A 56,485-nucleotide genomic window follows, 5' to 3' on the forward strand; every position below is an offset into this window, starting at 1 on the left:
GATCTACACGTCGGTCGGCCTGCAGAAGCAGGGCAAGAACCTGTTCTACCGCGACCTGCTGCACCACCTGTCGCATTCGAGCGACCGCTTCATCATCGCGCCCGGGATCAAGGGCCTCGTGATGCTCGTGTTCACGCTGCCGTCGTTCCCGTACGTGTTCAAGATCATCAAGGATCAGTTCCCGCCGCCGAAGGAAACGACGCGCGCGCAGATCATGGAGAAGTACCAGCTCGTGAAGCGCCACGACCGTCTCGGGCGGATGGCCGATACGCTCGAGTATTCGAGCGTCGCGCTGCCGCTGTCGCGGCTCGACCATGCGCTCGTGCGCGAGCTGGAAAAGGAAGTGCCGTCGCTGCTCGAATACGAGGACGACAACCTCGTGATCAAGCACCTGTACATCGAGCGCCGCATGACGCCGCTCAACCTGTACCTGCAGAACGGCACCGACGCGGACGTCGAGCACGGCGTGAAGGAGTACGGCAACGCGGTGAAGGAGTTGATGAAGGCCAACATCTTCCCCGGCGACATGCTTTACAAGAACTTCGGCGTCACGCGCCACGGCCGCGTCGTGTTCTACGACTACGACGAGATCGAGTACCTGACCGACTGCAACGTGCGGCGCGTGCCGCCGCCGCGCAACGAGGAAGACGAGCTGTCCGGCGAACCGTGGTATACCGTCGGCCCGCACGACATCTTTCCGGAAACCTACGGACCGTTCCTGCTCGGCGACCCGCGCGTGCGGACGGTCTTCATGAAGCATCACGCGGACTTTTTCGAACCCGCGCTGTGGCAGGCCAGCAAGGACAGGCTGCTGCAGGGCGAGTTGCCCGATTTTTACCCGTACGACGTGTCGCTGCGCTTCAGCGTGCGCTACCCCGAGCGCTTCGACGCGACGCCGGACGCCGGTGACGACGCAAGCGACGCGCAGCGCGCCGCCTGACGCACCGTCCGATCGAACCAAACCCGTTATCGACCTGACTTCCGCCAACGGAATCCACACCGATGAATACCCAAGACAATCCGCTTTCACACCTGTTCGACAACAACGACGCCTGGGTCAAGCGCCAGCTCGCCGACGATCCCGATTTCTTCGCGCGTCTCGCCGACCAGCAGGCGCCGGAATATCTGTGGATCGGCTGCTCGGATTCGCGCGTGCCCGCGAACCAGATCATCGGCCTGCCGCCGGGCGAAGTGTTCGTGCACCGCAACATCGCGAACGTCGTCGTGCACAGCGACCTGAACTGCCTGTCGGTGATCCAGTTCGCGGTCGACATCCTGCGCGTGAAGCACATCATGGTCGTCGGCCACTACGGCTGCTCGGGCGTCAACGCGGCGCTGCACAACCGCCGCGTCGGCCTCGCGGACAACTGGCTGCATCACGTGCAGGACGTGCGCGAACGCCACGCCGCGCTGCTGGACGAATGGCCGGTCGGCGAAGCGCGCTATCGCCGCCTGATCGAGCTGAACTCGATCGAGCAGGTCGTCAACGTATGCCGCACGACGATCGTCAACGACGCATGGGCGCGCGGCCAGTCGCTCACCGTGCACGGGCTCGTGTACGGCGTGCACGACGGGCGGATGCGCAACCTCGGGATGGCCGTGTCGAGCTTCGACGCGCTGGATGCAACCTACAAGCGCTGCGTCGCGGCGCTGACCGCGCGCGGCCAGCACGCGCCCGACAACGACATGGTCGCGGCGGACGCCGCGCGGCTCGACGACGTCGCGCAGGCGGTCGCCGCCACGCTGAAGCCGTGCGACGACGCGAAGTAACCGACTCGAAGTAGCCGACGTGCGCGGCCACGCGGGCGCGGCACGCCAGCGCCCCGCCGCGCGCCATCCGGCTGAAGGTGCATCATGATGGCGGGGCCGCGCCCCCTGCATCCCGTCGCGCGACGGGTGCGCCGTGCGCACACGCCAGCCGGCGCAACGGCGGTCATGCGGCCGCGACGGCCGTCGAACTGATCTGACACCGGCACTGCCGCGACGGCGGTGCAATGCAAAGGAGCGGCGAACATGAAAACCGTACTGATCGTCGGCGCATCGCGCGGCCTCGGACGCGAATTCGTCCGGCAATACCGGCGCGACGGCTGGAACGTGATCGCGACCGCGCGCGACGACGCATCGCTTGCCGCACTGCGCGAACGCGGCGCGCACGCGCATGCGCTCGACATCGCGCAGCCCGAACAGATCGCGGCGCTCGGCTGGAAGCTCGACGGCGAACGGCTCGACGCGGCGGTGCTCGTGTCGGGCGTGTACGGGCCGCGCACCGAAGGGGTCGAAACGATCGGCGCCGAGGATTTCGACACGGTGATGCATACGAACGTGCGCGGGCCGATGCAACTGCTGCCGATCCTGCTGCCGCTCGTCGAGGACGCGCGCGGCGTGCTGGCGGTGGTCTCGAGCCGGATGGGCAGCATCGCCGAGGCGACCGGCACGACCGGCTGGCTGTACCGCGCGAGCAAGGCCGCGCTGAACGACGTGCTGCGCATCGCATCGCTGCAGACGCGCCACGCCGCCTGCATCTCGCTCCATCCCGGCTGGGTGCGCACCGACATGGGCGGCGCGCAGGCCGCGATCGATCCGGAGACCAGCGTGACCGGCATGCGCCGCGTGATCGCGGAAGCCGGCGCGGACGTGTCGCAGGCCAACGGCCGTTTCTTCCAGTACGACGGCGTCGAGCTCAGCTGGTGAGCCGGCATGACAACCCGGCGTCGTTAATTCCCGAATCGCATGATTTTGAACCGACCTGACGCGTGCCCGTGCGGCGGCGCGTCCCCCGTCCCTGCCGGCAAAGCCCCGGCGCCGCGCTATGCGGCCTGTTGCGGCCGCTTCATCGACGGCGGCGAAGCCGCGCCGACCGCCCTCGAATTGATGCGCTCGCGGTACAGCGCGTACGTGCTCGGCGCGACCGACTATCTGCGCGCGACCTGGGACGCGCGCACCTGCCCGGCCGATCTCGATGCGGACCCGAATGCGCCCGACGCGCCTCGCTGGCTCGGCCTCGCCGTCAAACGCCATGCCCGGCTCGACGAACAGCACGCGGAGGTCGAATTCGTGGCCCGCTACAAGGTCGGCGGGCGTGCGTACAGGCTCCACGAGACAAGTCGTTTCACACGCGACGAGCACGGTTTCTGGCGCTATGTCGACGGCGAAGTAAGCGAACGCTGACAAATAGTTGCCATGTCAGACGCCGGGTAATTCCCGCATTGCACAACCTGAATTTGTCGGGCTAGGATGGCCGTCAGATTGGTCATGTTGCATGGCAGGGCTTACGAATGGCGTTCAGCAAGGTATTGGTGGGATGGATGGCGGCCTGCGCGCTGTCGGCCGCTCAGGCCGGTACGGCGCCGAACGCGCAATCTGGCGCGGCCACGGCCAGCGGCTCGCTCGCCCACGCCGAGCGCTTCGATTACGGCGATTCGGGCCTCCCGCAGGTCGCCGCGAACCTCAACGAACAAATCGTCAGCATTCCGGCCGATGCTTCGGGCGCCGTGATGCTCGAGGCCACGCTGTTCAAGCCGAACGGCCCCGGCCCGTTCCCGCTCGTCGTCTTCAACCACGGCAAGAACACCGGCGATCTTCACCAGCAGCCGCGCAGCCGGCCGCTCGCGTTCGCGCGTGAATTCGTGCGCCGCGGCTATGCGGTGATCGCGCCGAACCGCCAGGGCTTCGCCGGTTCGGGCGGCGCGTACCAGCAGGAAGGCTGCAACGTCGGCAAGAACGGCCTCGTGCAGGCCGCCGACGTCGACGCGACGGTCCGCTACATGTCGCGTCAGTCGTACATCGATGCGTCGCGCATCGTCGTCGCGGGCACGTCGCACGGCGGCCTCGTGTCGGTCGCATACGGTACCGAGGCGGCGCCCGGCGTGCGCGGCATCATCAACTTCTCCGGCGGGCTGCGCCAGGACCTCTGCGACGGCTGGCAGCGCAATCTCGTCGACGCGTTCGACCAGTACGGCGCGCATACGGCCGTGCGGTCGCTGTGGCTGTACGGCGACAACGATTCGGTGTGGACGCCCGCGCTCGTCGCGCAGATGCACGACGCCTACGTGTCGCACGGCACGCAGGCGCAGTTCATCGATTTCGGCCGCTACAAGGACGACGCGCACCGGCTGATCGTCGATCGCGACGGCGTGCCCGTGTGGTGGCCGGCCGTGCATGCGTTCCTCGCGGAACTGAACCTGCCGACCTCGGTGCGCTATGCGGTCGCGAACCCGCACGAGCCGAATGCGACCGGCTATGCGTCGATCGACGCGGTCGAGGCGGTGCCGTTCCTCGACGCAGCCGGCCGCGAAGGCTATCGCCGCTTCCTGAGCCAGCATCCGAGCCGTGCGTTCGCGGTGTCGGCTGAAGGCGCATGGTCGTGGGCCGAAGGCGGCGACGATCCGATGGCGCTCGCGCTCGACAACTGCTCGAAGCAGGGCGCGGGCGCGTGCCGGCTGTATGCGGTCAACGATCGCGTCGTGTGGAACGACAACGCGACGCAGACGGCCGACGGCGGCGACGATCACACCCGCGATACCGATACGCGCGCACTGGCTTCGCGCTGACGCGCGGCTTCGCTCCTCCCACTTTGCGCCCCCTCCATTCACGGTCGTCGCGGCGCTCTACCGCCTGCTCGTCAAATCGAGCACACGAGACGTAATGCTCGCTTTTACGAGCAATCGACTTGAATTCGCGCCAGCGTAGTCCGTGATGATCGTTATTTCGATCACAATCGATCTAACGATCGATTTTACGAACATGAAGGTCAATCAAGCTGCGGCAGCCAGCCCAACTGTCCTCGCGGAAGCCGCACGAGTTGGAGAAGCACTCGCCCGTGTGCGCATCTCGCGACGCGTTCAGCAGAACGAGGCGGCCATCTTCGTGCAAGGCAGTGGTCTCGGCGGCGCCCATCCAAAGGCTACGTCCAGCGCGGGATCGTTGATCCGGACGCACAAGAGCTATATCCAGCAGCGCTATACCTACGATGGGCAGTGCAAGGCGGCCGGCCTGAGCAACATGCACGGCCTGCGGCATCGTTACGCGCAGGATCGTTACGAAGCGTTGACGGACTGGAAGACGCCGGCTGCGGGCGGCCTTCGGCGCGGTCACTGACGCTTGCGCAGCGCGCCTTGGATGCGCAGGCGCGGCAGGCGATCAGCCGCGAGTCGGGGCACGAGAGGACGCAGATCACGGCAGTGTATCTGGGAAGATGAGGAGGCAAGTTACGACGTGTAGAAATCTACGAGTGGAAACGCCACTGCCTTCGCCGCAGCAATGACACACTTCTGTCCTAGTTGTATAGAAACAGGAGCGGACTTCCAAGACATTTTTTTACTTCCTCGATCGGCACGCACTGCGAGCCTACTCCCTCCGAATACTTGCTCGTCAAGCGTGCGAAGCAAGAAGCATTAGCCATGGCCTGCTTGTAGATTTTTGATTTTCTGGTATCAGATAAATTCAATTCCCCCACCAACCCAAAACCCATTTCAAAAGAAGACTCTAAATTTCTATTTACATCCACCGCGAACAAGTATTTATCCCAGCATGCCTTGCGCTCTGGCGTCGCATGAGGAGAGTCACTATGAAGCGACAGCTTCATTCTCAACTTCAAGTCACCAATTATAAAAAAATATTCGGGTCTCGGAATCCAAGCTATCGCGTCACCATAACCATGAAAGTACGCTTGATCATAACGTCCCTCATTAAAAAAAAGCCTCCCCCTTTTCTCGGCCAGGGCTGCATTTTTGACATTCTCCTTGACCCCTATATTTTTCTTGTAATTTTCAACCGTCGCCTTAAATACCTCCCATTCAGTTATGATGCCTCCATCAGAATTCGACCCGAACGCATAGACATATGGGGACATGAGCATAAAAATAACAAGAGAGAATAAAAGAAAAAATTTATTTTTACTCATTATCTCGCCCTTTCAGGCTTACCTTTAACAATAAGTGTGCCGACGCTTTTTCCATCAGGGCCGCGATGACTAACAAGTGCCTCGTGAATTGACGCCCACTTTTTTATATTCACAACGGTAACACAACCTTCCGACACATTACCCACATGGACGTATCTGCTATTATTTCCATGCGCAATCGGGAACCATACCTGATGGTGAGATAGGCCCTGATATTCAGCCTTGTATTGATTTGTATAATCCCTTCTGTGCGCAAAATCAGGCAACAAGATCGTGTAGTTTCCAGGTGGAATGGGATGGAAATCACCACCCCAACTCGTGTTCATTGCAGCCTCAAAGTGAATCCCATCGAGAATCCCATCTGCCAATTGTTGCTGCATATTCTCCTTTCTGGATTTCGAGTACCATCTAGCATCAAAGCGCCCATAGGTCATAACCAGTTCAATTGGCTTCTGTTTAGGGGCTGTCTTGCCAAGATATTCACTAACATTGGCTCCCGACAGGAACGCGATCCGCCCCTTGGACTCGCCCTCAAGGATCTTGAAATAGGTCCGCCCATCTTTGCTTCCGATCAGCATGACCTTGCAATATTTGAAAAGCGATTTCCATTCGCTGCGAGGAACGTCATCCATCCCAACTAGTAACCATCCGCTGTCAGCGTCAACCTTGTTGACGTATCGAATGACATCAGCCGACACTTCCCGTGTGCTTCCCCGAGTCATATTTGTTGCTGCGCTCCCCGACCATGAAAGATCAGTCATGGCTCAAGCCTCTTTGTTATTTTTGAATAGCCGTTCGGTATCTGGCTCAATCGTAAGCACCTGCGCTTCACCGCTCATTACTCGGTCTGTACGCCCATCCTTATCAGTAACTCCGCGAATAGTCACTCCATCCACTGTTGTTATTTTGTAAGGCATTTCTGGAATCGGGTTTCCGTCCAAGTCATGCAAGATGAACTGCTCATCGAAGCGGAGGCCGTTGACGTATGCGGCATGCGCGGATACCAAACTGGCGGGCGCTGCTTGTGCAATGAGTACAGCACCGCAGGTTGTTCTGTGTCCTTCCGCGGCCATTGGTAGTTCCCCATCCGTGTCGGTGCAATGCTCCAGTCCTTCGGCCACCTTGAAAATATGCGGCGAGCATTTGGGGCACGTTACCGTATCCCCTTTACGCACAATCGGCCGGCCGTGCCATGAGTTGGTTGGACTGCCCGAAACTACGATGCCACCGTGAGAGGTCATATCCCCAACAACAATCTGCGCGTTACCAAATAGATTCATACGTGTCCCCATTGCTATCTCTCCTTCTGATTGGAAATCTGCGCTATACCTGTCAGGTCATGAGTTGATTGAGTAGAAAGCCGTGGCGCCACGGAAGGTAACTGGATTACTGCCACCAAGGCAGGGCTGGCAGCAGGCTCTCAGCAGAGATATGGACGCCCGTGGACGTACATGGATGCCTTCGCAAGCAAGCCTAGGTATCTGCCGTTCCCTTGTATATGGGACAGGTTCGAAAAGTACAGAGGTCTGTTTCGAGCACCAGGGCAATCGCACGAATTGTGTAAATGGTTAACAAGGGCTTCAGATTGCTTGTGAGCGTGTCCGAATCCGGCTGTAGTCATGGATTTTCCGTGAGGGAAACCCGTGCGAGAGTCGGATTTTCAGCAGGAAGTGTTGAGCATCGAGGAAGCATTCGGCAGCTTGACGGATCCGCGCAGTCGGCCGTCGCCGCATGATCTGCGCGAGATCCTGACGGTTGCGCTGTGCGCGATTCTGTCGGGAGCGGATAGCTGGGTCGCGATCCGGATCTGGGGCGAATCGAAGCTCGACTGGTTGCGTCGATACTTGCCCCTGGAAACGGGGTATTCCCTCGCGTGACACGTTCGGCCGCGTATTCGCGGCGCTTGATCCACTCGAGTTCGAAGCCAGTTTCGTGCGTTGGATGCGAGGGCTCTGCCCGGCGCTGGCCGACGAGGTCGTGGCGATCGACGACAAGAGCGTACGCGGCTCGCGCGGCACGAATCAGCGTGGCTCCCATCTGGTATCGGCATGAGCCAGCCAGTTGTCAGGTAATTTGCCTGACAAGGAAATCGACAAGATTGCGCCGGCGTTCCGTCACATCGACCACGTGGCCGACGCGGCACTTCGCAAAGCATTGCCCTGAACCTGCCAGCTCGATTTCGTCCAGTCGTCCAGCGTTGCGCCGCCCCGTCGATCGGAGCCTGCGCGAAGCAAGATCGCCCCGTTGTCGCCGCCAACACCGCACCACCATCATTCCCCATATTTCATCACCCGGCCGCACCCCATCCCGCGATTTTTTTCTGTCGGGGGTGTCACTCGAACGTCGTCATCTGCGGTCATTTCGGGGCATCTGGCGCGTACCGCCCCGAGCACCCCGGATCTGCGCCGAACTCCCGCCCGACAAGGCTTTGCGGTGTTTGTAACCGGTAGTGCAACGGACGGCGGAACACGCTAATCTCAGCGCGTTTTCCGTCTGTCGCCGCGCGGTATTCCGTTCGATACCCGCCGCCGCTTTACTCCCCGGAGTCGCCTTGAGTACGCCAGCCACCGATGACTGGGTCGCGCGCAGCCTGCGCGCGGTCTGGCATCCCTGCACCCAGATGAAGCACCACGAGCGCCTGCCGCTCATTCCCGTCGCGCGCGGCGCGGGCCTGTGGCTGTACGACCGCGACGGCCGCCGCTACTTCGACGCGATCAGCTCGTGGTGGGTGAACCTGTTCGGCCATGCGAACCCGGACATCAACGCGGCGCTGAAGGACCAGCTCGACACGCTCGAGCACGCGATGCTCGCCGGCTGCACGCACGAGCCCGCGATCGAACTCGCCGAACGGCTGCACGCGCTCACCGCGCGCACGCTCGGCCATGCGTTCTTCGCGTCGGACGGCGCGTCGGCCGTCGAGATCGCGCTGAAGATGAGCTTCCACGCGTGGCGCAACCGCGGCCGCGCGAACAAGCAGGAATTCGTCTGCGTCGCGAACAGCTATCACGGCGAGACGATCGGCGCGCTCGGCGTGACCGACGTCGCGCTGTTCAAGGATGCGTACGACCCGCTGATCCGCCATGCACACGTGGTCGCGTCGCCCGATGCGCGCGGCGCGCTGCCGGGCGAGACCGCCGCCGACGTCGCGGGCCGCGCGCTCGACGACGTGCGGCGCCTGTTCGCCGAACGCGCCGACCGAATCGCCGCGCTGATCGTCGAGCCGCTCGTGCAATGCGCGGCCGGCATGGCGATGCACGATCCGTCATACGTGCGCGGGCTGCGCGCGCTGTGCGACGAATTCGGCGTGCACCTGATCGCCGACGAGATCGCGGTCGGCTGCGGCCGCACCGGCACCTTCTTCGCGTGCGAACAGGCCGGCGTCTGGCCCGATTTCATGTGCCTGTCGAAGGGCATCAGCGGCGGCTACCTGCCGCTGTCGCTCGTGCTGACGCGCGACGACGTGTTCGCCGCGTTCTACGACGACGACACCACGCGCGGCTTCCTGCATTCGCATTCGTACACCGGCAACCCGCTCGCATGCCGCGCGGCGGTCGCGACGCTCGACCTGTTCGCGCGCGACGACGTGCTCACGAGCAACGCGCGCAAGTCGGCCGCGATGCGCGCCGCGCTCGCGCCGCTCGACGCGCACCCGCAGGTGCGTCACCTGCGCGAGCGCGGCACGCTGTTCGCCTTCGACGTCGCGCTCGACGGCGACGCGGCACGCGGCTTCTCGCGACGCTTCTTCGAGCGCGCGCTCGAACGCGAACTGCTGCTACGCCCGATCGGCACGACCGTGTACCTGATGCCGCCGTACGTGATGAGCGACGACGACATCGCGTGGCTCGCACAACGCACGCGCGACACGCTCGACGCGACACTCGCGGAGGCGGCGCGATGAAACAGCCGTCACCGAAAACGACCACGCCGCTGCTCGACACGCTGCAGCGCGGCCTCGCCGAACTCGATGCGCAGGGCCTGCGCCGCGTGCGCCGCACCGCCGACACCGCGTGCGACACACACATGCGCGTCGACGGCCGCGACATCGTCGGCTTCGCGAGCAACGACTATCTCGGCCTCGCCGCGCATCCGGCGCTCGTCGCCGCGTTCGCGGAAGGCGCGCGGCGCTACGGCTCCGGGAGCGGCGGCTCGCATCTGCTCGGCGGCCATTCGCGCGCGCACGCGACGCTCGAGGACGAACTCGCCGGCTTCGCGGGCGGCTTCTCCGATGCGCCGCGCGCGCTGTACTTCAGCACCGGCTACATGGCGAACCTCGCCGCGATGACGGCCCTCACCGGCAAACACGCGACGATCTTCTCCGACGCGCTGAACCACGCGTCGCTGATCGACGGGATCCGGCTGTCGCGCGCGACCGTGCAGGTCTATCCGCATGCGGACATGGCGGCGCTCGCCGCGCTGCTCGATGCGTCGGAGGCCGAAACGAAGCTGATCGTCAGCGATACGGTGTTCAGCATGGACGGCGACGTCGCGCCGCTCGCCGAACTCGTCGCGCTGGCCGAACGCCACGGCGCGTGGCTCGTCGTCGACGACGCGCACGGCTTCGGCGTGCTGGGCCCGCAGGGCCGCGGCGCGCTCGCGGCCGCCGCGCTGCGCTCGCCGAACCTCGTGTACGTCGGCACGCTCGGCAAGGCCGCCGGCGTCGCGGGCGCGTTCGTCATCGCGCACGAGACCGTGATCGAATGGATGATCCAGCGCGCGCGCAGCTACATCTTCACGACGGCGGCGCCGCCCGCGGTCGCGCATGCGGTATCGGCAAGCCTGAAGGTGATCGCCGGCGACGAAGGCGATGCGCGACGCGCGCACCTCGCCGCGCTGATCGAGCGCACGCGCGCGCTGCTGCGCATGACACGCTGGCAGCCGGTCGACTCGCACACGGCCGTGCAGCCGCTCGTGATCGGCAGCAACGACGCGACGCTCGCGGCGATGCGCTCGCTCGACGCGCACGGCCTGTGGGTGCCCGCGATCCGGCCGCCGACGGTGCCCGCCGGCACGTCGCGCCTGCGCATCTCGCTGTCGGCCGCGCATTCGTTCGACGATCTCGCGCGGCTGGAAACCGCACTCATCGAAGCCAGCGAGCAAACCGCATGAACGCACCGCTTTCCGTTTTCGTCACCGGCACCGACACCGAGATCGGCAAGACCTTCGTGTCGGCCGCGATGCTGCACGGCTTCGCACGTCACGGCCTGCGCGCGGCCGCGCTGAAGCCCGTGGCCGCCGGTGCGGTTGAACGCGACGGCGTCTGGCGCAACGAGGACGCCGACCAGCTCGACGCGGCCGCGAACGTCGTGCTGCCGCCCGAGCTGCGCACGCCGTTCCTGCTGAAGGCGCCGGCCGCCCCGCACATCGTCGCCGCGCAGGAAGGCGTGACGATCGACCTCGACACGATCGTCGCGAGCCACCGCGAGGCGCTGACGCGCGCGGACGTCGTCGTCGTCGAAGGCGTCGGCGGCTTCCGCGTGCCGCTGAACGACACGCAGGACACGGCCGATCTCGCGGTCGCGCTCGGCCTGCCGGTCGTGCTCGTGGTCGGCATGCGGCTCGGCTGCATCAGCCACGCGCTGCTGACGGCCGACGCGATTCGCCAGCGCGGCCTCACGCTCGCCGGCTGGGTCGCGAACCACGTCGACCCGGCCATGCCGTACGCCGACGAGAACGTCGCGACGATCCGCGACTGGCTCGCGCGCGAACATCGCGCGCCGCTGCTTGGCCGCATCGCGCACTTGGCGCCGGCCGCCCCCGAATCCGCCGCGGCGATGCTCGACATCGCCGCGCTCGTCGACACGCTGCGCCGCGCGCAGCATTGACGCCCCGATCCCCGCATTCACGACAGGAAAACCACCATGACCCAAGCCCAGACCGCCGCCGTGCAACCCGACGCGATCCCCGTGGCCGCCCCGACGTCGCAGCGCTGGCGCGTCGCCGACGTCGTCGCGCTGTTCGAGCTGCCGTTCAACGACCTGATGTTCCGCGCGCAGCAGGTGCATCGCGAGCACTTCGACGCGAACGCGGTGCAGCTGTCGACGCTGCTGTCGATCAAGACGGGCGGTTGCGAGGAGGATTGCGGCTACTGCTCGCAGTCGTCGCACCACGAGACGGGCCTGAAGGCCGAGAAGCTGATGGACGTCGACGCGGTGCTCGACGCCGCACGCGCGGCCAAGGCGAACGGCGCGAGCCGCTTCTGCATGGGCGCCGCATGGCGCAATCCGAAGGAGCGCCACATGCCGGCGCTGACCGAGATGGTGCGCGGCGTGAAGGAACTGGGCCTCGAGACCTGCATGACGCTCGGCATGCTGGAGGACGAGCAAGCCAGGGAACTCGCCGACGCGGGCCTCGATTACTACAACCACAATCTCGACACGTCGCCGGAGTTCTACGGCCAGGTGATCTCGACGCGCACCTACCAGGATCGTCTCGACACGCTCGACCGCGTGCGCGACGCGGGCATCAACGTGTGCTGCGGCGGCATCATCGGGATGGGCGAATCGCGCCGCGAACGCGCGGGCCTGATCTCGCAGCTCGCGAACCTGAACCCGTATCCGGAGTCGGTGCCGATCAACAACCTCGTCGCGATCGAGGGCACGCCGCTCGAAGGCACCGCACCGCTCGACCCGTTCGAGTTCGTGCGCACGATCGCGGTCGCGCGCATCACGATGCCGAAGGCCGTCGTGCGGCTGTCGGCCGGCCGCGAGCAGCTCGACGACGCGATGCAGGCGATGTGCTTCCTCGCGGGCGCGAACTCGATGTTCTACGGCGACCAGCTGCTGACCACGAGCAACCCGCAGACGCAGCGCGACCGCGCGCTGTTCGAGCGCCTCGGCATCCGCGCGAGCCAGGCCGACGCGCTGGCGGAGAACGCGTAAGCGCCGGCCTCGCGTCGTTCTGCGAAGGTTGCAGACGAGAAAACCGGGGCGTGCCCCGGTTTTTTTTCGTCCGATCGTCTGCGCCGGGCCGGCCTGCGCGTCGCGCATCGCGGTCTTGCCCGCGCGCCGGATCGAAGCGTCGAGCCCGATCGTCAGCGTGCGCGTCGGCGCGACTTCCGCCTGCGCGTCACACGTGTGCGGCCGCGCCGTCGAGCGCCGCGCGCACGCGCGCGACGCGCTGTTCGTCGACCGGCGCCAGCACCTCGCCGCGCGGCCGCACGCCCGAGCCGAAGTGCACCGCGCGCACGCCGGTCGCGCGAACGAAATCGCCGACCGCGTCGATCGTGAGGCCCGAGCCGGCCAGCACCGTGCAGGTCGTGCCTGCCGCCTGGCGCACCAGCCGCGTGATCGTCGCGACCGCGTCGAGCACCGACGGATGGCCGCCCGAGGTCAGCACCGACGTGACGGCCGGCACGCGCAGCAGCGCGTCGAACGCGGCATTGAGGTCGCGCGACACGTCGAACGCGCGATGGAACGTCACGTCGCGCCCGTCCGCGGCCGCCGCGATGCGCTGGAGCGCATCGAGATCGACGTCGCCGCGCGCATCGAGCGCGCCGAACACGACGCCGTTCGCACCAGCCGCGACGGCCGCGCGCACGTCGCGCTCGATCACGCGCAGGTCGTCGGCGTCGTAGACGAACGCGCGGCTGTGCGGGCGCACGATCACGTTCACCGGGATCGCCACGGCGGCCACGACGGCCTCGATCAGGCCGACGCTCGGCGTGAGCCCGCCTTCACTGATCGCGGTCACGAGTTCGAGCCGGTCGGCGCCCGCGCGGGCAGCGGCCTTCGCGTCGCCGACGGTGGTGGCGATCACTTCGAGGAGAACGGAGGAGGCGGCGGTGCGGTTCATCGGCGGCTCGCGAATCGTCAGGACAATTCGCGCATCCTAGCCGAGCGGCATGAACCGCGCCAGCGCGACGCCGTCGCTATGCGCCGCCCGCTTCCTCGTCGATCCAGTCGATATCGCCGCACAGCACGTGCTGCGCATCGCCGATGCGCACCGCCACCGACAGCGTCACGCACGGCTGCGCCTCGTTGATCGACAGGTACGGGCGCGTCACCTGCACGCGTCCGGGCTCGGCGATCGCCGTGCGGAAATACGGCCGGCGCAGCCAGTTCGCACCCTGCGCATCCGACAGCGGCGAGAAGCGCGCCTCGGCGAGCGCGCGGTCCGCGCGCAGCACGACGTTGCGGCCGGCCTGCCGGCCGCGCGCGTCGAGCAGGAAGCAGCGCGCGGCATCGTCGAGCGCGAGGAAGTTCCAGCACACCTCGTCGAGCGGCTCGCCGGCCGCCACCCGCTCGGCCGCGCGCTCGAACGCGCGCAGGTACGGCGCGAGCCGCTGCGCGTCGCGCCGCTCGCGCGCTTCGGTCTGCTGGCGAAAGCGCTCGGTCAGCTCGCCGATGCAACCGGTCGCGGCCGCGCTGTCAGGTAGCCCGGGGGCCGGGCGGCCGAAGAAATAGCCCTGCACGAAATCGGCCTCGCACGACAGCGCGATCTGCGCGTCGTGCTCGGTCTCGATCCCCTCGACGAGCACCAGCTTGCCGGCCTCGTGCAGCAGCGTGACGAGCCCGTGCAGGATCGCGGTGAGCCCCGTGCGGTGCGCCGCGTGGGACAGCATGATCCGGTCGAGCTTCACGATGTCCGGGTTCAGCTGCCAGATCCGCTCGAGGTTCGAGTGACCGGCGCCGAAATCGTCGAGCGCGATCAGGAAACCCTGCGCGCGGAATTCGCGCACGGCCTCGGCGAGCCGCTCGACGTCTTCCGCGCGCTGTTCGAGCACTTCGAGCACGACGCGGCGCGGCGGCATGCCGATCCGCTTCAGGTTCGCGAACAGCGCGGCGGCCTGGAACGGGTCGGTCAGCACGCCCGGATGCACGTTGAGGAACAGCCACTCGCGCTCGGCGCCGAGCAGTGCGAAGTTCTCGAGATGCAGCGCCTGCGCGAGCCGGTCGAGCTGCAGCAACTCGCCCTGGCGCGCGGCCTCGCCGAACACGTCGAGCGGCGACACCGCGCGGTCGAGCGCATCATGCGCGCGCAGCAGCGCCTCGTAGCCCACCGCGCGCTGGTGCGACAGGCTGAAGATCGGCTGGAACACGGTCGTGAGCGACAGGTCGTGATGCTGCGTCGCCAGGCGCTCGAGGCCGGAGCTCATCTCCCGCTCGAAACGATACGGCGATGCGGTGGCCGGACGCTCCTGTTGCGCGATCGTCATGGCGCCCTCCTGGTGATGCAGCCGAACGCGGCGGTTGGTTGAGACGGCGCGCGCAATGTCATGGTGGAATCCTCGGTTGTCCGGCCGGTGCCGGACGGTAGGCAAGCATCAAGCAAGGTCCGTGCAAGGGCCGAACACGCGCGCCGCGCCTGCGTGCGGCGCCGCCGCACCAGCATGACGCAGGCCGGATGCACCGTTCACGTGCATGCGCACCGGCGCACTCGAACGCACCCGCCGCGTCGTCACGCTAAACTCCGTACGGTCGTTTCATTCTCCGCAATCGCCGTCTCGATGGAAATCGTCTTCACAGTCCTGATCCTGCTGCTGACCGTCGCGCTGTCCGGCGCGGTCACACGCATCCTGCCGTTGCAGCTTCCGCTGCCGCTGATGCAGATCGCGTTCGGCGCGATGCTCGCGTGGCCGAAGCTGAACCTGCACGTCACGTTCGATCCCGAAATCTTCATGCTGCTGTTCATTCCGCCGCTGCTGTTCGCGGACGGCTGGCGGATTCCGAAACGCGAGCTGTACCTGCAGCGCCGCGCTATCCTGATGCTCGCGTTCGGGCTCGTGTTCATGACGGTACTCGCAGTCGGCTACTTCGCGCACTGGCTGATACCCGAGTTGCCGCTGCCGATCGCGTTCGCGCTCGCGGCCGTGCTGTCGCCCACCGACGCGGTCGCGCTGTCGGGCATCGCCGGCAAGGGACGGATCCCGCCGCAACTGATGCACATCCTGGAAGGCGAGGCGCTGATGAACGACGCGTCGGGCTTGGTCGCGCTGAAGTTCGCGGTCGCGGCCGCGCTCACCGGCATGTTCTCGCTGCGCGATGCGTCGATCACGTTCGTGATCGTCGCCGCCGGCGGGCTCGCGACGGGCGCGCTCGTGTCGTGGGGGTTCAGCGCGCTGTCGACGCGCTTCCTGAATGCCGAGCAGGAAGGCGATCCGGCCCCCGGCATCGTGATGACGCTGCTCGTGCCGTTCGCCGCCTATCTGTTCGCCGAGCATCTCGACCTGTCGGGCGTGCTCGCGGCCGTGTCGGCGGGGATGATGATGAACTACACGAGCTTCTCCCGCAAAAGCACCGTCGCGTCTCGCGTGCGGGCCGAAAGCACGTGGGCGATGATCGAGTTCGTGTTCAACGGCATGGTGTTCATCATGCTCGGGCTGCAGTTGCCGCACATCATCGGCCGCGCGCTCGTCGACGCGCACCACACGAGCGACGCGCTCGTCGGCCGGATGATCTTCAACGTGTGCGCGATGATGATCGCGCTGTATGCGATCCGCTTCCTGTGGGTCTGGCTGCTGCGCTGGATCGCGAGCCGCCGCGCCGCGCGCCACGGCCTCGCGGGCACGATGGCCGGCGTGCGCACGATCGCGGTGATGACGGTCGGCGGCGTGCGCGGCGCGGTCACGCTCGCGGGCGTGCTGTCGATCCCCGTCGCGCTGTCTGACGGCGCGCCGCTGCCCGGGCGCGACACCGCGATCTTCGTCGCATCGGCGGTGATTCTCGGTTCGCTGATCGTCGCGGTGATCGGCCTGCCGCTGCTGCTGCGCGGCGTGCGCTCGACGCGCAACCCGCTCGCCGACGAGGAGCGCACCGCGCGCGCGGCCGCCGCGCAGGCCGCGATCCGCGCGATCGACTCGTCGCACGACGCGATCTCGGCCGATCTCGACGAATCGGGCGCCGCGCGCTGCGCGGACATCTCGGCGCGCGTGATGGACCAGTACCGCCGCCGCCTCGCCGCGCTCGCCGACGACGGCCCGACCCCGCGCGCGCAAGCCAAGCAGGCGGAGACGATGGAACTGCAGATGCGGATCGCGGCGGTGCGCGCGGAACGTTCGGTGCTGTACCGGATGCGCAGCGAAAGCAGGATTTCCGACGAGACGCTGACGAAGCTGATCCGCGAGATCGACCTGTCGGAAACGGCACTGTCGACGCGCAAGAAAGGACTCGTCTGAGCGGCTGCGCCGCGGTGCGATTGCACGGCCGCTCAAAAAAAACGGCGACGCACGAGCGTCGCCGTTTTCACATCCGCCCGCCGCGGCGTTACTTCGCGACGACGACCGGAATCCCCTTCAGCATTCCCGCGCCCTTCATCTCGTCGAGCGCGTGCTGCACTGCCGCACTCGTCGCCGCGTCGATGCCGACCTGCAGCGCGAGCTCGCGCTCCGCACGCTTCACGCCCGCGAGGTTGCGCACCTTCACGTGACCGAAGCCGCGCACGCGGGCATGCAGATCGGCCAGTTGCGCGACCTGCGCCGCATTGCCGGCGGTCACCGCGGCGAGCGCGCGCGTGAGCGTGGTTTCGTAGTCGTCCGCGAGCGCGCGCTCCATCCTGCGCTCGGCCGTGCGGCCGAACGGATCGAGCCACGTGCCGCGCAGACTGCGCACGCGCGCGAGCGTGCCGAGCACCGGCCACATCCACTGGCCGAACACGCGCTTCTTCGGCACGCTGCCGTCGCGGCCGGCCTTCGCGACCGTCGGCGGCGCCAGATTGAACTTCACGCGATAGTCCTGCCCCGGCACGCCTTCGAACTGCGCTTCGAGCGCCGTGCGGAACGCGCCGTCCGCATACAGCCGGGCAACCTCGTATTCGTCCTTCACCGCGAGCAGCCGGTAGAACGTCGTCGCGACCGCACGCGTCAGCGCATCGTCGCCCTTCGCGCGCGCCGCGTTCACCAGTGCGCGGTAGCGCTCGACGTAACGCACGCCGCCGTAGGCGTCGAGGCGCGCCTCGCGATCGGCGATCAGCTCGGCGAGCGTCTCCGGCGCGGCGTGCACGGCCACCGCGTGACGCGCGTTCCACAATGCGTCGAGGCCCGCCGCGTCGCCGGCCGCCATCCGGCCGATCGCGAACGCGAGCTTGTTCATCGGCACCGCGACGTTGTTCAGCTCGATCGCGCGCATCATCGCGGCGAGCGACACCGGCACGAGGTCAAGCTGCCACGCGTAGCCGAGCATCAGGATGTTCGCGCCGATCGAGTCGCCGAGGAATTTCGCGGCGAGCGCCTGCGCGTCGCAGCTCGACAGGTAGCCGTCGCCGGCCGCGTGATGCATTTTTTCGAGCAGCGCATCCGCGTGCAGGTTCGCGTCGGGGTTCTGCACGAACGACGCGTTCGGAATCCGGTGCGTGTTGACCACGATCCGCGTGCGCTCGTGGCGCACCGTCTGCAGCGCCTCGGCGCTCGCGCCGACGACCATGTCGCACGCGAGCAGCACGTCGGCCTGCTGCGTGTCGATGCGCACCTGGTTCAGCCACCGGTCGCTCGACGCGATCCGCACGAACGACAGCACCGAGCCGCCCTTCTGCGCGAAGCCCATGAAGTCGAGCACCGACGCGCTCTTGCCTTCGAGGTGCGCGGCCATGCTGATCAGCGCGCCGACCGTCACGACGCCCGTGCCGCCCACGCCCGTGACCAGCATGTCGTACGGCGCCGCGTCGAGATGGGTCGCGGGCACCGGCAGCGCGTCGACGCGCACGGCGAGCGCGGCTTCGTCGAACGCCGCGCCCGCGGCCTTCTTCAGCGCCGCGCCTTCGACCGTCACGAAGCTCGGGCAGAAGCCGTTCACGCACGAGTAGTCCTTGTTGCACGACGACTGGTCGATGCGGCGCTTGCGGCCGAGCGGCGTCTCGAGCGGTTCGACCGACAGGCAGTTCGACTGCACGCCGCAGTCGCCGCAGCCTTCGCATACCGCGTCGTTGATGAACAGCCGCTTGTCCGGGTCGGGGAATTCGCCCTTCTTGCGGCGGCGGCGCTTCTCGGCCGCGCAGGTCTGGTCGTAGATCAGCACGGTGACGCCCGGCGTCTCGCGCAGCTCGCGCTGCACCGCGTCGAGTTCGCTGCGGTGATGGAACGTCGTGCCCTTCGGGAACAGCCCGTGATGACCGTCGTACTTCTCCGGTTCGTCGGACACCACGACGAAGCGCGACACGCCTTCCGCCTCGACCTGCCGCGCGATCTGCGGCACCGAGATGCTGCCGTCGACCGGCTGGCCGCCCGTCATCGCGACCGCGTCGTTGTAGAGGATCTTGTACGTGATGTTCGCTTTCGCGGCGACCGCCTGGCGGATCGCGAGAATGCCCGAATGGAAGTAGGTGCCGTCGCCGAGGTTCTGGAACACGTGCTTCGTGTTGGTGAACATCGCGTGCGCGGCCCAGTCGACGCCCTCGCCGCCCATCTGGATCAGGCCCGTCGTGTCGCGCTCCATCCACGACGCCATGAAGTGGCAGCCGATGCCGGCCTGCGCGATCGAGCCTTCCGGCACCTTCGTCGACGTGTTGTGCGGGCAGCCCGAGCAGAAGTACGGCGTGCGCTTCACCGCGTCCGCCTCGTTCGACAGGATCTGCGGCGCGACGAGATCGACGACGCGCTCGCGCCGGTCGAGCGCCGGCTTGTGCCGCGCGAGCCAGGTGGCGAACACCGGCAGGATCCGCGACGGGCGCAGCTCGCCGAGCTCGGACAGCAGGCACGCGCCTTCGGCGTCGTGCTTGCCGAGCACGCGCGGGCGCGCACCGTCCGCGCGGTTGTACAGGTAGTCCTTGATCTGCTGCTCGATCACCGGGCCCTTCTCTTCGATGACGAGCACTTCCGACAGGCCGTCGACGAAGGTTTCGATCCGTGTCATTTCGAGCGGATACGACAGGCCGACCTTGTAGATCCGCACGCCGGCCGCTTCCAGGTCGGCGACGGTGAGGTCGAGCCGGCGCAGCGCCTCCATCAGGTCGAGGTGCGCCTTGCCGCACGTGACGATGCCGACGTTCGCGTGCGCGCTCGGCGCGATCCATTTGTCGATGCTGTTGGTGCGCGCGAAGTGGCGCACCGCGTCGAGCTTCGCGGCGAGGCGCGCTTCGATCGTGAGGCTCGGCAGGTCGGGCCAGCGGTTGTGCAGGCCGCCCGCCGGCGGTGTGAAGCCCGCCGGCGCCGGCCATTGCGTCTGCAGCGCGTCGAGATCGACGGTCGAGCCCGACTCGACGGTTTCCGAGATCGCCTTGAAGCCGACCCATGCGCCCGAGTAGCGCGACAGCGCCCAGCCGTACAGGCCGAACTCCAGCATGTCGGCGATGTTCGACGGGTTCACGACCGGCATGTGCCACGCGATCATCGCGAAGTCGCTCTGGTGCGGCATCGACGACGACACGCAGCCATGGTCGTCGCCGGCCACCACCAGCACGCCGCCGTGCGGCGACGAACCGTATGCGTTGCCGTGCTTCAGCGCGTCGCCGGCGCGGTCGACGCCGGGGCCCTTGCCGTACCACATCGCGTACACGCCATCGACGGTGCGCTCCGGGTCCGCCTCGACGCGCTGCGTGCCGAGCACGGCGGTGCCGCCGAGTTCCTCGTTGATCGCGGGCAGGAAGCGCACGCCGCTGCCGTCGAGCAGTTTCTTCGCCTTCCACAGCTGCTGGTCGACCATCCCGAGCGGCGAGCCGCGGTAGCCGCTGACGAAGCCGGCCGTGTTCAGGCCCTGCGCGGTATCGGCTGCGCGCTGCATCAGCAGCAGGCGGACCAGCGCCTGCGTGCCGGTCAGGAAGATCCGGCCGCGCGTGGCGGTCAGGTTGTCGGTCAGGCGGTAGTCGGATAGAGCGGGCGTGCCGTCGACGGGCAGGCGGGCGGTCATGGGGATGTCTCCTGATTGTGTGTTCTGGGCCGCGCACGGGGCGTCGGGCGACGCCGGCCGGGGCTGCGGCTGGATGGCTCTATTTTTTCGCGGGGAGACGAGAAAGTTTTTTCTCATCTTGCTTGGATGACGCCGGAGCGAGAAAAACTGCGCAGGTTTCGGTCGGAAATCGAGAGATTTTTCGCGCGGGGTGGCGGGCGGCTGTTCGGGGCGTGTCGGGGTGGGCAGGCGGGTTGCCTCGAAAAGGCCGGAATGCGCGGGAGGCGGGCCGCGGGCGCGGCGGCGGGCGCTCGCAGGCCGTGCGGCAAGGGCTCGGGGGGCGGAACGGGCGAGCCCTCACCCATCGAATGCACAGCGTTCGGATTGATCGCGGGTGCGGGATGTCCACAATGCCGGGGCTGCGTTTCGGGCTGGCCCGCGCGCTCACCATTCGGTTGCACAGGGTTTCGAGTCGCGCCGGAGGCCGGATGTCCACACCTCGATCGGTCCGCGGTTCGAGCGGATGCCGACGCTCACCGTCGAAATTCACAGCGCGGCGAGTCGATGTTGGCGGAAGATATCCACACCGTCGGATTCCTGCGCCGACGACGCGGCGTTCGTCCTCACCTGTGGGATGCACAGGTTTGCGAGTCGATTCGGCAGCGCGATATCCACACCGCCGTCCGCCCTCGCGACGTTTCGGAGCGTCCGGGCGACGCGGGACAGCGCGCTTCAGTGTGGATGGGCCCGCCTCCGCAAGCGCCCGCACGGCCTTGGCGTTCGTCGGCGCATGCAGTCGCGTCGCCGGACGAGGTGCCGGCACGGGTTTGGATATCGCCCACACCAGGCGCTGAAATTCCAGTGAATTTCGATGATGAGCATCGGCACGCAATCGAACAAGGATGCCGATCCGGGTGTGGACAGCCCAACCCGCGACGACTCGAAACGCTGTGCATTTCGACGGTGAGCGCCGGCACCCGATCAAACGCGAGCGCCGATCCGGATGCGAACAGCCCGCCACACGACAACGCCAAACGCCGTGATTTGCAACGGTGAGTGACTGCACGGCGATTGAACGAGGGTGCCGATTCAGGTGTGGATAGTTCGATCCGCGACCACTCGAGACGCTGTGACTTGCAACGGTGAGCGACGGCACGGCAGTCGAACGAGGGTGCCGATTCGGGTGTGGACAGCTCGATCCGCGACCACTCGGAACACTGTGAAATTCGACGGTGAGCGACGGCACGGTATCGCACGAAAGCGCCGATTCAGGCGTGACCGGCAGCACCTGCAACCACGCCGAGGCCCACGCATCCGCAGTCGCACCGACGCGGCAGAGCAGCACGCGCGCGCCCTCTCCACCGAAAGACACAGCACGTCGACTGCTTTCGGCGATCGGATATCCACATCGCGGCAAGCACGCGAATGGCACGCGCGATCGCGCGTGCGGTTAGAATGCGCGACCCCGAAGCCGCGTCGAAGATCGGGAACGGGCACGCAAGGCGACACCTGGCCTGTCCGGGTACCGACGCTCACCATTGAAATACACAGCGCTTCGAGTGAATTCCACGGCAGGATATCCACACCGCGATGCGTGCGCGGCTCTATCGCCGATCCGCACTCGCCGTTAGAATGCGCGGCGCTCCGGATTTCGCGCGACGCCCGGAAATCCGCACCAGGCAAGTCTCACGCGCGATCGGTCGGCGGCGCTCACCGGTCAAAGGCACAGCATTTTTCTTCGTCGCGATTCCCGGTTGTCCACACCCTGCATCGCGCATCCGGCCGCATCCGGTCGCATCCGGTCGCACTCACCGGTGAAATGCACAGTCTGCCGAGTGGTTTCGAGGCCGGGATATCCACAACCGACGCGGCGAAAAAATTCATCGCGGGCGCTGCGGCAACGTCGGTTCACGCACCTGCCCGCGATCGGCGCCGGATGCCGGAAAGCCCCGCAAATTCGGCCTCCGGACGCACGCTCACCGTTCGAATCCACAGCATTTCGAGTGGGCGGAAACCCGGTTGTCCACATCCGCGCCGAAGCGGACGGCGCCCGCAAGCGCGGTCATTCGGCAATCGAACGGATGATCCGCGCCGGGTTTCCGCCAACCAGCGTATTCGGCGGAACGTCGCGCGTCACGACGGCACCCGCGCCGACAACCGAGTTCTCGCCGACCGTCACGCCGCCGATGATCGTCGCACCCGCGCCGATCCACACGTTGCTCCCGATCACGATCGGCCGGGCGACGACGGCGTCGCGCCGGCGGGACGGCTCGACCGGATGGCCCGACGTGATGAGACTGACGTTCGGCCCGATCATCACGTCGTCGCCGATGTCGAGGCCGCCGAGGTCATAGAACGTGCAGTTCTGGTTGATGAACACGTTGCGGCCGATCCGCGTATCGGCGCCGCCCGTCGCATAAAACGGCGGGATCAGCAGAAAACCGTCGTCCATCGCCCTTCCGATCAGTTCTCCGAACAATGTCCGGACGTCGTGCGCATCGTCGAACGTCAGACGGTTGAGCCGCGCGGTGATCGCCATCGTCCGCCCGAGCTCGGCGCGCATCGCGGCCGATTCCGGCGTGCGCCGGGGAATGATCGTGGTGCGATCGTCGTTCGCCATTCGTTGCCGTTCTCCGTGCGCGATCGAACCGGCAACGCCGCGCATCACGCAGCGCCTGACTCGTCGAATACGATCGCATCGCCTTGAATTCAGTCAGTCGGTCGACCCGCGCAGGGTCGCCCGGTTTCCTCGTTTCGCGCCCCGCCGACGGCCATCGACCGGACTCGTGCGGGCAGCCGCCGACGCTGCTGCAAAGCCAGCGGAACAGCACGGTCGTGACCGCTGCAGCCGAGCACGCATACGTCAATCTCAAACTAGTTGTTTCATGACTAGTTAATTCATGAACTTCCGCCATACCAGGCTTTGCGGGAAATTCCCTACCCGCCCGCATCCGCCCGGACACGTACGACACGCGCCCGCGCCAGGCTCCGCCATTCTCGCCGTCCGCCCCTGTCCGAACCTCTCCCGCTCGGGTACGCTTGAGCATCCACCGACCCGACACGCACACCCATACGCGGAGGCGCGATGAAGCTCTACTATTGGCCGAAGACCCGGGCATTCCGGGCGCTGTGGATGCTGGAGGAAATCGGCGCCGTCTACGAGCTCGTGCCGATCGACTTGCGATCGCACGAACAGGGCAGCGACGCGTTCGTCCAGGTCAATCCGATGGCCAAGCTGCCCGCGCTCGACGACGGCAGCGAACCGTTCGCCGAATCCGGCGCCGTGCTGCTCTATCTCGCCGATCGCTGCCCGGGCGCCGGGCTCGGCATTGCACCGGACGATCCGCTGCGCGGCCGCTTCCTGCAGTGGATGTTCTTCACGCCCACCTGCCTCGAGCCGGCGATGGCCGAGAAATTCACCGGCGCGTCGGGCAATCCGGTCGCCTTCGGCTGGGGCAACATCACGCGCGTGCAGCGTGCGCTCGCGCAAACGCTCGCCCACAGCCGCTGGCTCGTCGGCGATCACTTCACCGCGGCCGACCTGCTGCTCGCCAGCACGCTGAAGATCGCGTTCGACGCGCACCTGCTGCCGCACGAAGGCGTGCTCGGCGACTACGTCGCGCGCGCCGAGGATCGCGACGGCCATCGCCGCGCGGTCGCGGTCGAACAGCGCGAAGCGGCGCGCCTGCTGCATGCGTGACGCGTGAACGGCACGGCCTTCCGTCGCGGCGACCGCGCCCGAAGGCCGGCGCCCGTTCGCGCCGTTCACGGCCGTCATGCAGCCGGCCCGGGCGTCTGCGCGGCCGTGCCGGCCTCGACCACCACGCCCGGCGAGCCGCGCTCGTCCGTATCGGTGTCGACCGGCACGACTTCGTGAAAATGCGTGTAGTCGATGTGCGTGATGCCGCCTTCGTCGTGCATCAGGTCGACATAGCGGTGACGCCAGCGGATCTCCGCATGCGTCCATGAGTAGCGCGCCTGCATGACTTGCGCGGTCGTCTCGTCGGAGCCCTCGATCGTGATCAGCAGCGACGCGTCGCGCGCGGCGAGCGACTCGGCCGTCTCGCCGAACAGCGGGCTCGTTTCGTCGATCACGTGCATCAGGTTCCAGCCGAGCAGGAAGATCGGATGCTCGTTGCGCACGAGCGGCAAGTCGTGGATCTTGCGCAGCATATAACCCTCGTGCGTGCCTTCGACGCGCATCAGCCGCAGTTTCGCCTGCGCTTCGGCGATCACGTTCTGGCGCGCATTCGCGGCGCGCACCATCAGCGTCATCCGCCCGTTCAGCGGCCGCACGATCGCGTAACGTGCGAACAGGATCTTCGCCTGCGGCCGCGAGAAGCGCGCGAACACGAGGCCGGTCGCGAGCGCGATGCCCGACATCCCGATGAAGATCTCGAAGGTCGAGACGACGTGCGCGTAGACGGTCTGCGGATGCATGTCGCCATAACCGACCGTCGCGAGTGTCTCGACGCTGAAGAAGAACGCGCCGGCGAACCCGGCCGGCGACTGGTTCGCGATCGGCGCGTGGCCGAGCAGGTAGAGCGTCGCGAAGCCGCCGTTGAGCAGCAGGAACAGCACCGCGAGCGACAGGAAGAATACGGGCCAGCTCACCGTCAGCGCGCGGTGATAGAGGTCGCGCCAGCCGAGCGGCGGCATCCCGTACGCGATCACGGGGCGGGTGCCCGACCAGATCTTGCGGCCGCGGCCGCGGGAGGCTGGGGAGGACGAATCGACGTTCATCGCGCAAGGGCCTGGAGCAAGGAGGCGATGAGCGTAGCACGCGCGGGCGGCGGCCGGGAATGCGCAGCGATGCGGAGCGGGCCTTGCGCGTGCGGCGCGAAAAAAAGCCGGCCGCATGGGCGGCCGGCTTCGCGGTCGTTCGGCGTGCTCGCGGCGCGGCCTGGGGCTTGCCGCCTGCCGCCGAACTTACTTGCGGTCGACGATCACGCGGTCGAACGTGCCGCCGTCGGCGAAGTGGGTCTTCTGCGCGTTCGCCCAGCTGCCGAAAACCTGCTCGACGCTGAACGTCTTCAGCGGCTTGAACTCGGCCGCATGCTTCTTCAGCACGGTCGCGTCGCGCGGGCGCAGATGGTGCTGCGCGATGATCTCCTGCGCCTGCGGCGTGTACAGGTAGTCGAGATACGCCTGCGCGACCTTGCGCGTGCCCTTCTTGTCGACGACCTTGTCGACGACGGCGACGGGCGGCTCCGCGAGGATGCTCGCCGACGGATACACGGCGTCGAATTCCGCTCCCGACGCGCCGGTGTCCATCAGCGCGACTTCGTTCTCGAACGTGACGAGCACGTCGCCGATGCCGCGCTGCGTGAAGGTCGTCGTCGCGCCGCGGCCGCCCGAGTCCAGCACCGGCACGTTGCGGAAGATCGCCTTCTCGAAGTCGAGCGCCTGCTGGTCGGTCGCGCCTTTCTGCTTCTGGTAGCCCCACGCGGCGAGGTACGCGTAGCGGCCGTTGCCCGACGTCTTCGGGTTCGCGATGATCACCTGCACGCCCGGCTTCGCGAGATCGCTCCAGTCCTTGATCGCCTTCGGATTGCCCTTGCGCACGAGGAACACCATCGTCGTCGAGTACGGCGAGCTGCCGTCGGGGAAGCGCGCGCGCCAGTCCTTCGGCAGCAGCTGGCCGCGCTCGGCGAGCAGGTCGATGTCGTTCGGCTGGTTCATCGTCACGACGTCGGCCTGCAGCCCCTGCAACACCGACAGCGCCTGCGCGCTCGACGCGCCGTGCGACTGCTTGATCGTCACCGTTTCACCAGTCTGCTGCTTGTAGGCGGCGGCGAAGCTCGTGTTGATGTCCTTGTACAGCTCGCGCGTCACGTCGTACGACACGTTCAGGATCGACGTGTCCGCATGCGCGGCCGTGGCCGCCACGACCAGCGCCGCCGCGGCGCCCGTGTGCAGCCAGCGGCCGATCCCCTTGATGCTTGCCATCGTGATATGCCCCGTTTCCAGTGGTGGTGGATATGCGTGACGGCACGCGTACGCGCTGTCATCGAAACGTAAGCGGGCATTTTAACGGCCGGGCGCGACGCACTTTCCAATCTGTCGTGGAAAGCAAATCTCGAATTCTGCTAAGCAGGGGCGCGTCGCTCGCGTACGCGCCGGATCCGGTGTTAAGATCGCCGTTCAGCCCCTTTCACGGTTCATCCATGTCCGTTGCCCCGCGTTCGCCGTCGATCCTTGCCGCCATCGCGGCAGGCGCGCGCGCGGCCGGGCTGAAACTGAAAAAACGACACCTCGACTGACGGGGGCGTCGCGTCCCGTCAGGCGAATGCCGGACGGGATGCCCGCAGGTCGTTTCTTTCTCCTTGCTCGCACGCCTCGCTCCGGCACCCCGCCGGCGGAACGGTTCCTTCCCACTCCGTTTCCACCATGAGGCTTTGCATGTACACACGTTTCGAAGGTATCTGGCTGCCGCTCGTCACGCCGTTCCACGACGGCGAGGTCGACCACGGCGCGCTCGCGCGGCTCGCGCGTCACTATGCGGCGGCGGGCGTCGCCGGGTTCGTCGCGGGCGCGACGACCGGTGAAGGCGTGCTGCTCGACGCGCGCGAACAGGACGCCGTGTTCGCGACGCTGCGCGATGCGGTGCCCGACCTGCCGATCGTCGTCGGCCTCACCGCGAGCGCGACGCACTTCGCAGCCGCCCGCGCACGCGAACTCGCCGCGCTGCGGCCCGACGGGCTGCTCGTCACGCCGCCCGTCTACGTTCGGCCGACGCAAGACGGGATCCGCCGCCACATTGAGGCGATCGTCGAGGCGGCCGACCTGCCGGTCCTCGTCTACAACATCCCGTATCGCACCGGCGTGAACGTCGAACTGGAGACGCTGCAGGCGCTCGCGCGCGATCCGCGCGTCGCGGGCATCAAGGAATGCGGCGGGACGCTCGACCGGATGAGCCGGCTCGTGCACGAGACGCCGCTCGCGATCCTCTCCGGCGACGACAACCAGAACTTCGCCGCGCTGTGTGCCGGCGCGCATGGCGCGATCGCCAGCAGCGCGCACGTGCTGCCCGAATGGCACGTGCGCATCCACGCGCTCCTGCGCGACGGCCGGCTCGCCGACGCGCGACGGCTGTCGGTCGCGCTGCAGCCGCTCGTCGCGGCGCTGTTCGCCGAGCCGAATCCGGCGCCGGTGAAGGCGGTGCTGGCTGCGCAGGGGTGGTGCGAGGACGGGCTGCGGTTGCCGTTCGTGCCGGCGAGCGCGGGGTTGCGGGAGAGGCTCGGCAAGCTGTGCGCGGCGCTGGAGGCGTCGGCGCAGGGGGTCGCGGCAGCGTAGGATTTCGCTCCGAAAACTGTTTCAGACCGTCAGAATCCGCGACGCGCCATACTGCGCGAGATGGCCGTCGGCGGTGATGAGCAGCATCGGTTCGGACCAGGCCTGCGCGACCAGCAAGCGGTCGAACGGATCGCGATGGTAGTGGGGCAGATAGCGCACGGCCGCGCCGTGCGCGGCCCGAACCGGCAGCTCCCGATATCGGCTCATCGCAATCGCTTCGACCATCCGGTCCACATCCACGTCCAGCTTTCCCGTCCCGGCCTTGATCGCGACTTCCCAGATGCTCGCGCTGCTGATGAACACCTCGTCGGCTTCGGCAATCAGATTGCGCGCGCGAGCGCTCAATTTCGGATCATTGGCCCACATCCAGAGAAAGATGTGCGTATCGAATAGCAGCCGCATCACTTTCCTTCGAACGCATCCAGCAAATCATCGGGAAGCGGTGCGTCGAAGTCGTCCGCGATCCATATCTGCCCCTCGAGGAGCCCGTAATGATGAATCGGCTTGAGCGGCACGAGCCGGACCGACTGCTTGCCGTCCTGCATGATCACGACGCGTTCGCCGGCGATCGCGGCATCGAGAAGCCGCTGAAGATCGAGCGCGGCTTCCGGGACAGTGGCAACTTGCATGATGGCCTCCGTTGAGTGATCCACCATTGTCACGACATTCGCCCCGTCCCTCCAATAGGCCGAACGCCCAGCCGGACGCAGGCGTGTCGATCGCCATCACGCCGCCAGCGCCCCCGCGTCCCCTCGCGTCGCGTCCCGCACCGCCTGCGTGACGATCCGCGCGAGCCGCTCGACGGTCGGCGTCGCCGACGACGTCCGCCGCAGCAGCATCAGCGGCAGGCCCGGCAGTGCCGGCAGCCCGGACGACGCCGCGTCGAGCACACGCACCGACGCGGGCAGCCCGTAGTGCGAGCGCACGGTCAGCCCGAGGCCGGCCGCCGCCGCCGCCCACAGCCCGGCCAGGCTCGGCGTCGTGAACGCGACGCGCCACGGCACGCCCGCACGGTCGAGCGCATCGGTCGCCGCGCCGAAGAAGCGGCACGGCCGGTCGAACACGACGAGCGGCAACGGCTCGCCCGATGCGCGCATCGCACGCAGACGCGCGGCGCCGTCGTCGACCGCATCCGCCGGTCCGTCGGCGTCCGGCACGCCGAAACCGCTCGCGCCACCCGCGATCCACTGCATCGGCACCTGCGCGATCGCGTCGCTGTCGATGCCCGCGCGCGACACCAGCGCCGCCGACGCCGGGTCGCCCCACACGAGCGCGAGATCGAGCTGGTTCGCGTCGAGCCGCTCGAGCAACTCGGCATTGCGCGCGACGCGCGCCTCGATCCTCACCTTCGGATGCGCACGCGCGAAACGCCCGAGCACGTCGGGCAGGATCGCTTCGCCGAAGTCCTCCTGAAGGCCGACCCGCACCCAGCCGTCGAGATTCACGCCGCGCACGGCCGCGGCCGCTTCGTCGTTCAGCTCGATCATCCGCCGCGCATAGCGCAGCATCGCGTCGCCGGCGTCGGTCAGCGCGAGCCCGCGGCCGGCCTTCACGAACAGCGGCGTGCCGGCCTGCTCCTCGAGCTTGCGGATCTGCGCACTCACCGCCGACGACGAACGCGCGACGCGATCGGCGGCCTTCGCGAAGCTGCCGAGATCCACACCCGCGACCAGGCTGCGCAGCGCCGCGACGTCGAAGTTCGGCCGGGCCAGCGTGGCGTCGGGTGCCACGAGCGACACCTCGCCGTGGGCAGGGTCTTGTCCGGACATCTCGATCATCCCGTTTTATCGAACGATTCATCAAAAACTTTCCGATTTTCAGGATGAATGTAGGCCGCCACACTGGCGATGTCAATTTCCACACGGGCCCTGTCGCCATGGATACCTCCTGCCTAGCATCCCCGTCCTCGTCCTTGCCAGCGCGCGACGCGCGCGGCCCGGCCCATCGCTGGCGCGTGCTCGCGGCCGGCGTCGCCGCGAACATGAGCTTTTCCGCCGCCGCGGCGGGCATTCCGACCACCGCCGTGTGGATGCGCTCGGCCTATCACCTCGACAACGGCGCGCTGGGCCTCGTGCTCGGCGCGCTCGGCTTCGGCGTCGCACTGTCCGAACTGCCGTGGGGGATCGCCGCCGACCGCTTCGGCGATCGCCGCGTACTGCTCACCGGCCTCGTCGCGACCGCCGCGATGCTGGCGCTGATGGTGGCCACGATCGTCCCGGCCGCGCACGCGGTGCCGCCGCTCATGCGCGTCGTCGCGGCGATGGGCTGCGTCGGCCTGCTCGGCGGCAGCGTGAACGGCTCGAGCGGACGCGCGGTGATGCGCTGGTTCGGCGAGCGCGAACGCGGGCTCGCGATGAGCATCCGCCAGACGGCCGTGCCGCTCGGCGGCGGCGTCGGCGCGGCGCTGCTGCCGTCGCTCGCGTCGCATGCGGGCTTCGCCGCGGTGTACGGCGCGCTGATGCTGCTGTGTGCCGGATCGGCCGCGCTCACGTGGCGCTGGCTGCACGAACCGCCCGACGCGGCGGCCACCGCGCCCGCCGACGCGAACCGCGCCGTCGGGCACCAATCGCCGGCCGCGCCCGCGCGCAGTCCGCTCGCGAGCGGCCGCGTCTGGCGCATCGTGCTCGGCATCGGCGCGCTGTGTGCACCGCAGTTCGCGGTACTCACGTTCGCGACCGTGTTCCTGCACGATTTCGGCCGGCTCGGCCTCGCCGGCATCAGCGCGGCGATGGTCGCGCTGCAGTTGGGCGCGATGGTGATGCGCGTGTGGAGCGGCCGCCATACCGACCGGCACGGCAACCGGCGTGCGTACCTGCGCGGGTCGGTCTGCGTCGCGTCCGGATCGTTCGCGCTGCTCGCGGCCGCGACCGTCGGCAGCCCGCACGTGCCGCTCGCCGCGATCGTCGCGATCCTCGTGTTCGCCGGCATCTGCGTGTCGGCCTGGCACGGCGTCGCATACACCGAACTCGCGACGCTCGCGGGCGCGAACCACGCAGGCACCGCCCTCGGGATGGCGAACACGGTCGTCTATCTCGGGCTGTTCGCGACGCCGCTCGCGATTCCGCCGCTGCTCGCCGTCAGCTCGTGGAGCGTGGTGTGGCTCGCGACCGCGCTGATCGCGGCGGCAACGTACCCGTTGTTTGCCCGCTAGCCAGCAAGCGCGCGCCAGCGGCGACGCCCGTCCTGCCGACCGCATGGCGCGGCATTCAGAACTTGTACACGGCCGACAGCATCGCCGAGCGGCCGTCGCCGAACTCGACGGCCGACGATTGCGATGCGTTTCCCGCCACCTGCCGCACACGTTCGACATAGGCGCGATCGAACAGGTTGTCGACGTTCAGCTGGAAGCGCAGCCTGCGGCTCACGTCGTACGACGCCATCAGGCTGTGCACCCAGTACGCGCCGAGCTTGCCGTCGCCTTGCGACGTCACGTTGCGCCGGCCGACGAAGTGCGAACCGTAGCCGACCGTCCAGCCGGCCGGCAACCGATAGGTCGTCCACAGGTTGAACGCGTGCCGCGGCGTGTTGCCGAGCGCCTGTCCGTCGCGGCGCGGCGTGGCCGGTGAACTGAGCGTGACGCTCGCGAGATACGTGTAGTTGGCGAACACGTCCCATTGCGGCGTCACCTTGCCGGCGGCCCCGAGCTCGATGCCGCGAACGCGCTGCCGGCCCACGAGCGCGTAGCTGCCGTCGGCCATGCGTTCGCGTGCGTTGTTCTTTTCGGTCTGGAACAGCGCGCCGTTCAGCGCGACGCCCGCGAGCCCCTCCCATTTCGCGCCGAGCTCCAAACTCTCGTTCTTCTCGGGCGCGAGCGCACCGGTCGCCGCGCTCACGCCGGAGCCGGAGGTCGCGAGAAATTCGGCGGACGGGTTGAACGACGTGCCGTACGCGAAATACGCGCGACCGTTGTCGGTCGGCTTGAACACGAGCCCCGCGCGCGTGCTCAGGTGACGGTCGGAACTGTCCGCGCGCTCGGCGGGCTTGCCGGCCGCGGCCCCTTCCGCCCAGCCGTCGATCCAGTCGTGCCGCAGCCCGACGTCGATGTCCCAGTAGCGGCCGACCGAGATCGTGTCGAACGCGTACAGCGCCTTCACGACCAGCGCGGTGTCCTGGCGGGCACTGTCCTCGCGCTGCGCCGGGCCGCGCCACACGCCGGGCGGCGCAGCGAGCGCAAAGCCGTCGGCCGGGTAGAACCGGTTGAGCCCGTACGAATAGGTCGTGCGGCCGTACGTTTCGCGCGAGATCTCGAAGCCCGTGACGAGCGTATGCCCGACGCCGAACGTCGTGAACGTGCTCGTCACGTTAGTCTGGTTCGCCCACATCGCGGTCGACGCGTCGCGGCCGTAGCCTTGCGGCCCGGCCGGCTTGTAACGCCCGGGCGGCAGCCCTTCCAGGCTCACGCGCGCTCCCGAAATCACCGTATCGCGATTCAGGTGCGCGTAGCGGCTCAGGTTCTGCACCTTCAGGCCGGACGACACGTCGTGCTCGGCCTTCACGGTGACGGCATCCGCAGCGATCCGTTCGCGATCCAGATTGCGCCAGCCGAAATAGCGGTCACGCGACATGCCCGCCAGCACCTGGCCGTTGTGCGCAGGCAACCCGTAGTCGGGCAGGTTGTTGTCGTACTGGTGAAAATAGCCGAGCGTGACGCGCGTCGGCGTGCCGACGCCGAACGCGAGCGACGGCGCGACGCCCCAGCGGTGCTTGCGGATGTCGTTGCGGCCCGGCACGTCGTTCACATGCGCCATCGCGTTCAGGCGGAACGCGGCCCGGCCTTCGGTGCCGGGCACCGGCCGGTTCGCATCGAGCGTCACGCGGCGGTAGCCGGACGTACCGAGCATCGTGCCGGCCTCCGTGAGCGCGCCGGCTTTCGGCGTCTTGCTGATCAGGTTCACCGAGCCGCCCGTCGTGCCCGCGCCGCCGAATACCGAGTTCGGCCCCTTGATCACCTCGACCGCCTCGATGTTGAACAGGTCGCTGCGATTGTTCTGCGCACTGTCGCGCAACCCGTCGAGCTGCAGGTTCGCGTTCGCGCCGAAGCCGCGGATATTGAACATGTCGCCCGACCCGCCGCCGCCTTCTCCCGCGTTGAACGTGATGCCCGCGACGTTCGACAGCGCGTCGCGCAGGCTCAGCGCCTGCTGTTCGTCGAGCACCGCGCGTGGCACGACGGTGATCGTCTGCGGCACGTCGAGCAGCGGCGTCGCGTATTTGGCGGAACCCGACCGGTCGACGCGCGTACCGGCGTCGCGATTGCCGTGGACGAAGATCGGGCTCAGGTGCGGCGCGTGGCGCGGCTCGTCCTCTTCCGCGCACGCAGGCGCGGCGGCACAGGTCACCATCGCGAACGCAACGGACGCGGTCGCGCGACGCGGCGGCGTCGCGCTCGACAGAATGCAACGACTCATGTTCACTCCACCTCATTAACGAGAATGGTTCTCATTCAATAGAAATGGAGTCGACGTGGCAATTGGACACGTACGAACTTCGGGATCCGAATTAATCGTCGAACGACGCGGGCATGGCGCAGGCCAGCATGACACAGTGTGGCGTCTCGATCATTCGCACGAAGCGTGCGACAGCTGGCTGCGTGCGGTCTTCGCGTTCAGGAGGCCGCCGACGCTGTACACGCCACCGATGCGCGGCACCGTGAAATGGCAGCCGTTCGTCACACGCGGGCGGCGCAGCACGCCCCACGGCGCCCGCGCATTCGTCAGGCCGCCTCGCGCGCCAGCGCGCGCCGCGCGGCCGGCCGCTCGGCCTCGCGCTGCGCGTGGGCTGTCCACGCCGCATGCTGCGTCATGTCGAGTCCGATCGCGACACCCCAGCGATACAGCACCAACAGGAACGGATCGACGATCGAATGCGCACCCGGTTCAGCCCACGTTCGGCCATCGGCGAGCGTGGCCTCGATCGAAGCGTTCGCGGCTTCGATCGTGCCGCGCCCGTGTGCGCTGACCGCGCCGTGCAGCGCCGGATCGCCGATGAAGCGGCCCGGCCGCCACAACGCGCCGTAGCCGACGCCGTGCACCCAGCCGACCAGCCAGGCGAGCCATTCATGACACCGCGCCTCGCGCAGCGGTTCGCCGAGCGGCAGCAATTGCGCGTCCGGATAGCGGTGCGCGAGATACGTGAGGATCGCAGGCGTTTCGGTCAGCACGCTCGGCTCGCCCGGAATCGCGAGCACGGGCACGCGCGCCTTCGCGTTGATCGCCAGATAGGGCGCTGCGAGGTTCTGCTGCTTCTGCACCGAGACGATCTCGACGTCGAACGGCGCGCCGGTTTCCTCCAGCGCGATATGAGCGGCTAGCGAGCAGGCGCCCGGCGAAAGATAGAGACGATATGCGTTCATGGTGTGTGGCCCGACGGCGCTGTGGAAGACGGAACCGAGTGTAGGAACGCATCCCGATGCGCGGCAAACGAAGAATTGTCGTGCTTGAGCATTAGTGTTACTAATACCCGCATGCGACGCATCCACCTCCCCCCGCTCCAGACGCTGCGTGCGTTCGAAGCCGCCGTGCGGCTGCAGAGCTTCACGCGCGCGGCCGATGCGCTTGCGCTCACGCAAGGCGCCGTCAGCCAGCACATCCGCGCGCTCGAGGCGCAGCTCGGCTACCCGCTCTTCACGCGCGAACGCAACGGCGCAACGCCAACGCATGCCGCGCATGCGCTCGCGCTACAGGTGCGCCAGGGCCTGAGCGTGCTCGAACGCGCGTTCGAGCCGGCGCTCGCCGTACGCAGCCGCCCGCGTACCTGCGACGTGACGCTGAACGTCAGCGTGCTGCCAAGTGTCGCCGAGCGCTGGCTCGCACCACGCCTGCCGCGCTTCACGGCCGCGCATCCGCACATCGCGATCGCGCTGCACCCGGACGTGGCGCTCGCGCCGCTGCGCAAGCGCGACCGCATCGACGTCGCGCTGCGCTACGGGCCCGGCAGCTGGCCGGGCGTCGTCGCCGAAAAGCTGATGAACGAGACGATCTTCCCGGTCGCGAGCCCCGCGTACCGCAATCGCGACGGCATTGCGCCGCGCGTGCCGGCCGATCTCGTGCGCGCGACGTTGCTGCGCCATCCCGCGCAGCCATGGGAACCGTGGCTCCAGGCTGCGCGGCTCGACCTCACCGAATCCGCTCGCGCGCCGCGTTTCACCGATGCGAATGCGCTGATCGACGCGACGCTGAAAGGGCGCGGCGTCGCACTCGCGCGCCGCTCGCTGATCGAGCCCGAGCTCGCGGACGGCACGCTCGTGCGCGTATCGACGGTGCGCGTGACCGACGTGTATGCGCACTACGTCGTATGGCGCCCCGGCCATCCGCAGGAAGCGGCGATCCGCACGTGGCTCGACTGGCTGCGCAGCGAAGCGCGGCGCAGAACGCCGCGCCGCTGACGCTGCGGCTGACGCTCACGCGCGCGTCGGCATCGCCACCTTGTCGAGCGTGATCGGCAGATCGCGCACGCGCACGCCCGTTGCGTGATAGATCGCATTCGCGATCGCCGCCGGCACGCCCGTGATCCCTATTTCGCCGATGCCGCGGATGCCGAGCGGGTTGAAATGCGTGTCGTGCTCGTCGACGAAGCTCACGTCGAGATCGCCGATATCCGCATTCACGGGTACGTGATATTCGGCGAGGTTCGCATTCGTGAAGCGGCCATGCCGCACGTCGAGGAACGAGCCTTCCTCGAGCGCGGTGCCGAGCCCCCACACCATCCCGCCGATCAGCTGGCTGCGTGCGGTCTTCGCATTCAGCAGGCTGCCGACGCTGTACACGCCGACGATGCGCGGCACCCGGATCGTGCCGAGTTCGGCATCGACGTGTACTTCGGCGAACACCGCGCCGAACGAATGAGATGCATAGCGCGACTTCTCGTCACCCGGCTTCGCGGTCGCCTGCGCTTCGAGCGGCCGTCCGCCCGCGCGCGCGATCACCGCGGCGGCCGGATCGCGCCGCGACGGCTCGCCGCGATGCACGAGCCAGCCGTCGTCGACCGTCACGTCGTCCGCCGCGACGCCGTGCAGTGGCGAGCCCGAATCGGCGATCGCCAGCGCGATCAGCATCGCGCGCGCCCGCAGCGCGGCGTCGCGCACGGCCGGCGCGACGCTCGCCGCCGATTGCGAGCCGCCCGACACCGGCGCGCGCGGCAGGCTCGAATCGCCGAGCACGAAGCGCACGTTCTGCAGCGCGAAGCCGAGCGCATCGGCCGCGACCTGCGTCATGACCGTGTAGGTGCCGGTGCCGATGTCCTGCGTGCCCGACGCGACTTCGGCCGTGCCGTCCGGCAGGATGCGCGCACGCGCAGACGCCTCGCTGCGATTCGCCGGATACGTCGCGGCGGCCATCCCGAGACCGACCAGCGTGTCGCCGTCGCGCATCGTGCGCGGCCCGCCGGTGCGCCGCGACCAGCCGAAGCGTTGCGCGCCGGCCTGGTAGCACTCGCGCAGCTTGTTGCTCGACCACGGCTTGCCGTCCTCCGGATCGACTTCCGCGTAATTCGCGAGCCGCAGCGCGACCGGATCCATGCCGAGCCGCCACGCGAGCTCGTCCATCGCCGATTCCAGCGCGAACGAACCGGACGCCTCGCCGGGCGCGCGCATGAACGTCGGCGTGCCGACGTTCAGCGACACGATCCGGTGCGTGGTCGCCTGGTTCGGCACCGCATACATGATCCGCGACGGCATCCCGCACATCTCCGTCCAGTCCTCGAACGTCGACGTGGTGACGATCGAGTCGTGGCGCAGCGCGGTCAGCGTGCCGTCGGCGCGCGCGGCCAGCACGACGCGCTGCTCGGTGAACGGGCGGCCGCCGACCGGGCCGAACATCTGCGGCCGCGTCAGCGCAAGGCGCACCGGGCGGCCCACCTGGCGCGCGGCCATCGCGCACAACGACACGTGCGACCACGACGATCCCTTGCAGCCGAAGCCGCCGCCGAGGAACGGCGAGATCACGCGCACCTGCTCCGGCGCGATGCCGAACACCGCGGCCACCGCCGTGCTGGCGCCCGACACGCCCTGCGTCGCGTCGTGCACCGTAAGCGTCGGGCCATCCCAGTGCGCCATCGTCGCGTGCGGCTCGAGCGGGTTGTGATGCTGCATCGGCGTCGTGTAGGTGGCGTCGATGCGCACCGCGCCCTCGCGCAGGCCTGCATCGACGTCGCCGCGCTGCGTGTCCATCGCGCGCCCCTGCTGCTTCGGCGGCACGCGCGCGCCGCGCTTCGCGCGCGCGAAATCGAGCGTGGCATCGCTCGCGCGATAGCGCACCTGCACCGCATTCGCGGCGTCGGTCGCCTGCTCGAGCGTTTCGGCGACGACGACCGCGACAGGTTCGTTGCTGTAGCGCACCGTGTCGTCCTGCAACAGCGTGAGCCGGCGCCCGGCCGGCGGCGACAGCGGCGTGCGGCCGCCGTTGGGCAACCGCATCGCGTTCTCGTGCGTCATCACGAACAGCACGCCGGGCATCGCGCGTGCGCGTGCCGCGTCAATCGATTCGATGCGCCCCGCTGCGATCGTGCTCGTCACGAGCACCGCGTGCGCGAGGCGCGTATCGGCGAATTCGGCCGCATAGCGCGCGCCGCCCGTCACTTTGAGTACGCCGTCGACACGGTCGAGCGGCTGTCCGGTCACCGTGTTCATGCCGCATCTCCCGTCGTGCCAGCGGCCGCATGCACCGCACGGACGATCGCGCGCTGCGCGAGCGCGACCTTGAATCGATTGCCGTCGAGCGGCCGCGCGTCGCGCAACGCGAGCGCAGCCGCCTCGCGCAGCGCCGCATCGGTCGGCGCGCGGCCGACGAGATGCCGTTCCGCGGCCGTCGCACGCAGCGGCTTGTGCGCCACGCCGCCGAGCGCGATGCGCGCCTCCGTCACCTGCGCACCGTCCAGCCGCAACGCAGCGGCCACCGCGACCAGCGCGAACGCGTAACTCGCGCGGTCGCGCACCTTCAGGTAGTGCGCATGGTCCGCAAAGCGCGGCGGCGGCAGATCCACCGACGTAATCAGTTCGCCCGGTTCGAGCGTCGTGTCGAGGTCGGGCCGATCGCCGGGCAACCGGTGAAACGACGCGAACGGAATCTGCCGCGCGCCGCGTGGGCCGCTCACCTGTACGACCGCGTCGAGCGCCGCGAGCGCGACGCTCATGTCCGACGGGTTCACCGCGACGCACTGCTGGCTGGCGCCGAGAATCGCGTGCATCCGGTTGTGCCCGCCGATCGCCGCGCAGCCGCTGCCCGGCTCGCGCTTGTTGCATTGCGCGAACGCGGGATCGTAGAAATACGGGCAGCGCGTGCGCTGCATCAGGTTGCCGCCGACGGTCGCCATGTTGCGCAATTGCGCGGACGCGCCGGCGAGCAGCGCCTGCGACAGCAGCGGATAGTCCGCGCGGATACGCGGATGAGCGGCCGCATCGCTGTTGCGCACGAGCGCACCGATACGCAGTCCGCCATCCGGCAACGCGTCGACCGTATCGAGGCCCGCGATGCGCGTGATGTCGATGAGCGTGACGGGCCGCGCGACGCCGCCCTTCATCAGGTCCAGCAGGTTCGTGCCGCCGCCGATGAAGGCCGCGCCCGGCCGCTGCGCCGCCCGCACGGCGCCCGCGACGTCGGTTGCCCGTTCGTAGGAGATCGCTTCCATGGCCGGGTCCTCCCGCGCTAGCCGTTCGCCGCGTGCGCGGCGCGCACGGCGGCGACGATGTTCGGGTACGCACCGCAGCGGCACAGATTGCCGCTCATGCGCTCGCGGATCTCGTCGTCCGACAGTTGTGCGGGCCGGCGTCGCACGTCGTCGGTGACGGCGCTCGCCGCGCCCGCCGAAAACTCGTCGAGCAGCGCGGTCGCAGAACACAGCTGGCCGGGCGTGCAGTAGCCGCACTGGAATGCATCGTGATCGACGAACGCACGCTGCATCGGGCTCAGCACGCCGCCGCGCGCGAGCCCCTCGACGGTCGTGATCCGCTCGCCTTCGTGCATCACCGCGAGCGTCAGGCACGCGTTGATGCGCCGCCCGTCGACGAGCACCGTGCACGCGCCGCATTGCCCGCGGTCGCAGCCCTTCTTCGTGCCGGTGAGGCCCGCGTATTCGCGCAGCGCGTCGAGCAGCGTGACGCGCGGTTCGAGCTGCAGCGTGTATTCGCGCCCGTTGATGTCGAGCCGCACGGGCTGCGCCGGGACCGTATCGCGATGTGTCGCCGCAGGCGTGAATGTCGTGTGCGGCTGCTGCGGATGAACGTGCGATGCGGCGCCGACGGTCGCGGCCGCCGCCGCCGATTGCAGAAAGCGGCGCCGTGCGGCGCTGGAGGGCGTATCGTGCGGTAACGGCGGCGACGCCGCATGGCCGGCCGCGAGCGGCGACGGGGCAGCATCGCTCGCGGGCCCGGTGGACGGGGGGATGGGTCGATCGCTGGACATGGCTTCTGCTCGCTCCCTGGTTGATGGATGCGGATACGCCGCCCGTGCCCGGTTGGCCGCGCGGGACAGCGCGTGCATCGGCGCTGCGAGCAATTCCGGTGCCGCAAGCCGACACGGGTCTTCGCCTGCGCCGGGCAGATTGCGTTCATGCGTTGCGAACGGACCGCACGCAGGTATCGGTTACCGCTCCTGTCACGTGCGTGCCGCTACGCTGGCGCGTGGCTGACCGTCGGCTGTCGATGCGGTAAAAAACACGCATTCGGCAGTGGCGCGGGCGACACATCGACCGACGCTGGCCAAAGGCGTCCGCAACGCCGTGCGCGACACGTCGCATCGCGTGCATGGTTCGTCGCGTTGCACGCGCGTGTAAATGCGCGCGGCCACTACATCCGCCATGAAAATTCTGCGGGTCGACCCGGCTCCGCGGCTGTGAAAGCATATGGTCAGCATCACGAAAGCCGTTCGCGATCACGCGCCGGTCGCAAACGATTCACCGAATCGTCGCATCGCACCGGCATACTCGAAAACGTTTCCCGATCCGCCTGCCAGGAGAGAAGTGATGCGTCGTGTTGCCCTCGTCGTCGTTCTATGTGCCGCCGCATTCGCCGCCGCCTGCAGCGACGACGCGCCGCACGACGCGCACGCGACCGACGCCTCGCAACAGGCCGGCGCATCGTCCGGCGCCGCGAGCGCGTTCAACAGCGGCGCGGGCGCGAAAGCCGCCGCGTCCGATGCCGCGCCGCTCGCGCCGCCCGTCGTCCACTACCCGCCCGACGATGACGACGACGCGAAGCCCGCGACGAACGCGGGCGCGTCCGCCATCGCCGCGTCGTCGCCGCACTGATCCCGCCGTTCCTGTTGGTGTCCCCAGTCCCCGATCGCAGAACCGAGGTGAAATAACATGACGTCATCCAGCCGCCGCCGTTTCCTGCATACCGTCGCACATTCGGCGGGCGCGGCCGTCGCGCTCAACGCGTTCCCCGAATCGATCCGCCGCGCGCTCGCGATTCCGGCCGCACGCGGCACCGGCACGATCCGCGATGTCCAGCACATCGTCGTGTTCATGCAGGAGAACCGCTCGTTCGACCATTACTTCGGACACCTGCGCGGCGTGCGCGGCTACAACGACCGCTTCCCGATTCCGCTGCCGAACGGCAAGCCGGTGTGGTACCAGCCGTCGAAGGAAGACCCGGCGAAGCCCGTGCTGCCGTTCCGGCTCGACACGAAGACGACCAGCGCGCAGTGCCTGGGCGCGCTCGACCACTCGTGGGCGAAGACCCACGCGGCGATCGACGGCGGCCGCTACGACCAGTGGCCCGCGAACAAGACCGACATGACGATGGGCTATCACGTGCGCGAGGACATCCCGTTCCATTACGCGCTCGCCGATGCGTTCACCGTGTGCGACAACTACTTCTGCTCGCTGCCGGGGCCGACGCACCCGAACCGTTCGTACCTGATGACGGGCACGGTCGACCCGACCGGCAAGTTCGGCGGCCCGCTGCTCGACAACGCCGACTACGTCGACGGCGACCTGCCGCCCGCGTACCAGCTGCTGTCGTGGACGACCTTCCCCGAACGGCTCGAGGCGCGCGGCGTGTCGTGGCAGATCTACCAGCAGGGGCTCACGTGGGCCGATCCGTACAACGGCAACTACGGCACGAACATCCTGCAGAACTTCACGAACTTCATCAACGCGAAGCCGGGCTCGTCGCTGTACCAGCGCGCGCAGACGGTGCGCACGCTCGACAACCTGAAGGACGACGTGATCAACGACCGGCTGCCGCAGGTGTCGTGGCTGCTGCCGCCCGCCGTGTTCTCCGAGCATCCGAAATACACGCCGGCGTACGGCGCGAACTACACGTCGCAGATCCTCGACGCGCTGACGTCGAACCCGGACGTGTGGGCGAAGACGGTGCTGTTCATCATGTACGACGAAAACGACGGCTTCTTCGATCACGTCGTGCCGCCGCAGCCGCCGACCTCGGCCGCGCAGGGCGCATCGACCGTGACCACCGACGGCGAGCTGCATACGGTCGTGAATCCCGGCCGCGGCGGCAGCTACACGGCCGACGGGCTGCCGTACGGCCTCGGGCCGCGCGTGCCGATGACGGTCGTGTCGCCGTGGTCGAAGGGCGGCTTCGTGTGCTCACAGGTATTCGACCACACGTCGGTGATCCGCTTCATCGGCGAGCGCTTCGGCGTCGACGAGCCGAACATCACGCCGTGGCGCCGGACCGTCTGCGGCGATCTGACCGCCGCGTTCGACTTCCGCTCGTCCGACGCGACGTTCCCGACGCTGCCCGATACGAGCCAGTACCGCTCGATCGCCGACCAGCAATGCACGTCGCAACCCGCGCCGAGCGTGCCCGCGACGCCGTCGCCGATCGACCCGCAGGAACCCGGCGTGCGCCCGGCGCGCGCGCTGCCGTACGAACTGCACGTGAACGCGAGCCTCTACGGCGGCAACACGCTGCGCATCGAGTTCGCGAACCGCGGCAACCAGGGCGCGCACTTCCAGGTGTACGCGACCAACCGCACCGACGGCCCGTGGCGCTACACGGTCGGCGCGCGCCGCGTGCTGCACGCGGACTTCGACGTGACGGAGACGAACGGCGCGTATGCGTTCTCGGTGTACGGGCCGAACGGCTTCGTGCGGATGTTCGCGGGCAACGTGTCGGCCGCGACGGCGCGCCGGCGCAACCAGGCGCAGCCGGAGGTGAAAGCCGGCTACGACATCGCGAACGGCAACCTGTACCTGAAGCTGCGCAACCACGGCAGCGGTCACGTGACGCTGACGCTGACCGACAACGCATACGGCACGCCCGCGCGCCAGGTGACCCTGCACGGCGGCGACGAACGCGTCGAGCAATGGGCGCTCGCGTCGAGCCACCACTGGTATGACGTGACGGTGAGCGACGGCGTGAACGGCACGTTCTCGCGCCGCTTCGCGGGCCACGTCGAGAACGGCCGGTCGAGCTACTCGGATCCGGCCGCGGTGCGCCCGGTCTCCGCGCCGTAAGCGCGGCGGCACGACGGCGCGCGGCGTCGGCCGCGCGGCGCGTGCCGTCGAATCTCAGATCGCGTGCGCGAGCGCGCGCTCGACGGGCGCGACGTCGAAGCCGTCGTCCGCGTCGCGAAAGCGCAGCGGCGCCGCGCAGTGCACCAGCGTGTCGATGAAGTACTTCGCGCGCGGCCACGGCCCGAAGCCGGCCGCGGTGTTGATGTGCCCCGCGTCGCCGAGGTTCACGAATGCGCTGCCGAGCCGCTGCGCGAGCGTACGCGCATCGGCGAGCGGCATCCACGGGTCGGTTTCGCTGCCGATCACGATCGACGGCACCGCGAGCCGGCGCGCGTCGAACGGCCCCGCGAACGTGAATTTCTTCGGACTGGCGGGCGCGACGAGCAGCACGCCCGCGACGTCGGCCTCCTGCGGCCATTGCGCGAGCGCATGCGCGGCCGCGAGGCAGCCGAAGCTGTGCGCGGCCAGCACGAACGGGCCGCGCTCGCGTTCGAGCAGCACGCGCACGGACTGCGCCCAGCGCGCGAGATCGGGGGCGTCCCAGTCGGCCTGCTCGACCCGCAGCGCACGCGGGAACTGCCGCTCCAGCCAGGTCTGCCAGTGGGCGCCTTCGCTGCCGTGCAGGCCCGGAACGGTCACGAGCCGCGGCGGCCACGCCGATTTGCTGCATGCGCGCATGATTGCCCTCGCTTGCTTTGCTTGGAGACGAGGTTCGATTGTGGCGTGGCGTGCGCGGCGGCCGAACCAATATTTTGTGCTTTGCTTTTGCGCGGGACGGTAGCCGGGCGACCGCCGGCGCGGGCCTCGCGGTGCGGGCCGGCGGCCTCGCGGCGGCGCAATGCGCCGCGAAACCGTAGAATGTGGGCTTCCCGCTTGCCTTGCATCGGATCGAACCGGGCTCCCCGCGCCGGTTCCGATCGACAGGAGACGCCCGATGTCCGCTACGCCCGCCGGCGCGCTGCGCCCGTTCCATCTCGCCTTCCCCGTGTCGAGCCTCGCCGGCGCGCGCGCGTTCTACGGCGGCCTGCTCGGCTGCCCAGAGGGCCGCAGCTCGGAACACTGGGTCGACTTCGACTTCTTCGGCCATCAGCTCGTCGCGCACCTCGCGCCGGACGAAACCGGCAAAAGCGCGGTGAACCCGGTCGACGGCGACGACGTGCCCGTGCGCCATTTCGGCGTCGTGCTGTCGATGGACGAATGGCATGCGCTCGCCGACAAACTGAAGGCCGCGCATACGCGCTTCGTGATCGAGCCGCATATCCGCTTCAAGGGCGAGGTCGGCGAGCAGGCGACGATGTTCTTCCTCGATCCGTGCGGCAACGCGCTCGAGTTCAAGGCGTTCGCCGACATCGGCCAGCTGTTCGCGAAGTAAGCGCATGAAGATCCTGTTCTACTCGCCGCACCAGGAAGCCGGCGCCTGGCGCGACGCGATCGCGCAGGCGCTGCCCGAGGCCGAGCTGCGCGCGTGGCAGCCGGGCGACACGGCTGCCGCCGACTACGCGCTCGTGTGGCGCGCGCCGCGCGAGCTGTTCGCGCCGCGCGACGGCCTGCGCGCGATCTTCAACCTCGGCGCGGGCGTCGATGCGCTGCTCGCGCTCGATCGCGCGCATCCCGGCACGCTGCCGCGCGACGTGCCGCTGGTGCGCCTCGAGGATTCGGGCATGGCGCGGCAGATGATCGAATACGTGACGCACGCGGTGCTGCGCTACCTGCGCCGCTTCGACGAATACGACGCGTTGCAGCGCGAGCGCCGCTGGCAGGTGCTGGAGCCGCATCCGCGCGCGAGCTTCACCGTCGCGGTGCTCGGCCTCGGCGTGCTCGGCGCGCAGGTCGCGCAGGCGCTCGCCGCGCTCGGCCTGCCGGTGCGCGGCTACAGCCGCAGCCCGAAACGGCTCGACGGCGTCGCGACCTTCGCGGGCGACGACACGTTCGACGCGTGCGTCGACGGCGCGAAGGTGCTCGTCAACCTGCTGCCGAGCACGCACGATACCGACGGGATCCTGTCGGCGCGGACCTTCGCGAAGCTGGCGCCGGGCGCATACCTGGTGAACGTCGCACGCGGCGCGCATCTCGTCGAAGCCGACCTGCTCGACGCGCTCGCGAGCGGCCAGGTCGCCGCCGCGACGCTCGACGTGTTCCAGCACGAGCCGCTGCCGGTCGACCACCCGTTCTGGCACGCGCCGCGCATCACGATCACGCCGCACAGCTCGGCCGAGACGCTGCGCGACGAAGCAGTCGAGCAGATCGCCGGCAAGATCCGCGCGCTCGAGCGCGGCGAGCGCGTCGGTGGCATCGTCGACTACGCGCGCGGCTACTGAATTCCACCTATACGAGACCGGAGACAACCATGACGTTCCCCACCGCCGTCAAGATCGTCGAAGTCGGCCCGCGCGACGGGCTGCAGAACGAAAAGACCTTCGTACCGACCGACGTGAAGATCGCGCTCGTCGACCGGCTGTCGCGCGCCGGCTTCCGCAATATCGAGGCCGCATCGTTCGTGTCGCCGAAATGGGTGCCGCAGATGGCCGACGGCGCCGACGTGATGGCCGGCATCGAGCGCCGCCCGGGCACCGTGTATTCGGTGCTCACGCCGAACCTGAAAGGCTTCGAGAACGCGCTCGCCGCACGCGCCGACGAAGTGGTGATCTTCGGCGCGGCGAGCGAGGCATTCTCGCAGCGCAACATCAACTGCAGCATCGCGGAGAGCATCGCGCGCTTCGAGCCGGTCGCGAAGGCCGCGAAGGATGCCGGCCTGCGGCTGCGCGGCAGCGTGTCGTGCACGCTCGGCTGCCCGTACCAGGGCGAGGTGCCGGTCGCGTCGGTCGTCGACGTCGTCGAACGCTTCGCCGCGCTCGGCTGCGACGAGATCGACATCGCCGACACCATCGGCGTCGGCACGCCGAAGCGCACGCGCGAAGTGCTGTCGGCCGTCACGCGCGTGTTCCCGCGCGAACGGCTGTCGGGCCACTTCCACGACACCTACGGCCAGGCGCTCGCGAACATCTACGCGGCGCTGCTCGAAGGGATCGAGATCTTCCACGCGTCGGTCGCCGGCCTCGGCGGCTGCCCGTACGCGAAGGGCGCGACCGGCAACGTCGCGACCGAGGACGTGCTGTACCTGATGCAGGGCCTCGGCATCGACACCGGCATCGATCTCGCGCAGGTGGTCGCCGCTGGCGACTTCATCTCGAACGCGATCGGCCGCGCGAACGTGTCGCGCGCCGGTCGCGCGCTGCTCGCCAAGGCGCAGAGCGCGGCCGACGCGCCGAGCTGCGCGTGACCCCGACACTCACCGGACTCCCCATGACGACACCCGCTTCATTCGACTCTCTCCCCGATTCCGCGCGACGCGTCGCGCTGCTGCTGCGCGAACGCGGGCATGCGAAAGGGATCGTGATGCTCGCCGAAACCGGCAAGACCTCCGCCGAAGCCGCGGCCGGGCTCGGCTGCTCGGTCGCGCAGATCGCGAAGTCGATCCTGTTTCGCCGCGAATCCGACGGCCTGCCGGTGCTCGTCGTCGCGAGCGGCGTGAATCGCGTCGACGAGAAGAAGGTCGCCGCCCAGGTCGGCGCGGTCGGCCGCGCCGATGCGAAGTTCGTGCGCGACCATACCGGCTACGCGATCGGCGGCGTGTGCCCGATCGGCCATCTCGTCGAACCGGTCACGCTGATCGACGCCGACCTGCTCGAGCTCGACAGCCTGTGGGCCGCCGCCGGCCATCCGCACGCGGTGTTCAACCTGTCGCCGCAGGAACTCGTCGCGCTGACGGGTGCGCCGGTCGCCGACGTCGCATTGCGTAACGACGCATGAGCGACGCGCCGGTACCGGTCGGCACGGTCGCCTCGCCGTGCACCGACGTCTGCAGGATCGATCCGCGCACCGACTGGTGCGCGGGCTGCCTGCGTACGCGTGACGAGATCAAGGGATGGCGCGCGTCGGACGACGACGCGAGACGCGTGTTGCTCGCGCGGCTCGACGCGCGGCGGCGCCTGCTCGCGCGGAGCGGCGCATAAAAAAATGCCGTTCGGCCTGCTTGGCGAACGGCATGAGATCGGAATCCTGTGAACGTGATCAACGTCACAGCCGCATCATACGAGCGACGCTGCAGCGTCGCATCGGGTGTTTCCCTACAACTCCTTACGGCCTGTCTGGCGCGCAATCCGCGTGCCCGGAGGCGACGCCGACGGGCCTGGCGGCAGGCCGTAGCGGCAAGTCGAATCGCACGACCGTTTCAGTTGCCGACCGCCGCGCGACGCGCCGGCACGATGCGCCAGCCGAGGTTCACGCCGGCCGCCGCGAGCAGGATCAGCAGCGCGCCGAGCACCTGCGTCCACGCGAGCGTCTGCCCGAACGCGATGCGATCGACGATGATCGCGACGACCGGATAGACGAACGACAGCGCGCCCGTCATCGCGACCGGCAGCTTCTGGATCGCGCCGTACAGCAGCACGTACATCAGGCCGGTGTTGACGACGCCGAGCACGACGAGATCGAGCCACTGCGCGGCCGTCGCCGGCAGCGTGTCGAAGTGCGCGAACGGCGCGAGCAGCACGATGCCGAGGCCGGCCTGCAGCAGTGCCAGCAGGTGCGGCGGCGTGCCCTTCAGGTGCTTCGTGACGATCGACGACACCGCGTACAGGAACGCCGCGCCGAGCGACAGCGCGACGCCTTCGAGATATTCGCCGGGCACCGCGAGCACGGCCGGCTCGACCCGCACCACGCAGACGAGCCCGATGAAGGCGAGCGCGAGCCACGCGATCGTCGACGCGCTGATCCGTTCGCGGAACACGAGCGCGCCGAGCGCGACGAGCATGAACGGCTGCGTGTTGTAGACGGCGGTCGCCATCGAGATCGACGCACGCGAATACGCGGCGAACAGCAGCAGCCAGTTCGCGACGATCGCGACGCTGCCGAGCGTCGCGAGCGCGAGCATGCGCGGCGAGAACAGCGCGCGGCGCAGCAAGCCGAGCGCCGCGCAGACGATCGCGAGCGTCGCGGCGCCGAACAGGCAGCGGAAGAACACGACGTTGGTGAGCGGTTGCTGCGACGACATCACGAGCCAGCCGATCGTGCCGGACATCAGCATCGCGACGATCATCTCGGCGGCACCGCGGCGGATTTCGTTCGAGGCCATCATGGACTCCGTTTGGCGAGAGAAGATGACTTCGATTCTAGGAACTTGCTTTCCGTGCATCCACGGCTAAACTGAAGCGAAACGACCGATTCACCTTCGAAAGCAAAGCGATCATGTCGAAACGCCTTTCCCCGCCCGCCGTCGCGTCGCTGGACGCGACCGACCGCGCGATCCTCGCGGCGCTCGCCGAGGATGCGCGCATCGCCACCAGCGAGCTGGCGCGACAGATCGGGCTGTCGGCGCCCGCGACCGCCGACCGCGTGCGGCGGCTCGAGGCGCAGGGCGTGATCGCGGGCTTCACCGTCGAGCTCGATCCGCGCGCGCTCGGCTACACGCTGCAGGCGATCGTCCGCGTGAAGCCGCTGCCGGGACAGCTGCATCTGGTCGAGGAGGTGTTGCGGCGGATTCCGGAATTCGTCGAATGCGACAAGGTGACCGGCGAGGACTGCTTCATCTGCCGGCTCTACCTGCGCACGATCGAGCACCTCGACGACATCCTGTCGAAGGTGACGGAGCGCGCGGAAACGAGCACGGCGATCGTGAAATCGACGCCCGTGCCGCGCCGCCTGCCGCCGCTGGTCGAAGACGACGCCGCGCGCCGCTGATCCTCGAACGCTGACCGTCGACGCGCAGCAAGCGCCGCGCGACCGGCCGCGGCCGGCCCCGCTCACGCGGCCGCGTCGCGCGCTTCGAAGAACGCGAGCAGCTCGTCGATCAGCGCGACGGGCGCCTCTTCCGGAATGTAGTGCCCGCAATCGAGCGCGCGGCCGCTGACGTCGCGCGCGACGCGCCGCCATTCGTCGAGCGGATCGAAGCAGCGGCCGACGATCCCGTGCTCTCCCCACAGCACGCGCAGCGGGCACGCGACCTTGTTGCCGCGCTCGAGATCCGCGCGGTCATGTTCGAGATCGATCGTCGCCGACGCGCGGTAGTCCTCGCACATCGCGTGCACGGCGCCCGGCTGCGCGAGCGCGGCGCGATACGCGGCGAGCGCCTCCGGCGCGAACGGCGCGAGCCCGGCCGAGCGGTTGCCCATCACGCGCTCGATGTACGCATCGGTGCGGCCTTCGATCAGCGTTTCGGGCAGCGGAGCCGGCTGGATCAGGAAGAACCAGTGGAAATACGCGGTCGCGAACGCACGGTCGGTCTGCTCGTACATCGCGAGCGTCGGCGCGATGTCGAGCAGCATCATCCGCTCGACGGCCGCCGGATGATCGAGCGCGAGGCGGTGCGCGACGCGCGCGCCGCGATCGTGCGCGCACACATGGAATTGCTCGAAACCGAAATGGCACATCACGGCGACCTGGTCGGCCGCCATCGCGCGTTTCGAATACGGCGCGTGCCGCGCGTCGCTCGGCGGCTTGCCCGACGCGCCATAGCCGCGCAGGTCGGTCGCGATCACCGTGAAGTGATTCGCCAGCGTCGCGGCGACGCGATGCCAGATCATGTGGGTCTGCGGGTGGCCGTGCAGCAGCAGAAGCGGCGGCCCCGCGCCTCCTTTGACACCGAAGATGTCGGTGTCCTGCACCGTCACGCGAAACGGAGCAAACGCCTCAAACGACATGGTTTGTTTCTCGTTGGTTTGTTATGGCGGATATTGTAGGAGCGCCCGGCCGGCTGCTGCGCGCGCCAGATGCCCGAACGCGTAGAAAGAGAACACTCACTCGATTGTCGCCACGCCGCGCAGTTTGTTAAGCTCGCGTAGAATCGCACGACCGTTCGTATTAATATGAACGCGCGGCTGTACCGCTACACTCGAAGCACCGTTCGACCGCCAAGCATGCATGCCGGCGTCGGCGCGACCCGCGCCGGGCCCGGCCGCCCCTCGAGACTGGAGACATCACATGGCATTGCCCGCCGTCCTGCAGAACCTGACGCTGCCCGTCATCGCGTCGCCGATGTTCATCGTCAGCTACCCCGAACTCGTGCTCGCGCAATGCAAGGCGGGTATCGTCGGATCCTTCCCCGCGCTCAACGCCCGTCCGGCCGAACTGCTCGACGAATGGCTCACGCAGATCCAGTCCGAACTAGCCGACCACAAGGCGAAGCACCCGGACGCGGTGATCGGCCCGATCGCGGTCAACCAGATCGTCCACCAGTCGAACGCGCGGCTCGAGCACGACGTGCGCGTGTGCGTCGAGCACAAGGTGCCGATCTTCATCACGAGCCTGCGCGCGCCGGCGCGCGAGATCGTCGACGCGGTGCACAGCTACGGCGGCATCGTGCTGCACGACGTGATCAACCTGCGCCACGCGCAGAAGGCGCTCGAAGCGGGCGTCGACGGACTGATCCTCGTCGCGGCCGGCGCCGGCGGCCATGCGGGCACGACGTCGCCGTTTGCGCTCGTGGGCGAAGTGCGCAAGATGTTCGACGGCCCGATCGTGCTGTCCGGCGCGATCGCCAACGGCGGCTCGATCCTCGCCGCGCAGGCGATGGGCGCCGACTTCGCGTACATGGGCACGCGCTTCATCGCGACGCAGGAAGCGCACGCGGTCGAGGACTACAAGCACGCGATCCTCAACGCGAAATCGTCCGACATCGTCTACACGAACCTCTTCACCGGCGTGCACGGCAACTACATCCGCGAGAGCATCGAGAAGGCCGGCCTCGATCCGGACGCACTGCCGGAATCGGACAAGTCGAAGATGAATTTCGGCGGCGACAAGGCGAAGGCATGGAAGGACATCTGGGGTGCCGGCCAGGGTGTCGGCCTGATGGACGACCTGCCGAGCGTCGGCGCACTCGTCGAGCGCCTGAAGCGCGAGTACGACGACGCGAAGGCACGACTCGGCATCGCGCGCTGACGCGGGCGGCGGGTTGCGCCACCGGCGCGCACGACGTCGGACCAAACAAAAAAGCGCGAACCGCAACGGCTCGCGCTTTTTTCATGTCCGCCACGCGGGCGGCCGGCGCCGGTCAGCCCGCGCGCTTGATCCGCGTGATCGGCAGCACGCGCAGGCGCGACTCGATCGACGGGCACAGCGACTGCCCTTCGAATCGTGCCGCGAGGAAGTCGACGAACGAGCGCACCTTCGCGGACACGTGGCGACGGCTCGCGTACACCGCATAGATCGGCGCCTCGTGCGGCGGCACGGCGTCGAGCAGCACCGGCACGAGCCGGCCGGATTCGATGTCGTCGCCGACCACCTCGGTGCCGAGCAGCGCGATGCCCGCGCCCGCGAGCACGGCTGCGCGCAGCCCCTCGAGATGGTTCACGATCAGGTTGCCGTTCAGGTTCACGCGCGACGCGGCGGCCGCGTCGATCACCAGCGAATCGAGCATCGTCGAATTCGAATCGCGACGCAGGTAGTTGTGATGCGCGAGATCGGCGATCGTCTGTGGCGTGCCGTGCTTGTCGAGATACTCGGGCGACGCGACCAGCAGGATGTGCGCGGTCGCGATCTGCCGCGCGACCAGCGACGACGATTTCAGCCCGTTCGGCGCCGCGCGCACCGCGACGTCGTAGCCTTCCTCGATCAGGTCGACCACGCGATCGGACAGCGTCACGTCGACGGTCACGTCCGGGAACCGACCCGCATAATCGGTGACGGCCTGCATCACGTGCCGCAATCCGAACGCGGACAGCGACGTCACGCGCAGGCGGCCCTGCGGCACCACGCTCGCGGCGCCGACCGCCTGTCCGGCTTCGTCGAGTTCCGACAGCGCCTGCACGAGGCGCTCATAGTATTCGCGTCCCGCCTCGGTCGGCGCGACACGTCGTGTCGTGCGATGCAGCAGCCGCGCGCCGAGCTGCTGCTCGAGATGCATCACGTGCTTGCTCGCCATCGCGGCCGACATCTGCATGCGCTCGGCCGCGCCGACGAAGCTGCCCACTTCGACGACGTAGCGAAACACATTCATGCTGACGAGGGTATCCATCGAACTAGCTCGCAATTCCTGGGAATTATGCAATTACGAGATAGGGTAACAAAGGCGAGGAAACAAAAAGGTCAACAAAGGCAAAACGGCGCCGCGAATAGCGGCGCCGTTTTTTTCGGGGCGCAATGCCGGCACATGCGACGCGCGTTGTGTGCGCGTCCGAACCGACGAATCGTCAGAACTTCGCGCGGATGCCTGCGCCGAACGTATTGCCGCTCGACAGGCCGCTGATGTGGTCGTTCATGTACGCAGCGTAGACGTCGGTGCGCTTGGACAACGGATAGTCGTAGCCGACGGCCCAGGTCTGGCGCGTCTGGTCGAGGCCGCCGCCGTCGCGCGAGTACGCGTACGACGCCATTGCGTTGCCGACGCCGAGCGGCACCGACACGCCGCCCTGCGCGGTGTTCACGTGCCAGCTGCCGGCGACCTGGTCGTTCTTCGTATACATGTACTGGCCGAACAGCTTCACGTATTTCAGGTCGTAGGTCGCGCCGACCAGCCCGATGCCCTGGCTCTTCATGCCGGTCACGAGCGAGCTCAGGTCCTGCGGGCCGTTGTTGAAGTTCACGTACTGGTAGACAGCGGTCGCCGCGAACGGGCCGTTCGCGTAGTTGAACTGCGCGCTCCACTTCTTCGAGCGGTTGTCGCCGGCCGTGTTGCCGAGCGCGTACATCGCCGCGAAATTCAGGCCCCCGAACGAAGGTGACGTGTAGGACAGTGCGTTGTTCCAGCCCGAATCGCCGACCGCGCCCTGGTCGCTCGGATAGGTCGGGAACGTGCCGAGGCCGAGGAACACGTGGTACACCATCGGCGAGAAGGTGTACGAATCGTAGAACGGGTTGAACAGGATCGTCGACAGGAACAGGTGCGTGGTCAGGCGGCCCGCCGTCACCGTGCCGTACGGCGAGCTGACGCCGACGTATGCGTTGCGCGCGAAGAACGTGTCGCCCTGGAAGCGGCCGAACTGGCCGTTCTGCGCACGGAAGAAGCTCTCCAGCGTGAAGATCGCCTTGTAGCCGTCGCCGAGATCCTCGGCGCCGTGCAGGCCCCAGTAGGACGTCGACATCCCGCCGCCCGACACGTTCCATGCGCGATCGCCGCCCGGGAACTTGGTGGCGCCGACCCATTCGTCGACCTGACCGTAGAGCGAGACGCTCGACTGCGCGTGAACGGGTGCGGTTGCGGCCACGCAGGCGGCCGCGGCGATCAGCTTGACGGACGTGCGCGACGCACGGCGAGCGAATGCTTTCATGGGATCTCCAGGGTTTTGTCGAATGTCGATAAGTGGCGCGAGCGTTGTTGTTTGGAGCCGATTGCTTGCGTCGTATGGGGCGCAGCCATCTTTACGGAACCTGCGTCCCGTCAAAATTGCGCACACTTATTGCGGGTATAGCGGCAGCATTAACTTCGCGGAATCGGCACATGGCCAGGCGCGCCGCAGCGGCCCCGCGCGGTGCGGGCACGCGACGGGACGGCCGCGAGGGGCGCGCGTGCCGGGCGCGAAAGATAGCGCAATGCGACGGGAAAATCAGCGGAAATCTATGCGCGACTGTGGCGAATTCGCATCACAGCCGGCGGGGGAACGAACGCGCGGGGCGCGCTCGGCGAACGCGCGGGGCGCTCAGTTTCGGTAGAACGGGGAGAAAAACGGCGAGTGGGAAGGCTCTTCCTGCGCGCGGGGCGGCGGCATCGGACGGCCGCCACGCTCCTCGTTGTAGCGCGCGACGTCGGCGCGGATCGAGCCGGCCCGCAACGGAACGTTGCCGCCGCCCGGCGGGCGCGGCATCTGGCGGGACTCGGCGCTGATCGGACGATACGGGCTCTGCGCGGCGTAATGCCCGTAAGACGGCGTCGGACGCAGGCCCCAGCGGGAACCATAGCCGCTCACGCCGCCGGCACGCGCGCCGCCCGGCGGCAGCGCCCGGCGCCATACCTGCGCGTTGCCGGCCGGCTGGCCGTACATGCGCATGTCGCCGCCACCGAAACCGTGACCGAAGCCATGACCGCCGCCGAACGCCTGACCACCATGCGGCGGTTGCGCGAGCGCGAGCGGCATCAGCAGCGCGCCGAGCACGCCTGCCACCCATCGTCCGACCTTCAGTTTCACCCGTTCCGTCATCATTCAGTGCCTGTTGCCGCTCGCCGCCCGCTGTTTCCAGCCGACGCAAGCCTTTCAGCAGTAATTTATGAGCGGTCCCAAACGGTGTCGAGCCAAAAAGTGTTATGTCGCGGGCATCGGTGTAACACCATGTTACTGCTAGGTTTTTTCACTTCAGGGTGGGATCGCGACAGAACATTCTTCTGCCGCTTCGCGCGTCGCCGGGCCGCCGCGGGCGTGCCGTGTTGCGCAGCCGCATCATGCAATCGATTCATCAATGGATTCGTACAATGAATTTGTTTATTGAATGACCAACCGGGACAATACCGGCTTCGCGCGCGCGACATGTGCGCCCGCCGTTTCCGAATCGAGTTCCCCGATGGCCCGTCCCCGTTTTCTTCCCGACAACTTCACGCTCGCGCTCGTCGGCACCGTCGTGCTCGCGAGCCTGCTGCCGTGCCGCGGCCCGGCCGCCCATGCGTTCAATTGGGCGACCAACATCGCGGTCGGCCTGCTGTTCTTCCTGCACGGCGCGAAGCTGTCGCGCGAAGCCGTCGTCGCGGGCGCGACCCACTGGCGGCTGCATGCGGTCGTGCTGCTCAGCACGTTCGCGCTGTTCCCGCTGCTCGGCCTCGCGCTGAAGCCCGTGCTGCAGCCGCTCGTCACGCCGACGCTGTATGCCGGCGTGCTGTTCCTGTGCACACTGCCGTCGACCGTCCAGTCGTCGATCGCCTTCACGTCGATCGCGAAGGGCAACGTGCCGGCCGCCGTGTGCGCGGCATCAGCGTCGAGCCTGCTCGGGATCTTCGTGACGCCGGCGCTCGTCGGGCTGATGATCACGTCGCAGTCGGCCGCGGCCGCGTCGCCGTGGAGCACCATCGGCAGCATCGTGATGCAGCTGCTCGTGCCGTTCATCGCCGGCCAGCTGCTGCGGCCCGTGATCGGCGGCTGGATCGAACGCAATCGCGGCGTGCTGCGCTTCGTCGACCAGGGCTCGATCCTGCTCGTCGTCTACGTCGCGTTCAGCGAGGCCGTGAACCAGGGGCTGTGGCACCAGATTCCGGCGCGCGCGCTCGGCGGCCTGCTGGTCGTCAACGTCGTGCTGCTCGTGATCGCGCTGGGGCTGACCGCGTTCGTCGGCAAGCGGCTCGGCTTCAACCGCGCCGACCAGATCACGATCATTTTCTGCGGGTCGAAGAAGAGCCTCGCGGCCGGCGTGCCGATGGCGAAGGTGATCTTCTCCGCGCAGGCGGTCGGCGCGATCGTGCTGCCGCTGATGCTGTTCCACCAGATCCAGCTGATGGCCTGCGCGGCGCTCGCGCAACGCTGGGGCGCGCGCGACACGAGCGGCGAGCGCGACGGCGACGCGGGTGCGGCCGGTGCCGCACGCGGGCGCGGTGCGCTGAGCGCGGGCAAGCGCTGACGCGGGAGGCTGCGCGGCCGGCATGACTGGCCGCGCTGGGGTGTTCGTCTTGTTCCTTTCGTCCCTGCCTCTCGCCTCTCGCTTCCCGCTTCCCGCCTCCCGCCTCCCGCCTCCCCGCCGCGCAGCCCGCCGCGACGCATGCACCATCGACGCGCATCGCGTCACCAAATCTTCATTCAATTCTCCGAGCGTACTGCCGTTAAAGTCGGGCGTCCCGTCGTCTCGGCCGCCCCCCTCCATGCCCGCGCCCCATCCCGACTCGTCCGCCGCCCCGACCACCCGCCTGATCGCGGAACGCGCGCTCGCGGCCGTGTTCCAGCCGATCGTCGATCTCGGATCGGGCACGGTCGTCGGTTACGAAGGCCTGATCCGCGGCCCGCGCGGCACCGACCTCGAGCCGCCGGCCGCACTGTTCGCGCAGGCCGCCCGCGACGGCACGACCGTCGCGCTCGAACAGGCGGCCGCGCGCACCTGCCTCGACGCATTCGCGGCGCTCGGCTGCGACGGCAAGCTGTTCCTCAACTTCAGCGCGGGCACGATCCTGCAACTCGCGCGCGAACGCGAGCGCGCGCGGCAACTGCTCGTGCGCGCGCGGATCGGCGCCGAGCGCATCGTGATCGAGCTGACCGAGCAGACCGCGCTGCCGGACGTCGCACGCATCGGGCCGGCGGTCGCCTCGCTGCGCGACGCCGGCATCCAGTTCGCGCTCGACGACTACGGCACCGCGAACGCGAGCATGAACCTGTGGCTGCGCCTGCACCCGGATGTCGTGAAGATCGACCGCTTCTTCATCCACGACATCGCGCGCGATCCGCTCAAGTTCGAGGCGGTCAGGGCGATGCAGCACTTCGCGCAGGCAAGCGGCGCGCAACTGATCGCGGAAGGGATCGAGAACGAGTGCGACCTGCTCGTCGTGCGCGACATGGGCATCGGCTGCGTGCAGGGCTTCCTGCTCGGGCGGCCGGACGCGCAACCCTCGCCGGTCGTCGCGCCGGCCGCGCGCGACGCGATCCGCGCCCCGCACATCGCGGTGTTTCCCGGTGCGACCCGCGCCGTGCGGCCGGCCGGCACGATCGCGGCGAAGATGCTCGTCGCCGCGCCGGCGCTGCCGCGCGACGCGACCAACAACGACGTACTCGACCTGTTCAACCGGATGCCCGCGCTGCACGCGGTCGCGCTCGTCGAACGCGACCAGCCGGTCGCGCTCGTGAACCGGCGCGGCTTCATCGACCGCTTCGCGCTGCCGTACCACCGCGAGGTGTTCGGGAAGAAGCCGTGCCTGCAGTTCGCGAACGACGCGCCGCTGATGATCGACAACGCGACGACGGTCGAGCAGCTCGCGATGCTGCTCGCGAGCCACGACCAGCGCTACCTCGCGGACGGCTTCGTGATCACCGAACACGGCCGCTACGTCGGGCTCGGCACCGGCGAAAGCCTCGTGCGCGCGGTGACCGAAATGCGCATCGAGGCCGCGCGCTACGCGAATCCGCTGACGTTCCTGCCCGGCAACATCCCGATCAGCGCGCATATCGAGCGCCTGCTGGCGCGCGACGCCGGCTTCCACGCGTGCTACGTCGACCTG

General features: G+C 68.1%; 51 protein-coding genes and 1 pseudogene (1 of these 52 cut by a window edge). 29 read left to right on the forward strand and 23 right to left on the reverse strand.

From position 1 onward, the window contains the following. The 6 genes and pseudogenes from aceK to DIE02_RS36500 all read left to right on the forward strand — a co-directional run. The coding region (aceK, locus tag DIE02_RS29210) for a bifunctional isocitrate dehydrogenase kinase/phosphatase (RefSeq protein WP_124530057.1) at positions 1-940 on the forward strand (940 nt) is incomplete at its 5' end. Positions 941-1,002: 62 nt separating this feature from the next. Continuing rightward, entirely contained in the window at positions 1,003-1,770 is a 768-nt protein-coding gene (gene can / locus DIE02_RS29215) for a carbonate dehydratase (protein ID WP_124486578.1), read from the forward strand. 243 nt (positions 1,771-2,013) lie between these two features. Further along, positions 2,014-2,691: an SDR family oxidoreductase gene (locus DIE02_RS29220; protein WP_044846181.1), complete on the forward strand. Its 678-nt coding sequence runs from the start codon at positions 2,014-2,016 to the stop codon at positions 2,689-2,691. A gap of 39 nt (positions 2,692-2,730) precedes the next feature. Beyond that, positions 2,731-3,168, forward strand: coding sequence for a YchJ family protein (locus DIE02_RS29225; protein WP_044846180.1), 438 nt, complete (start codon positions 2,731-2,733; stop codon positions 3,166-3,168). A 107-nt stretch (positions 3,169-3,275) separates the two neighbouring features. Beyond that, positions 3,276-4,550, forward strand: coding sequence for a dienelactone hydrolase family protein (locus DIE02_RS29230; RefSeq protein ID WP_124486579.1), 1,275 nt, complete (start codon positions 3,276-3,278; stop codon positions 4,548-4,550). A 319-nt stretch (positions 4,551-4,869) separates the two neighbouring features. Next, positions 4,870-5,198, forward strand: a pseudogene (locus tag DIE02_RS36500) (integrase); the annotation flags it as partial. 77 nt (positions 5,199-5,275) lie between these two features. On the opposite strand, the gene DIE02_RS29240 reads toward DIE02_RS36500, so the two are convergent. Genes DIE02_RS29240 through DIE02_RS29250 form a run of 3 tightly spaced genes read right to left on the reverse strand, consistent with a single transcriptional unit; the run spans position 5,276 to position 7,194 of the window. Continuing rightward, positions 5,276-5,902 (reverse strand): hypothetical protein, encoded by a 627-nt coding sequence (locus tag DIE02_RS29240; protein ID WP_124486580.1) that lies wholly within the window; start codon positions 5,900-5,902, stop codon positions 5,276-5,278. Continuing rightward, the gene (locus DIE02_RS29245) at positions 5,902-6,663 is read right to left on the reverse strand and encodes a hypothetical protein (protein ID WP_124486581.1); all 762 of its coding nucleotides are present in this window, start codon (positions 6,661-6,663) and stop codon (positions 5,902-5,904) included. The genes DIE02_RS29240 and DIE02_RS29245 overlap by 1 nt, the downstream gene beginning before the upstream one ends. 3 nt (positions 6,664-6,666) lie before the next feature. Continuing rightward, positions 6,667-7,194, reverse strand: coding sequence for a PAAR domain-containing protein (locus tag DIE02_RS29250; RefSeq protein WP_124486582.1), 528 nt, complete (start codon positions 7,192-7,194; stop codon positions 6,667-6,669). A 381-nt stretch (positions 7,195-7,575) separates the two neighbouring features. Between DIE02_RS29250 and DIE02_RS36185 the strand changes: the two genes are divergently transcribed. The 6 genes from DIE02_RS36185 to bioB all read left to right on the forward strand — a co-directional run bounded on the left by DIE02_RS36185 (position 7,576) and on the right by bioB (position 12,780). Then, positions 7,576-7,779 carry a transposase family protein gene (locus DIE02_RS36185; protein WP_260427275.1) on the forward strand — a complete coding sequence of 68 codons (204 nt, stop codon included), beginning with the start codon at positions 7,576-7,578 and terminating at the stop codon, positions 7,777-7,779. After that, positions 7,766-7,954 (forward strand): hypothetical protein, encoded by a 189-nt coding sequence (locus tag DIE02_RS36190; RefSeq protein ID WP_260427277.1) that lies wholly within the window; start codon positions 7,766-7,768, stop codon positions 7,952-7,954. The genes DIE02_RS36185 and DIE02_RS36190 overlap by 14 nt, the downstream gene beginning before the upstream one ends. 499 nt (positions 7,955-8,453) lie before the next feature. Next, a complete protein-coding gene (gene bioA, locus DIE02_RS29270) occupies positions 8,454-9,800 on the forward strand; it encodes an adenosylmethionine--8-amino-7-oxononanoate transaminase (protein WP_124486586.1) in 1,347 nt (448 codons plus the stop codon). Then, entirely contained in the window at positions 9,797-11,008 is a 1,212-nt protein-coding gene (gene bioF / locus DIE02_RS29275) for an 8-amino-7-oxononanoate synthase (RefSeq protein ID WP_124486587.1), read from the forward strand. Before bioA ends, bioF begins: the two co-directional genes overlap by 4 nt. Beyond that, complete coding sequence (bioD, locus tag DIE02_RS29280; RefSeq protein WP_124486588.1) at positions 11,005-11,724, forward strand: dethiobiotin synthase; 720 nt, start codon at positions 11,005-11,007, stop codon at positions 11,722-11,724. The genes bioF and bioD overlap by 4 nt, the downstream gene beginning before the upstream one ends. A 36-nt stretch (positions 11,725-11,760) precedes the next feature. Continuing rightward, a complete protein-coding gene (gene bioB / locus DIE02_RS29285) occupies positions 11,761-12,780 on the forward strand; it encodes a biotin synthase BioB (protein ID WP_124486589.1) in 1,020 nt (339 codons plus the stop codon). A gap of 187 nt (positions 12,781-12,967) precedes the next feature. On the opposite strand, the gene DIE02_RS29290 is transcribed toward bioB, so the two are convergent. Together DIE02_RS29290 and DIE02_RS29295 are read right to left on the reverse strand one after the other, a co-directional pair. Beyond that, positions 12,968-13,693 carry a copper homeostasis protein CutC gene (locus tag DIE02_RS29290; protein WP_124486590.1) on the reverse strand — a complete coding sequence of 242 codons (726 nt, stop codon included), beginning with the start codon at positions 13,691-13,693 and terminating at the stop codon, positions 12,968-12,970. A gap of 76 nt (positions 13,694-13,769) precedes the next feature. Next, complete coding sequence (locus DIE02_RS29295; protein WP_044846173.1) at positions 13,770-15,056, reverse strand: EAL domain-containing protein; 1,287 nt, start codon at positions 15,054-15,056, stop codon at positions 13,770-13,772. A 291-nt stretch (positions 15,057-15,347) separates the two neighbouring features. On the opposite strand from DIE02_RS29295, the gene DIE02_RS29300 reads away from it, so the two are divergent. Further along, on the forward strand, positions 15,348-17,015 hold the full coding sequence (locus DIE02_RS29300) for a Na+/H+ antiporter (RefSeq protein ID WP_124486591.1): 1,668 nt from the start codon (positions 15,348-15,350) through the stop codon (positions 17,013-17,015). Between the two features lie 88 nt (positions 17,016-17,103). On the opposite strand, the gene DIE02_RS29305 is transcribed toward DIE02_RS29300, so the two are convergent. Both DIE02_RS29305 and DIE02_RS29315 read right to left on the reverse strand, forming a co-directional pair. Continuing rightward, positions 17,104-20,676, reverse strand: coding sequence for an indolepyruvate ferredoxin oxidoreductase family protein (locus DIE02_RS29305; protein WP_124486592.1), 3,573 nt, complete (start codon positions 20,674-20,676; stop codon positions 17,104-17,106). Positions 20,677-22,717: 2,041 nt separating this feature from the next. After that, positions 22,718-23,275, reverse strand: coding sequence for a sugar O-acetyltransferase (locus tag DIE02_RS29315; RefSeq protein ID WP_124486594.1), 558 nt, complete (start codon positions 23,273-23,275; stop codon positions 22,718-22,720). Between the two features lie 465 nt (positions 23,276-23,740). On the opposite strand from DIE02_RS29315, the gene DIE02_RS29320 reads away from it, so the two are divergent. After that, positions 23,741-24,355 carry a glutathione S-transferase family protein gene (locus DIE02_RS29320; RefSeq protein ID WP_044846169.1) on the forward strand — a complete coding sequence of 205 codons (615 nt, stop codon included), beginning with the start codon at positions 23,741-23,743 and terminating at the stop codon, positions 24,353-24,355. Positions 24,356-24,429: 74 nt separating this feature from the next. Here the strand turns inward: DIE02_RS29320 and DIE02_RS29325 are convergent, their stop codons facing one another. Further along, complete coding sequence (locus DIE02_RS29325; protein ID WP_124486595.1) at positions 24,430-25,398, reverse strand: ion channel; 969 nt, start codon at positions 25,396-25,398, stop codon at positions 24,430-24,432. Between the two features lie 186 nt (positions 25,399-25,584). Next, a complete protein-coding gene (locus tag DIE02_RS29330) occupies positions 25,585-26,604 on the reverse strand; it encodes a sulfate ABC transporter substrate-binding protein (RefSeq protein WP_044846167.1) in 1,020 nt (339 codons plus the stop codon). Between the two features lie 116 nt (positions 26,605-26,720). On the opposite strand from DIE02_RS29330, the gene DIE02_RS29335 reads away from it, so the two are divergent. After that, on the forward strand, positions 26,721-26,918 hold the full coding sequence (locus tag DIE02_RS29335) for a hypothetical protein (RefSeq protein WP_221622563.1): 198 nt from the start codon (positions 26,721-26,723) through the stop codon (positions 26,916-26,918). 139 nt (positions 26,919-27,057) lie between these two features. Beyond that, positions 27,058-27,951: a 4-hydroxy-tetrahydrodipicolinate synthase gene (dapA, locus tag DIE02_RS29340; protein ID WP_124486597.1), complete on the forward strand. Its 894-nt coding sequence runs from the start codon at positions 27,058-27,060 to the stop codon at positions 27,949-27,951. Positions 27,952-27,972: 21 nt separating this feature from the next. Here dapA and DIE02_RS29345 read toward each other — a convergent pair whose 3' ends face one another. The 3 genes from DIE02_RS29345 to DIE02_RS29355 form a co-directional block, all read right to left on the reverse strand. Continuing rightward, entirely contained in the window at positions 27,973-28,353 is a 381-nt protein-coding gene (locus DIE02_RS29345) for a type II toxin-antitoxin system VapC family toxin (protein WP_014895868.1), read from the reverse strand. Next, positions 28,353-28,580, reverse strand: a complete 228-nt coding sequence (locus tag DIE02_RS29350) for a type II toxin-antitoxin system Phd/YefM family antitoxin (RefSeq protein WP_124486598.1) — start codon at positions 28,578-28,580, stop codon at positions 28,353-28,355. The genes DIE02_RS29345 and DIE02_RS29350 overlap by 1 nt, the downstream gene beginning before the upstream one ends. A gap of 96 nt (positions 28,581-28,676) precedes the next feature. After that, positions 28,677-29,720 (reverse strand): LysR substrate-binding domain-containing protein, encoded by a 1,044-nt coding sequence (locus DIE02_RS29355; protein ID WP_124486599.1) that lies wholly within the window; start codon positions 29,718-29,720, stop codon positions 28,677-28,679. Positions 29,721-29,827: 107 nt separating this feature from the next. Between DIE02_RS29355 and DIE02_RS29360 the strand changes: the two genes are divergently transcribed. Then, positions 29,828-31,102, forward strand: coding sequence for an MFS transporter (locus tag DIE02_RS29360; protein ID WP_124486600.1), 1,275 nt, complete (start codon positions 29,828-29,830; stop codon positions 31,100-31,102). Between the two features lie 55 nt (positions 31,103-31,157). On the opposite strand, the gene DIE02_RS29365 is transcribed toward DIE02_RS29360, so the two are convergent. After that, positions 31,158-33,359: a TonB-dependent siderophore receptor gene (locus tag DIE02_RS29365; RefSeq protein WP_124486601.1), complete on the reverse strand. Its 2,202-nt coding sequence runs from the start codon at positions 33,357-33,359 to the stop codon at positions 31,158-31,160. 305 nt (positions 33,360-33,664) lie between these two features. After that, complete coding sequence (locus DIE02_RS29370; protein WP_124486602.1) at positions 33,665-34,303, reverse strand: glutathione S-transferase family protein; 639 nt, start codon at positions 34,301-34,303, stop codon at positions 33,665-33,667. A 111-nt stretch (positions 34,304-34,414) separates the two neighbouring features. Between DIE02_RS29370 and DIE02_RS29375 the strand changes: the two genes are divergently transcribed. After that, the gene (locus DIE02_RS29375; RefSeq protein ID WP_124486603.1) at positions 34,415-35,335 is read left to right on the forward strand and encodes a LysR substrate-binding domain-containing protein; all 921 of its coding nucleotides are present in this window, start codon (positions 34,415-34,417) and stop codon (positions 35,333-35,335) included. A 15-nt stretch (positions 35,336-35,350) separates the two neighbouring features. Here DIE02_RS29375 and DIE02_RS29380 read toward each other — a convergent pair whose 3' ends face one another. From DIE02_RS29380 to DIE02_RS29390, 3 genes are read right to left on the reverse strand one after another with little or no spacing between them, the layout of a single operon-like run. Further along, the gene (locus tag DIE02_RS29380; RefSeq protein ID WP_124530059.1) at positions 35,351-37,576 is read right to left on the reverse strand and encodes a xanthine dehydrogenase family protein molybdopterin-binding subunit; all 2,226 of its coding nucleotides are present in this window, start codon (positions 37,574-37,576) and stop codon (positions 35,351-35,353) included. Then, a complete protein-coding gene (locus DIE02_RS29385; protein ID WP_124486605.1) occupies positions 37,573-38,574 on the reverse strand; it encodes a xanthine dehydrogenase family protein subunit M in 1,002 nt (333 codons plus the stop codon). The genes DIE02_RS29380 and DIE02_RS29385 overlap by 4 nt, the downstream gene beginning before the upstream one ends. 17 nt (positions 38,575-38,591) lie before the next feature. After that, on the reverse strand, positions 38,592-39,347 hold the full coding sequence (locus DIE02_RS29390; protein ID WP_124486606.1) for a (2Fe-2S)-binding protein: 756 nt from the start codon (positions 39,345-39,347) through the stop codon (positions 38,592-38,594). A gap of 559 nt (positions 39,348-39,906) precedes the next feature. Here DIE02_RS29390 and DIE02_RS29395 point away from each other — a divergent pair. Next, positions 39,907-40,191 carry a hypothetical protein gene (locus DIE02_RS29395; RefSeq protein WP_124486607.1) on the forward strand — a complete coding sequence of 95 codons (285 nt, stop codon included), beginning with the start codon at positions 39,907-39,909 and terminating at the stop codon, positions 40,189-40,191. Between the two features lie 57 nt (positions 40,192-40,248). Continuing rightward, positions 40,249-42,369: a phosphocholine-specific phospholipase C gene (locus DIE02_RS29400; RefSeq protein ID WP_124486608.1), complete on the forward strand. Its 2,121-nt coding sequence runs from the start codon at positions 40,249-40,251 to the stop codon at positions 42,367-42,369. Positions 42,370-42,423: 54 nt separating this feature from the next. Here the strand turns inward: DIE02_RS29400 and DIE02_RS29405 are convergent, their stop codons facing one another. Further along, a complete protein-coding gene (locus tag DIE02_RS29405) occupies positions 42,424-43,047 on the reverse strand; it encodes an alpha/beta hydrolase (protein ID WP_124486609.1) in 624 nt (207 codons plus the stop codon). 256 nt (positions 43,048-43,303) lie between these two features. On the opposite strand from DIE02_RS29405, the gene DIE02_RS29410 reads away from it, so the two are divergent. From DIE02_RS29410 to DIE02_RS29430, 5 genes are read left to right on the forward strand one after another with little or no spacing between them, the layout of a single operon-like run. Beyond that, complete coding sequence (locus tag DIE02_RS29410; protein ID WP_044846155.1) at positions 43,304-43,741, forward strand: VOC family protein; 438 nt, start codon at positions 43,304-43,306, stop codon at positions 43,739-43,741. A gap of 4 nt (positions 43,742-43,745) precedes the next feature. After that, the gene (locus tag DIE02_RS29415; RefSeq protein WP_124486610.1) at positions 43,746-44,687 is read left to right on the forward strand and encodes a glyoxylate/hydroxypyruvate reductase A; all 942 of its coding nucleotides are present in this window, start codon (positions 43,746-43,748) and stop codon (positions 44,685-44,687) included. A gap of 29 nt (positions 44,688-44,716) precedes the next feature. Then, complete coding sequence (locus DIE02_RS29420; RefSeq protein WP_124486611.1) at positions 44,717-45,649, forward strand: hydroxymethylglutaryl-CoA lyase; 933 nt, start codon at positions 44,717-44,719, stop codon at positions 45,647-45,649. Positions 45,650-45,672: 23 nt separating this feature from the next. Then, positions 45,673-46,179: a YbaK/EbsC family protein gene (locus DIE02_RS29425; protein WP_044846152.1), complete on the forward strand. Its 507-nt coding sequence runs from the start codon at positions 45,673-45,675 to the stop codon at positions 46,177-46,179. Further along, positions 46,176-46,382 carry a DUF1289 domain-containing protein gene (locus DIE02_RS29430; RefSeq protein WP_124486612.1) on the forward strand — a complete coding sequence of 69 codons (207 nt, stop codon included), beginning with the start codon at positions 46,176-46,178 and terminating at the stop codon, positions 46,380-46,382. The genes DIE02_RS29425 and DIE02_RS29430 overlap by 4 nt, the downstream gene beginning before the upstream one ends. 218 nt (positions 46,383-46,600) lie before the next feature. Here DIE02_RS29430 and DIE02_RS29435 read toward each other — a convergent pair whose 3' ends face one another. Next, positions 46,601-47,503: a DMT family transporter gene (locus DIE02_RS29435; RefSeq protein ID WP_124486613.1), complete on the reverse strand. Its 903-nt coding sequence runs from the start codon at positions 47,501-47,503 to the stop codon at positions 46,601-46,603. A 113-nt stretch (positions 47,504-47,616) separates the two neighbouring features. Between DIE02_RS29435 and DIE02_RS29440 the strand changes: the two genes are divergently transcribed. Next, positions 47,617-48,108 carry an Lrp/AsnC family transcriptional regulator gene (locus tag DIE02_RS29440; protein WP_034177375.1) on the forward strand — a complete coding sequence of 164 codons (492 nt, stop codon included), beginning with the start codon at positions 47,617-47,619 and terminating at the stop codon, positions 48,106-48,108. 62 nt (positions 48,109-48,170) lie between these two features. On the opposite strand, the gene DIE02_RS29445 is transcribed toward DIE02_RS29440, so the two are convergent. Then, entirely contained in the window at positions 48,171-49,067 is an 897-nt protein-coding gene (locus DIE02_RS29445) for an alpha/beta fold hydrolase (RefSeq protein WP_124486614.1), read from the reverse strand. A gap of 280 nt (positions 49,068-49,347) precedes the next feature. Between DIE02_RS29445 and DIE02_RS29450 the strand changes: the two genes are divergently transcribed. Beyond that, complete coding sequence (locus DIE02_RS29450) at positions 49,348-50,307, forward strand: nitronate monooxygenase family protein (protein ID WP_124486615.1); 960 nt, start codon at positions 49,348-49,350, stop codon at positions 50,305-50,307. A gap of 112 nt (positions 50,308-50,419) precedes the next feature. Here the strand turns inward: DIE02_RS29450 and DIE02_RS29455 are convergent, their stop codons facing one another. The 3 genes from DIE02_RS29455 to DIE02_RS29465 form a co-directional block, all read right to left on the reverse strand. Further along, positions 50,420-51,382 carry a LysR family transcriptional regulator gene (locus DIE02_RS29455; protein WP_044846148.1) on the reverse strand — a complete coding sequence of 321 codons (963 nt, stop codon included), beginning with the start codon at positions 51,380-51,382 and terminating at the stop codon, positions 50,420-50,422. Between the two features lie 175 nt (positions 51,383-51,557). Next, on the reverse strand, positions 51,558-52,634 hold the full coding sequence (locus tag DIE02_RS29460) for a porin (protein ID WP_044846147.1): 1,077 nt from the start codon (positions 52,632-52,634) through the stop codon (positions 51,558-51,560). 369 nt (positions 52,635-53,003) lie between these two features. Then, on the reverse strand, positions 53,004-53,501 hold the full coding sequence (locus DIE02_RS29465) for a hypothetical protein (protein WP_044846200.1): 498 nt from the start codon (positions 53,499-53,501) through the stop codon (positions 53,004-53,006). A gap of 358 nt (positions 53,502-53,859) precedes the next feature. Between DIE02_RS29465 and DIE02_RS29470 the strand changes: the two genes are divergently transcribed. Both DIE02_RS29470 and DIE02_RS29475 read left to right on the forward strand, forming a co-directional pair. Next, the gene (locus DIE02_RS29470; protein ID WP_124486616.1) at positions 53,860-54,903 is read left to right on the forward strand and encodes a bile acid:sodium symporter family protein; all 1,044 of its coding nucleotides are present in this window, start codon (positions 53,860-53,862) and stop codon (positions 54,901-54,903) included. A gap of 238 nt (positions 54,904-55,141) precedes the next feature. Continuing rightward, positions 55,142-56,485 carry the 5' portion of a phosphodiesterase gene (locus DIE02_RS29475; RefSeq protein ID WP_124486617.1) on the forward strand. It continues 495 nt past the right edge of the window, so 1,344 of the gene's 1,839 nt are visible here — the first part of the coding sequence; it begins with the start codon at positions 55,142-55,144; its stop codon lies beyond the right edge, outside the window.

The sequence above is a fragment of the Burkholderia sp. Bp8991 genome (assembly GCF_003853795.1).
In the GTDB taxonomy this organism is placed as follows: Bacteria; Pseudomonadota; Gammaproteobacteria; order Burkholderiales; family Burkholderiaceae; genus Burkholderia.

Excerpts from the sequence above, each read along its gene's own strand:
- can (WP_124486578.1), top strand. The coding sequence starts at position 1,003 with ATGAATACCCAAGACAATCCGCTTTCACACCTGTTCGACAACAACGAC.
- DIE02_RS29220 (WP_044846181.1), top strand. The coding sequence starts at position 2,014 with ATGAAAACCGTACTGATCGTCGGCGCATCGCGCGGCCTCGGACGCGAA.
- DIE02_RS29225 (WP_044846180.1), top strand. The coding sequence starts at position 2,731 with ATGATTTTGAACCGACCTGACGCGTGCCCGTGCGGCGGCGCGTCCCCC.
- DIE02_RS29230 (WP_124486579.1), top strand. The coding sequence starts at position 3,276 with ATGGCGTTCAGCAAGGTATTGGTGGGATGGATGGCGGCCTGCGCGCTG.
- DIE02_RS29240 (WP_124486580.1), bottom strand. The coding sequence starts at position 5,902 with ATGAGTAAAAATAAATTTTTTCTTTTATTCTCTCTTGTTATTTTTATG.
- DIE02_RS29245 (WP_124486581.1), bottom strand. The coding sequence starts at position 6,663 with ATGACTGATCTTTCATGGTCGGGGAGCGCAGCAACAAATATGACTCGG.
- DIE02_RS29250 (WP_124486582.1), bottom strand. The coding sequence starts at position 7,194 with ATGGGGACACGTATGAATCTATTTGGTAACGCGCAGATTGTTGTTGGG.
- bioF (WP_124486587.1), top strand. The coding sequence starts at position 9,797 with ATGAAACAGCCGTCACCGAAAACGACCACGCCGCTGCTCGACACGCTG.
- bioD (WP_124486588.1), top strand. The coding sequence starts at position 11,005 with ATGAACGCACCGCTTTCCGTTTTCGTCACCGGCACCGACACCGAGATC.
- bioB (WP_124486589.1), top strand. The coding sequence starts at position 11,761 with ATGACCCAAGCCCAGACCGCCGCCGTGCAACCCGACGCGATCCCCGTG.
- DIE02_RS29290 (WP_124486590.1), bottom strand. The coding sequence starts at position 13,693 with ATGAACCGCACCGCCGCCTCCTCCGTTCTCCTCGAAGTGATCGCCACC.
- DIE02_RS29295 (WP_044846173.1), bottom strand. The coding sequence starts at position 15,056 with ATGACGATCGCGCAACAGGAGCGTCCGGCCACCGCATCGCCGTATCGT.
- DIE02_RS29300 (WP_124486591.1), top strand. The coding sequence starts at position 15,348 with ATGGAAATCGTCTTCACAGTCCTGATCCTGCTGCTGACCGTCGCGCTG.
- DIE02_RS29305 (WP_124486592.1), bottom strand. The coding sequence starts at position 20,676 with ATGACCGCCCGCCTGCCCGTCGACGGCACGCCCGCTCTATCCGACTAC.
- DIE02_RS29315 (WP_124486594.1), bottom strand. The coding sequence starts at position 23,275 with ATGGCGAACGACGATCGCACCACGATCATTCCCCGGCGCACGCCGGAA.
- DIE02_RS29320 (WP_044846169.1), top strand. The coding sequence starts at position 23,741 with ATGAAGCTCTACTATTGGCCGAAGACCCGGGCATTCCGGGCGCTGTGG.
- DIE02_RS29325 (WP_124486595.1), bottom strand. The coding sequence starts at position 25,398 with ATGAACGTCGATTCGTCCTCCCCAGCCTCCCGCGGCCGCGGCCGCAAG.
- DIE02_RS29330 (WP_044846167.1), bottom strand. The coding sequence starts at position 26,604 with ATGGCAAGCATCAAGGGGATCGGCCGCTGGCTGCACACGGGCGCCGCG.
- dapA (WP_124486597.1), top strand. The coding sequence starts at position 27,058 with ATGTACACACGTTTCGAAGGTATCTGGCTGCCGCTCGTCACGCCGTTC.
- DIE02_RS29345 (WP_014895868.1), bottom strand. The coding sequence starts at position 28,353 with ATGCGGCTGCTATTCGATACGCACATCTTTCTCTGGATGTGGGCCAAT.
- DIE02_RS29350 (WP_124486598.1), bottom strand. The coding sequence starts at position 28,580 with ATGCAAGTTGCCACTGTCCCGGAAGCCGCGCTCGATCTTCAGCGGCTT.
- DIE02_RS29355 (WP_124486599.1), bottom strand. The coding sequence starts at position 29,720 with ATGTCCGGACAAGACCCTGCCCACGGCGAGGTGTCGCTCGTGGCACCC.
- DIE02_RS29360 (WP_124486600.1), top strand. The coding sequence starts at position 29,828 with ATGGATACCTCCTGCCTAGCATCCCCGTCCTCGTCCTTGCCAGCGCGC.
- DIE02_RS29365 (WP_124486601.1), bottom strand. The coding sequence starts at position 33,359 with ATGAGTCGTTGCATTCTGTCGAGCGCGACGCCGCCGCGTCGCGCGACC.
- DIE02_RS29370 (WP_124486602.1), bottom strand. The coding sequence starts at position 34,303 with ATGAACGCATATCGTCTCTATCTTTCGCCGGGCGCCTGCTCGCTAGCC.
- DIE02_RS29375 (WP_124486603.1), top strand. The coding sequence starts at position 34,415 with ATGCGACGCATCCACCTCCCCCCGCTCCAGACGCTGCGTGCGTTCGAA.
- DIE02_RS29380 (WP_124530059.1), bottom strand. The coding sequence starts at position 37,576 with ATGAACACGGTGACCGGACAGCCGCTCGACCGTGTCGACGGCGTACTC.
- DIE02_RS29385 (WP_124486605.1), bottom strand. The coding sequence starts at position 38,574 with ATGGAAGCGATCTCCTACGAACGGGCAACCGACGTCGCGGGCGCCGTG.
- DIE02_RS29390 (WP_124486606.1), bottom strand. The coding sequence starts at position 39,347 with ATGTCCAGCGATCGACCCATCCCCCCGTCCACCGGGCCCGCGAGCGAT.
- DIE02_RS29395 (WP_124486607.1), top strand. The coding sequence starts at position 39,907 with ATGCGTCGTGTTGCCCTCGTCGTCGTTCTATGTGCCGCCGCATTCGCC.
- DIE02_RS29400 (WP_124486608.1), top strand. The coding sequence starts at position 40,249 with ATGACGTCATCCAGCCGCCGCCGTTTCCTGCATACCGTCGCACATTCG.
- DIE02_RS29405 (WP_124486609.1), bottom strand. The coding sequence starts at position 43,047 with ATGCGCGCATGCAGCAAATCGGCGTGGCCGCCGCGGCTCGTGACCGTT.
- DIE02_RS29410 (WP_044846155.1), top strand. The coding sequence starts at position 43,304 with ATGTCCGCTACGCCCGCCGGCGCGCTGCGCCCGTTCCATCTCGCCTTC.
- DIE02_RS29415 (WP_124486610.1), top strand. The coding sequence starts at position 43,746 with ATGAAGATCCTGTTCTACTCGCCGCACCAGGAAGCCGGCGCCTGGCGC.
- DIE02_RS29420 (WP_124486611.1), top strand. The coding sequence starts at position 44,717 with ATGACGTTCCCCACCGCCGTCAAGATCGTCGAAGTCGGCCCGCGCGAC.
- DIE02_RS29425 (WP_044846152.1), top strand. The coding sequence starts at position 45,673 with ATGACGACACCCGCTTCATTCGACTCTCTCCCCGATTCCGCGCGACGC.
- DIE02_RS29430 (WP_124486612.1), top strand. The coding sequence starts at position 46,176 with ATGAGCGACGCGCCGGTACCGGTCGGCACGGTCGCCTCGCCGTGCACC.
- DIE02_RS29435 (WP_124486613.1), bottom strand. The coding sequence starts at position 47,503 with ATGGCCTCGAACGAAATCCGCCGCGGTGCCGCCGAGATGATCGTCGCG.
- DIE02_RS29440 (WP_034177375.1), top strand. The coding sequence starts at position 47,617 with ATGTCGAAACGCCTTTCCCCGCCCGCCGTCGCGTCGCTGGACGCGACC.
- DIE02_RS29445 (WP_124486614.1), bottom strand. The coding sequence starts at position 49,067 with ATGTCGTTTGAGGCGTTTGCTCCGTTTCGCGTGACGGTGCAGGACACC.
- DIE02_RS29450 (WP_124486615.1), top strand. The coding sequence starts at position 49,348 with ATGGCATTGCCCGCCGTCCTGCAGAACCTGACGCTGCCCGTCATCGCG.
- DIE02_RS29455 (WP_044846148.1), bottom strand. The coding sequence starts at position 51,382 with ATGGATACCCTCGTCAGCATGAATGTGTTTCGCTACGTCGTCGAAGTG.
- DIE02_RS29460 (WP_044846147.1), bottom strand. The coding sequence starts at position 52,634 with ATGAAAGCATTCGCTCGCCGTGCGTCGCGCACGTCCGTCAAGCTGATC.
- DIE02_RS29465 (WP_044846200.1), bottom strand. The coding sequence starts at position 53,501 with ATGACGGAACGGGTGAAACTGAAGGTCGGACGATGGGTGGCAGGCGTG.
- DIE02_RS29470 (WP_124486616.1), top strand. The coding sequence starts at position 53,860 with ATGGCCCGTCCCCGTTTTCTTCCCGACAACTTCACGCTCGCGCTCGTC.